The organism is Exiguobacterium sp. Leaf196, from assembly GCF_001423965.1.
GTDB lineage: Bacteria > Bacillota > Bacilli > Exiguobacteriales > Exiguobacteriaceae > Exiguobacterium_A.
The window spans coordinates 57,672-115,342 of the sequence record NZ_LMPV01000012.1 but is presented as its reverse complement, the minus strand read 5'-3'; the positions used below and the strand labels follow the sequence as shown (position 1 = coordinate 115,342).

Annotated in this window: 59 protein-coding genes and 2 riboswitches (2 of these 61 cut by a window edge); of the genes, 28 read left to right on the top strand and 31 right to left on the bottom strand. The window is 46.3% G+C overall.

What is annotated here, in order from left to right; genetic code table 11:
• Window positions 1–58 carry the 3' end of a M4 family metallopeptidase gene (locus ASG02_RS14785; protein ID WP_056064800.1) on the top strand. It extends 1,478 nt beyond the left edge of the window, so 58 of the gene's 1,536 nt are visible here — the last part of the coding sequence; its start codon lies beyond the left edge, outside the window; its stop codon occupies window positions 56–58.
• 107 nt (window positions 59–165) lie between these two features.
• Here ASG02_RS14785 and ASG02_RS14780 read toward each other — a convergent pair whose 3' ends face one another.
• The 4 genes from ASG02_RS14780 to ASG02_RS14765 form a co-directional block, all read right to left on the bottom strand.
• Window positions 166–1,026 carry a hypothetical protein gene (locus tag ASG02_RS14780; protein WP_056064797.1) on the bottom strand — a complete coding sequence of 287 codons (861 nt, stop codon included), beginning with the start codon at window positions 1,024–1,026 and terminating at the stop codon, window positions 166–168.
• Window positions 1,027–1,093: 67 nt separating this feature from the next.
• Window positions 1,094–2,077 (bottom strand): YhdH/YhfP family quinone oxidoreductase, encoded by a 984-nt coding sequence (locus tag ASG02_RS14775; RefSeq protein WP_056064795.1) that lies wholly within the window; start codon window positions 2,075–2,077, stop codon window positions 1,094–1,096.
• A gap of 255 nt (window positions 2,078–2,332) precedes the next feature.
• Window positions 2,333–2,839, bottom strand: coding sequence for a hypothetical protein (locus tag ASG02_RS14770; RefSeq protein WP_056064792.1), 507 nt, complete (start codon window positions 2,837–2,839; stop codon window positions 2,333–2,335).
• Between the two features lie 49 nt (window positions 2,840–2,888).
• The gene (locus tag ASG02_RS14765; protein ID WP_056064789.1) at window positions 2,889–3,656 is read right to left on the bottom strand and encodes a hypothetical protein; all 768 of its coding nucleotides are present in this window, start codon (window positions 3,654–3,656) and stop codon (window positions 2,889–2,891) included.
• 141 nt (window positions 3,657–3,797) lie between these two features.
• Between ASG02_RS14765 and ASG02_RS14760 the strand changes: the two genes are divergently transcribed.
• Window positions 3,798–5,435 (top strand): glycosyl hydrolase family 28-related protein, encoded by a 1,638-nt coding sequence (locus ASG02_RS14760; protein WP_056064785.1) that lies wholly within the window; start codon window positions 3,798–3,800, stop codon window positions 5,433–5,435.
• Between the two features lie 39 nt (window positions 5,436–5,474).
• Here the strand turns inward: ASG02_RS14760 and ASG02_RS14755 are convergent, their stop codons facing one another.
• The 3 genes from ASG02_RS14755 to ASG02_RS14745 form a co-directional block, all read right to left on the bottom strand.
• On the bottom strand, window positions 5,475–6,296 hold the full coding sequence (locus tag ASG02_RS14755) for a DUF1028 domain-containing protein (RefSeq protein WP_035411914.1): 822 nt from the start codon (window positions 6,294–6,296) through the stop codon (window positions 5,475–5,477).
• Window positions 6,297–6,395: 99 nt separating this feature from the next.
• A complete protein-coding gene (locus tag ASG02_RS14750) occupies window positions 6,396–7,799 on the bottom strand; it encodes a YfcC family protein (protein WP_056064783.1) in 1,404 nt (467 codons plus the stop codon).
• Between the two features lie 237 nt (window positions 7,800–8,036).
• Window positions 8,037–8,318: a putative quinol monooxygenase gene (locus ASG02_RS14745; RefSeq protein WP_035411908.1), complete on the bottom strand. Its 282-nt coding sequence runs from the start codon at window positions 8,316–8,318 to the stop codon at window positions 8,037–8,039.
• A gap of 156 nt (window positions 8,319–8,474) precedes the next feature.
• On the opposite strand from ASG02_RS14745, the gene ASG02_RS14740 reads away from it, so the two are divergent.
• The 4 genes from ASG02_RS14740 to ASG02_RS14725 all read left to right on the top strand — a co-directional run bounded on the left by ASG02_RS14740 (window position 8,475) and on the right by ASG02_RS14725 (window position 11,410).
• Window positions 8,475–8,960, top strand: a complete 486-nt coding sequence (locus ASG02_RS14740; protein ID WP_056064779.1) for a cupin domain-containing protein — start codon at window positions 8,475–8,477, stop codon at window positions 8,958–8,960.
• Between the two features lie 86 nt (window positions 8,961–9,046).
• The gene (locus ASG02_RS14735; protein ID WP_056064775.1) at window positions 9,047–9,937 is read left to right on the top strand and encodes an aldo/keto reductase; all 891 of its coding nucleotides are present in this window, start codon (window positions 9,047–9,049) and stop codon (window positions 9,935–9,937) included.
• A 13-nt stretch (window positions 9,938–9,950) separates the two neighbouring features.
• Window positions 9,951–10,883 (top strand): aldo/keto reductase, encoded by a 933-nt coding sequence (locus tag ASG02_RS14730; protein ID WP_056064772.1) that lies wholly within the window; start codon window positions 9,951–9,953, stop codon window positions 10,881–10,883.
• An 80-nt stretch (window positions 10,884–10,963) separates the two neighbouring features.
• Complete coding sequence (locus ASG02_RS14725) at window positions 10,964–11,410, top strand: OsmC family protein (RefSeq protein ID WP_156359014.1); 447 nt, start codon at window positions 10,964–10,966, stop codon at window positions 11,408–11,410.
• Between the two features lie 50 nt (window positions 11,411–11,460).
• Here ASG02_RS14725 and ASG02_RS14720 read toward each other — a convergent pair whose 3' ends face one another.
• The 3 genes from ASG02_RS14720 to dcm form a co-directional block, all read right to left on the bottom strand.
• Window positions 11,461–12,798 carry a Sau3AI family type II restriction endonuclease gene (locus ASG02_RS14720; RefSeq protein ID WP_056064767.1) on the bottom strand — a complete coding sequence of 446 codons (1,338 nt, stop codon included), beginning with the start codon at window positions 12,796–12,798 and terminating at the stop codon, window positions 11,461–11,463.
• Window positions 12,799–12,873: 75 nt separating this feature from the next.
• Entirely contained in the window at window positions 12,874–13,347 is a 474-nt protein-coding gene (locus ASG02_RS14715; RefSeq protein ID WP_069201506.1) for a very short patch repair endonuclease, read from the bottom strand.
• Window positions 13,348–13,456: 109 nt separating this feature from the next.
• Window positions 13,457–14,722 (bottom strand): DNA (cytosine-5-)-methyltransferase, encoded by a 1,266-nt coding sequence (gene dcm / locus ASG02_RS14710; protein WP_056064764.1) that lies wholly within the window; start codon window positions 14,720–14,722, stop codon window positions 13,457–13,459.
• Between the two features lie 187 nt (window positions 14,723–14,909).
• Here dcm and ASG02_RS14705 point away from each other — a divergent pair, with 187 nt between their 5' ends.
• Window positions 14,910–16,094 carry a class I SAM-dependent rRNA methyltransferase gene (locus ASG02_RS14705; RefSeq protein WP_056064761.1) on the top strand — a complete coding sequence of 395 codons (1,185 nt, stop codon included), beginning with the start codon at window positions 14,910–14,912 and terminating at the stop codon, window positions 16,092–16,094.
• A gap of 90 nt (window positions 16,095–16,184) precedes the next feature.
• Here ASG02_RS14705 and ASG02_RS14700 read toward each other — a convergent pair whose 3' ends face one another.
• A complete protein-coding gene (locus ASG02_RS14700; protein ID WP_035411886.1) occupies window positions 16,185–17,177 on the bottom strand; it encodes a zinc-binding dehydrogenase in 993 nt (330 codons plus the stop codon).
• A 109-nt stretch (window positions 17,178–17,286) separates the two neighbouring features.
• Here ASG02_RS14700 and pepT point away from each other — a divergent pair, with 109 nt between their 5' ends.
• Complete coding sequence (gene pepT / locus ASG02_RS14695; protein ID WP_035411883.1) at window positions 17,287–18,522, top strand: peptidase T; 1,236 nt, start codon at window positions 17,287–17,289, stop codon at window positions 18,520–18,522.
• 88 nt (window positions 18,523–18,610) lie between these two features.
• Here pepT and ASG02_RS14690 read toward each other — a convergent pair whose 3' ends face one another.
• Window positions 18,611–19,480: a prohibitin family protein gene (locus tag ASG02_RS14690; protein WP_056064758.1), complete on the bottom strand. Its 870-nt coding sequence runs from the start codon at window positions 19,478–19,480 to the stop codon at window positions 18,611–18,613.
• 299 nt (window positions 19,481–19,779) lie between these two features.
• Here ASG02_RS14690 and ASG02_RS14685 point away from each other — a divergent pair, with 299 nt between their 5' ends.
• Window positions 19,780–21,402, top strand: a complete 1,623-nt coding sequence (locus tag ASG02_RS14685; RefSeq protein WP_035411871.1) for an ABC-F family ATP-binding cassette domain-containing protein — start codon at window positions 19,780–19,782, stop codon at window positions 21,400–21,402.
• 65 nt (window positions 21,403–21,467) lie between these two features.
• Window positions 21,468–21,848 carry an NUDIX domain-containing protein gene (locus tag ASG02_RS14680; protein ID WP_056064755.1) on the top strand — a complete coding sequence of 127 codons (381 nt, stop codon included), beginning with the start codon at window positions 21,468–21,470 and terminating at the stop codon, window positions 21,846–21,848.
• A gap of 226 nt (window positions 21,849–22,074) precedes the next feature.
• On the opposite strand, the gene ASG02_RS14675 is transcribed toward ASG02_RS14680, so the two are convergent.
• The 5 genes from ASG02_RS14675 to ASG02_RS14655 all read right to left on the bottom strand — a co-directional run bounded on the left by ASG02_RS14675 (window position 22,075) and on the right by ASG02_RS14655 (window position 26,527).
• A complete protein-coding gene (locus ASG02_RS14675; RefSeq protein WP_056064751.1) occupies window positions 22,075–22,542 on the bottom strand; it encodes a hypothetical protein in 468 nt (155 codons plus the stop codon).
• 75 nt (window positions 22,543–22,617) lie between these two features.
• The gene (locus ASG02_RS14670) at window positions 22,618–23,565 is read right to left on the bottom strand and encodes a RimK family alpha-L-glutamate ligase (protein WP_056064748.1); all 948 of its coding nucleotides are present in this window, start codon (window positions 23,563–23,565) and stop codon (window positions 22,618–22,620) included.
• A complete protein-coding gene (locus tag ASG02_RS14665) occupies window positions 23,562–24,620 on the bottom strand; it encodes an LLM class flavin-dependent oxidoreductase (protein ID WP_056064745.1) in 1,059 nt (352 codons plus the stop codon). The genes ASG02_RS14670 and ASG02_RS14665 overlap by 4 nt, the downstream gene beginning before the upstream one ends.
• 76 nt (window positions 24,621–24,696) lie before the next feature.
• Window positions 24,697–24,799: riboswitch (SAM riboswitch) on the bottom strand.
• Window positions 24,800–24,908: 109 nt separating this feature from the next.
• Window positions 24,909–25,547, bottom strand: a complete 639-nt coding sequence (locus tag ASG02_RS14660) for a DUF975 family protein (protein WP_035411859.1) — start codon at window positions 25,545–25,547, stop codon at window positions 24,909–24,911.
• A 194-nt stretch (window positions 25,548–25,741) separates the two neighbouring features.
• On the bottom strand, window positions 25,742–26,527 hold the full coding sequence (locus ASG02_RS14655; protein WP_082478715.1) for a DUF817 domain-containing protein: 786 nt from the start codon (window positions 26,525–26,527) through the stop codon (window positions 25,742–25,744).
• A gap of 153 nt (window positions 26,528–26,680) precedes the next feature.
• Between ASG02_RS14655 and ASG02_RS14650 the strand changes: the two genes are divergently transcribed.
• The 6 genes from ASG02_RS14650 to ASG02_RS14630 all read left to right on the top strand — a co-directional run bounded on the left by ASG02_RS14650 (window position 26,681) and on the right by ASG02_RS14630 (window position 30,731).
• Window positions 26,681–27,346, top strand: a complete 666-nt coding sequence (locus ASG02_RS14650; RefSeq protein WP_035411857.1) for a YitT family protein — start codon at window positions 26,681–26,683, stop codon at window positions 27,344–27,346.
• 154 nt (window positions 27,347–27,500) lie between these two features.
• Window positions 27,501–27,956 (top strand): MarR family winged helix-turn-helix transcriptional regulator, encoded by a 456-nt coding sequence (locus ASG02_RS14645; protein WP_035411854.1) that lies wholly within the window; start codon window positions 27,501–27,503, stop codon window positions 27,954–27,956.
• A 1-nt stretch (window position 27,957) separates the two neighbouring features.
• The gene (locus ASG02_RS15635) at window positions 27,958–28,098 is read left to right on the top strand and encodes a nitroreductase family protein (protein WP_156359011.1); all 141 of its coding nucleotides are present in this window, start codon (window positions 27,958–27,960) and stop codon (window positions 28,096–28,098) included.
• Window positions 28,085–28,693 (top strand): nitroreductase family protein, encoded by a 609-nt coding sequence (locus tag ASG02_RS14640; RefSeq protein WP_056064742.1) that lies wholly within the window; start codon window positions 28,085–28,087, stop codon window positions 28,691–28,693. Before ASG02_RS15635 ends, ASG02_RS14640 begins: the two co-directional genes overlap by 14 nt.
• 42 nt (window positions 28,694–28,735) lie before the next feature.
• Window positions 28,736–29,338 (top strand): nitroreductase family protein, encoded by a 603-nt coding sequence (locus ASG02_RS14635; RefSeq protein WP_235514051.1) that lies wholly within the window; start codon window positions 28,736–28,738, stop codon window positions 29,336–29,338.
• A gap of 76 nt (window positions 29,339–29,414) precedes the next feature.
• The gene (locus tag ASG02_RS14630; RefSeq protein ID WP_056064736.1) at window positions 29,415–30,731 is read left to right on the top strand and encodes a hypothetical protein; all 1,317 of its coding nucleotides are present in this window, start codon (window positions 29,415–29,417) and stop codon (window positions 30,729–30,731) included.
• A 21-nt stretch (window positions 30,732–30,752) separates the two neighbouring features.
• Here the strand turns inward: ASG02_RS14630 and ASG02_RS14625 are convergent, their stop codons facing one another.
• From ASG02_RS14625 to ASG02_RS14605, 5 genes are all read right to left on the bottom strand, one after another.
• Window positions 30,753–32,189: a DEAD/DEAH box helicase gene (locus ASG02_RS14625; protein WP_035411845.1), complete on the bottom strand. Its 1,437-nt coding sequence runs from the start codon at window positions 32,187–32,189 to the stop codon at window positions 30,753–30,755.
• 63 nt (window positions 32,190–32,252) lie between these two features.
• Window positions 32,253–33,326: a 23S rRNA (adenine(2503)-C(2))-methyltransferase RlmN gene (gene rlmN, locus ASG02_RS14620; RefSeq protein WP_023469793.1), complete on the bottom strand. Its 1,074-nt coding sequence runs from the start codon at window positions 33,324–33,326 to the stop codon at window positions 32,253–32,255.
• A 124-nt stretch (window positions 33,327–33,450) separates the two neighbouring features.
• The gene (locus tag ASG02_RS14615) at window positions 33,451–34,254 is read right to left on the bottom strand and encodes an ABC transporter permease subunit (RefSeq protein ID WP_156359012.1); all 804 of its coding nucleotides are present in this window, start codon (window positions 34,252–34,254) and stop codon (window positions 33,451–33,453) included.
• Window positions 34,254–35,135 carry an ABC transporter ATP-binding protein gene (locus ASG02_RS14610; RefSeq protein WP_056064730.1) on the bottom strand — a complete coding sequence of 294 codons (882 nt, stop codon included), beginning with the start codon at window positions 35,133–35,135 and terminating at the stop codon, window positions 34,254–34,256. The genes ASG02_RS14615 and ASG02_RS14610 overlap by 1 nt, the downstream gene beginning before the upstream one ends.
• 12 nt (window positions 35,136–35,147) lie before the next feature.
• Window positions 35,148–35,807 (bottom strand): methyltransferase, encoded by a 660-nt coding sequence (locus tag ASG02_RS14605; protein ID WP_069201505.1) that lies wholly within the window; start codon window positions 35,805–35,807, stop codon window positions 35,148–35,150.
• An 86-nt stretch (window positions 35,808–35,893) separates the two neighbouring features.
• Between ASG02_RS14605 and ASG02_RS14600 the strand changes: the two genes are divergently transcribed.
• Together ASG02_RS14600 and ASG02_RS14595 are read left to right on the top strand one after the other, a co-directional pair.
• Window positions 35,894–36,217: a heme oxygenase gene (locus tag ASG02_RS14600; protein ID WP_035411837.1), complete on the top strand. Its 324-nt coding sequence runs from the start codon at window positions 35,894–35,896 to the stop codon at window positions 36,215–36,217.
• 122 nt (window positions 36,218–36,339) lie between these two features.
• Window positions 36,340–37,077 (top strand): hypothetical protein, encoded by a 738-nt coding sequence (locus ASG02_RS14595; RefSeq protein ID WP_035411835.1) that lies wholly within the window; start codon window positions 36,340–36,342, stop codon window positions 37,075–37,077.
• 55 nt (window positions 37,078–37,132) lie between these two features.
• Here the strand turns inward: ASG02_RS14595 and htpG are convergent, their stop codons facing one another.
• Together htpG and ASG02_RS14585 are read right to left on the bottom strand one after the other, a co-directional pair.
• Window positions 37,133–38,995, bottom strand: a complete 1,863-nt coding sequence (gene htpG, locus ASG02_RS14590) for a molecular chaperone HtpG (protein WP_056064728.1) — start codon at window positions 38,993–38,995, stop codon at window positions 37,133–37,135.
• Window positions 38,996–39,077: 82 nt separating this feature from the next.
• The gene (locus ASG02_RS14585; protein WP_056064726.1) at window positions 39,078–39,947 is read right to left on the bottom strand and encodes a hypothetical protein; all 870 of its coding nucleotides are present in this window, start codon (window positions 39,945–39,947) and stop codon (window positions 39,078–39,080) included.
• A gap of 135 nt (window positions 39,948–40,082) precedes the next feature.
• On the opposite strand from ASG02_RS14585, the gene ASG02_RS14580 reads away from it, so the two are divergent.
• Window positions 40,083–40,913 carry an SDR family oxidoreductase gene (locus ASG02_RS14580; protein WP_056064722.1) on the top strand — a complete coding sequence of 277 codons (831 nt, stop codon included), beginning with the start codon at window positions 40,083–40,085 and terminating at the stop codon, window positions 40,911–40,913.
• A gap of 140 nt (window positions 40,914–41,053) precedes the next feature.
• Window positions 41,054–42,226, top strand: a complete 1,173-nt coding sequence (locus tag ASG02_RS14575; protein WP_056064719.1) for a M20 family metallopeptidase — start codon at window positions 41,054–41,056, stop codon at window positions 42,224–42,226.
• Window positions 42,227–42,303: 77 nt separating this feature from the next.
• Here ASG02_RS14575 and ASG02_RS14570 read toward each other — a convergent pair whose 3' ends face one another.
• Window positions 42,304–42,651: a hypothetical protein gene (locus tag ASG02_RS14570; RefSeq protein ID WP_035411823.1), complete on the bottom strand. Its 348-nt coding sequence runs from the start codon at window positions 42,649–42,651 to the stop codon at window positions 42,304–42,306.
• Window positions 42,652–42,736: 85 nt separating this feature from the next.
• Between ASG02_RS14570 and ASG02_RS14565 the strand changes: the two genes are divergently transcribed.
• Window positions 42,737–43,162 carry a DUF1801 domain-containing protein gene (locus ASG02_RS14565; RefSeq protein WP_056064716.1) on the top strand — a complete coding sequence of 142 codons (426 nt, stop codon included), beginning with the start codon at window positions 42,737–42,739 and terminating at the stop codon, window positions 43,160–43,162.
• Between the two features lie 52 nt (window positions 43,163–43,214).
• Here ASG02_RS14565 and ASG02_RS14560 read toward each other — a convergent pair whose 3' ends face one another.
• Window positions 43,215–44,453: an MFS transporter gene (locus tag ASG02_RS14560; RefSeq protein WP_056064713.1), complete on the bottom strand. Its 1,239-nt coding sequence runs from the start codon at window positions 44,451–44,453 to the stop codon at window positions 43,215–43,217.
• A gap of 26 nt (window positions 44,454–44,479) precedes the next feature.
• Entirely contained in the window at window positions 44,480–44,935 is a 456-nt protein-coding gene (locus ASG02_RS14555; RefSeq protein WP_035411814.1) for a CBS domain-containing protein, read from the bottom strand.
• Between the two features lie 182 nt (window positions 44,936–45,117).
• On the opposite strand from ASG02_RS14555, the gene ASG02_RS14550 reads away from it, so the two are divergent.
• Window positions 45,118–45,540: a MarR family winged helix-turn-helix transcriptional regulator gene (locus ASG02_RS14550; protein WP_035411811.1), complete on the top strand. Its 423-nt coding sequence runs from the start codon at window positions 45,118–45,120 to the stop codon at window positions 45,538–45,540.
• Window positions 45,541–45,611: 71 nt separating this feature from the next.
• On the opposite strand, the gene mmuM is transcribed toward ASG02_RS14550, so the two are convergent.
• From mmuM to ASG02_RS14530, 4 genes are all read right to left on the bottom strand, one after another.
• Window positions 45,612–46,544: a homocysteine S-methyltransferase gene (gene mmuM / locus ASG02_RS14545; RefSeq protein WP_056064710.1), complete on the bottom strand. Its 933-nt coding sequence runs from the start codon at window positions 46,542–46,544 to the stop codon at window positions 45,612–45,614.
• Window positions 46,519–47,922, bottom strand: a complete 1,404-nt coding sequence (locus ASG02_RS14540) for an amino acid permease (RefSeq protein ID WP_056064707.1) — start codon at window positions 47,920–47,922, stop codon at window positions 46,519–46,521. The genes mmuM and ASG02_RS14540 overlap by 26 nt, the downstream gene beginning before the upstream one ends.
• 77 nt (window positions 47,923–47,999) lie before the next feature.
• Window positions 48,000–48,101, bottom strand: a riboswitch (SAM riboswitch).
• 108 nt (window positions 48,102–48,209) lie between these two features.
• Entirely contained in the window at window positions 48,210–49,730 is a 1,521-nt protein-coding gene (locus ASG02_RS14535; protein ID WP_056064703.1) for a polysaccharide pyruvyl transferase family protein, read from the bottom strand.
• 204 nt (window positions 49,731–49,934) lie between these two features.
• The gene (locus tag ASG02_RS14530; RefSeq protein ID WP_056064700.1) at window positions 49,935–50,849 is read right to left on the bottom strand and encodes a ketopantoate reductase family protein; all 915 of its coding nucleotides are present in this window, start codon (window positions 50,847–50,849) and stop codon (window positions 49,935–49,937) included.
• A 182-nt stretch (window positions 50,850–51,031) separates the two neighbouring features.
• Between ASG02_RS14530 and ASG02_RS14525 the strand changes: the two genes are divergently transcribed.
• The 6 genes from ASG02_RS14525 to ahpF all read left to right on the top strand — a co-directional run.
• Window positions 51,032–51,748 (top strand): GntR family transcriptional regulator, encoded by a 717-nt coding sequence (locus ASG02_RS14525; RefSeq protein WP_035411797.1) that lies wholly within the window; start codon window positions 51,032–51,034, stop codon window positions 51,746–51,748.
• Window positions 51,741–53,282 carry a gluconokinase gene (gene gntK, locus ASG02_RS14520; protein WP_056064697.1) on the top strand — a complete coding sequence of 514 codons (1,542 nt, stop codon included), beginning with the start codon at window positions 51,741–51,743 and terminating at the stop codon, window positions 53,280–53,282. Before ASG02_RS14525 ends, gntK begins: the two co-directional genes overlap by 8 nt.
• A 24-nt stretch (window positions 53,283–53,306) precedes the next feature.
• On the top strand, window positions 53,307–54,653 hold the full coding sequence (locus ASG02_RS14515) for a GntP family permease (RefSeq protein ID WP_056064694.1): 1,347 nt from the start codon (window positions 53,307–53,309) through the stop codon (window positions 54,651–54,653).
• 20 nt (window positions 54,654–54,673) lie between these two features.
• Entirely contained in the window at window positions 54,674–56,074 is a 1,401-nt protein-coding gene (gene gnd / locus ASG02_RS14510) for a decarboxylating NADP(+)-dependent phosphogluconate dehydrogenase (protein WP_056064691.1), read from the top strand.
• A gap of 221 nt (window positions 56,075–56,295) precedes the next feature.
• Window positions 56,296–56,859, top strand: a complete 564-nt coding sequence (gene ahpC / locus ASG02_RS14505) for an alkyl hydroperoxide reductase subunit C (protein WP_012371860.1) — start codon at window positions 56,296–56,298, stop codon at window positions 56,857–56,859.
• 14 nt (window positions 56,860–56,873) lie between these two features.
• On the top strand, window positions 56,874–57,671 hold the 5' portion of the coding sequence (ahpF, locus tag ASG02_RS14500; protein WP_053452001.1) for an alkyl hydroperoxide reductase subunit F. It continues 732 nt past the right edge of the window; 798 of the gene's 1,530 nt are visible here — the first part of the coding sequence; the start codon lies at window positions 56,874–56,876; its stop codon lies off the right edge, out of view.

Sequence of the window (57,671 nt, the reverse complement as noted above, 5' to 3'; positions counted from 1 at the left end):
AACAAGTGCAGAAGCAACAGCAGCAGCGAAATCATTTGATGCTGTAGGCGTCTACTAAGAAAATCTCCTCCCAAAGGATTTTCATATTTCCTTCCGAGTGTCGGACTCGGGAGGTTTTTTATGCGCAAAAAAGACGGATTCGCGTGGAGCAAATCCGTCTTTCCATTAGTCTTGTCCAGGATCACGGGCAAGACGTAAGCGCATCTTTCCGTTGTCCGGGAATACTTTCAATTGTAAAGATTCTCCCTCGTACCATGTCCCATAGCTCGTATCGACGACAGGTTCACCGAGCGTTGACAAGGCGTTCGTTGAGGCATTCGTCCAGTCGATCGCTTCAATGATTCCGTCCGAGACGACGAGCAGGTATCCGGCGTTTGAGAAGTAATACGTATTGACCGCGTCCTGTTGCGTATTACCAACAGCACCATATTTTGCTTCGAACTCAGCAATTGGTTTTCCGAGATACTGCTCCGGCTTATCAATCGGTTGGTTGGCAACTGCTTGCGAGAGTGCCGTAAGGACTGCTTTATCTGATGTTCCTTTTGGTGCTTCTAATCGGACATCGGTCTCAGGCAAATACCCTTCGATACTATCGTTTAGTTTCAAGTGGACCATTCCGTCTTTTGCATCCAATACCTCATAGACATCACCTAAATCTGCTTTATAGATGACACTACTTCGACTTGCATCGCGATAGACGTTCGCGAACGGACGTGTCACCCAAGCTGCTTGCGCATACTCTGCCGCCTTTTTCTTTGATTTCTTCTTCTCTTTTTTCGCTTCTTTTGGATCCTTTGTCGAGGCTGCCTCTTTCTTCGACTTTTCGTTTTTCGTTGCTTGATCCGTCGTTTTCGGCTTCTCAAGCGTCGATGTTGCTTGAGAGGCATCGTTATTCGTCAACATATACAACCAGCCACCTACGATGAATAGCGTTGCTAAAATACCGCCAAACGCAATCCCTCGGCGATTACGTTTCTGTTTCCGTCGTTCTTGTCGAGACTGTCGTTCTTGTTGGTGTTCACTCATGTATGGTTCCTCCTGAAAAGTCGACACAGTTTTTCCCCACTATACCACCAATGTTTACTCGAAATATTTAAATTTCGATGACAGTTCGACCACGATGACGAGAAGTCAGCAGAGCTTCTGCGATTTTAGGTAAGTCGTTCAGTGTTTTGACGTCGACTTCTGGTTCAAGATCGACACGCCACTCATCCGCCAGCCGTTGCCATAAGATCTCTCGATATGCAATTGGTGTTTGTACCGCATCGATTCCGATCAAACGAATGCCACGCAGGATGAAGGGATAGACTGTCAGCGTCATCTCTGCCCCACCGACGTTACCACACGTCGTCACGACACCACCATACTGTACGAAGCGAATGACGGATGCGAGCAATGGACCCCCTACCGTATCAATGACACCTGCATACGTTCCTTTTTTTAATGGACGGTCTGTTTCTTCTAAGAACGTAGTGCGGTCTAATACCTCCGCCACACCTTTTTTAAGTAATCGTTCTTGTTCTACTCGTTTCCCGGTTACGGCGTGTACTGTATAGCCTAATCGAATCAGTAAGGCGATCGCAATCGTACCGACACCTCCTGTCGCTCCAGTCACAAGGATGGGTCCTGTCTCCTTTGAGACAATTCGTGATAGTTCATCGACTGATTGCGCTGCTGTCAATCCTGCCGTTCCATGTCGCATCGCTTCTAATGGGCGAATGGATTCTGGAAGTGGCGTCACCCAATCGGCTGGTACGCGTATGTATTCTTGAAATCCGCCAGAGGTATTCATTCCAAAATCAAAGCCATTGACGACGACCGCTTGACCGCTTTGAAACCGTGCATCTGTCGTTTGTTCGATATATCCTGCTGCGTCAACGCCTGGTGTGTGCGGATAGGATTTCGTCACCCCTCGATTACCCGACATCGATAAGGCATCCTTATAATTGACACAGGAATGCGTGACACGAATTAAGACGTCTCCTTCCGGTAAATCATCGACTTGTTTCGCCTCAACCTTCCCTTCATAGTTCCCATCCACCTCTCGTACGACGAATGCTGAAAAAGTGTGTTTCATGATGTCTCTCCTTTCTCTTGTGCTTCTCTATACCCTGTTGTTTCCATCGACACACTAAAAATCCCTGTCGTTTCTCAAAGAAACGACAGGGAGCGGGGACGGAAAAAAACATCAGCGTTCCATAGGTGGTCAAAGGTAACAGGTCAGCCTGTCAATGGTTCATGGTCATCGGTTTGCCATCGCCATCTCTTCTCCACAGAGGAAAATTGAGGTCCGTCCCCTCTCCTTGACGTGGAGTCTCACCACGTCAAGGAGTTACATATAACGTCCACCATCAAAGTCAATTGTCGTTTGATAGTTCGCGGCATTGATCGCATTCGATACTTTGTGTGCTTGCCGTTCCACTTCCTCCGCTTTTAAGCGATAGGCATCTGGATCGAATAAGGCATGACGAATGATCGTCGTCCCTTCAAATCCGTATTGGAACTCGCGTTTTGATCGACTTGCGAGCATCTGATAATTTTGTGCCTTTGCCCGCAATTGGGTCGCCCACTCGATTGCTTCGACGAGCGGCATTTCTCCTTCGTCCGTCACGATGACAGTTTCTAGATTCGCCGCATAGACGAGACGATCCAAGACTCGCATATCATGACGTACGATGTCCATGGCGGCTTCGACGTCGGTTAAGCTCCGGCCTTGTTGTGCGGGGAGTGCTTCTCCCTTTTCTAAATCAATGAACGCTACGCGCTCCATTTCTTCAATCAGCTGATCAAGCTGTTTCCTCAGAATACTCTTTAATTTCACGGCATCTGCTAGGTACATCATCAACTCCCCTTTCCTATTCCATTTACGTCATTCCTTTCAAAAGGTTTCAATCAAACTGATGGACGAAGGCTCCAAATTCCCCCTGAATCGTTTGCTTGTCCATCTCCGATATCGTAGTAGCTCGGTCTGTATAGCGTTCTAAGAGATAGGCTTTTATTAGGACATGTGACGGTTGGAATCCGATACGCAGGCACCATTCCTGAAGTGTTTCTGTATCGTGTCGCCGTAAGCGGGTCGGGAGTATGTGATTGAACTGGATGAGTTGTTTACGAATCCAGGCATCTGGCAGCTCGATCGAGTTCTCTTTTATAACAAAGTCGTTGTCTAAGGACTGTAACGGGGTGTCAGTTCTGATCGAGTCCTCATCCTGTTTCTTGGTCTTTCGACGTTTCCGCCAAACGATATAGCTTATGATGAATAGAGGTAGAACAATCAGACTCATCAGTAACATCGATGAGGACGATTCCCCTTTTTCATTCATACCTCGCTTAGCATTTTCAACCCCTACAACGATGAGCTTATTCTTTTTCGGTTTGAGGTCTTTCTGCTTTTTGGGCTTTTCATTCGTGTCCCAAACACGTAAATCTTCGTCATTCTTCGTCTGCTTTTTAGGCAACCACGAAAGAAATGGAATGTTTAACAGCTTGCCGTTGTTCTTGCAGTTCGGTTTACACGATCCGTTCGTTTCGACTCCTGACATCTTTATCGCTTGTGGCTTCAATGCTTGAAAAGCCGCTTCCGTCAGTGGCTTAGCGATCCCTACGATCAGCAAAATCAATCCGATACCAATTACGAGTCGTTTGCGAAGTGACATCAAAAGCCCTCCTTTTTATAAATCCATTATAATCCAACTGTATAGTTTTAGTGTATTTTTATGGATGTTATGAAACAAGGAATGATTGTTCAATTAGAGGGGAAAAGGTAGACAGACCTATTCAGAGAGGAGAACTATTTCATGTTGAAACTCGATCACACGCATGATCCGTATCAAAATGCGGCGCTGATTCAAGAATACGTTGAAACATCAAGCAACGAACAGGCTGTTCGACAAGCAGAACAACTACTACACGATAGTACATTTATTGCACCACGACGTGATCCTAGCCTCAGTCGAACACTTCGTTCGATGATCTCACCGTTATTTTTGACAAACCGTGATAAACATATCCTACCGCTGACACCAGCTTTCGTAACGCCACACGATGAGATTCGACCGAGTTGGTTCGGGCGGCTCAATCATGAGTTCGAACGTTTGATCAGTGAAGTCGAAATCGTTGATATCACTTCCTATGGTGCGGTCGGTGATGGACAGACAGATGATACACAAGCGTTCATCGAAGCGCTCGGTGATGGACATCGACAAGTCCATGTCCCAGCCGGTACGTACATCGTTCGAGGAATTCGTTTGCCTAGTTATACGATTTTAACGGGAGCTGGCAAAGGGAAAACGATTATAAAGATGCACGATGACGCACCTAAAGGACGACGTCTTGTGACGAACCAAAATTATCTCCTTGGCAATCATCACCTGCTTGTTGAGAAAATGACGCTTGATTGGAACATCAAACGAATCGGTGACGCAAAGAAAAGTAGCACATGGGGCAATCACTCCAGTTGTCTCACATACGCACACGTCACCTATGGTTGGGTCTTTGATGTCGAAGCTGTCAATCCAGGACTCCATTGTTTTGATATCTCGACACCGTATTACAATTACAACGGGGACGGTGCTCGAGCGAACTTAAGTAGTTCATTCATCTGGTTCGATGGATTGACCGGTTACGGGTTCGGAGACGACGGGATCACGACGCATCATAGTGACCATCTCTTCATCTCGAACTGCTTTATGCATGACCCAAGTGGACGTGCCCATGCAGAAGGTTTTTCCAATTCGAACGGGATTGAAATCGATGATGGGTCACGCGATATCTGGTTATTCAATAACGCATCAAGTCGTTGCTTCGGTGGACTTGAAATCAAGGCGCATGCGACCTCTTCTGCTGCCTCAACCGTTAAAATCGTTGGTCATTTATCAATTGATGACCACCGTGCCTTTAATTTCCGCCATATCGGGCATCATCAAGCAAGTGATCCAACGTCTCAGACGGCTTACAATATCATCGCAACACGCTTGATTGCTCAGACTCCTCAATATACGGCGCTATATGCGAATTCAAAACCACGCGCACTCGTCGTTTCCGCTTATCGTAATGTCGTTATTCATGATTTCACGGTGCTAGGAGATCCGTATTATGACTACCAAGAACAGCCAATGATCGGAATTCAATATAAGGCACGCAACGTTACGATCAGTCAGTTAAAAATGAGTGGATTTCGCCACGCGAAAACGGATATCCAAATCTTTGGTGGAGAAAACGGAGCTGAGGATGTATGCCTTCGGGATATCCGGATCGAGGATTCTGCCAAACACGGGATTACGATCGGTCCTGACATCAATCGCGTTAAGTTAACGAATGTGGCACTAAAAGGAGAGGGGACAGTTGGCTTGAATGCTAAATCGGAACCGGAAATGGAACGGTTCATCGCGACCGGATTTAAAGTACCGATTCGTGCTCAGTCGACGCAAGCATGAACAAAACGACAGGATGGACCGTGGTCCATCCTGTCGTTTTCATTGGGATCGAATATACGCAAGGACACGTGTATCAATCGCACGATCCGCTTGTTCGCGCATCTCAAAGTTTTCCGTATGCAGATATGTCCGGAGCGCTTCTTCGAAATCACCGCGGTAGCCAAGTGTCAATAATTTATCCATCAACTCCGACTCTAACGCATCATCGATGGGCTTGATTTCTTCCGGCTTACTCGGTTGTAGGTAAAGTGTGTGCAATTGATAGATGCGTTCGAGTTCTTCAATTGGATTCGGGTGATCATCAACACGTAGATCAATATAGCGATCGTTGAATCCACCGTATCCGCCACCTTCCTTGACGACGAGCAGTGCTGCTGATTGCATCCCACGTGAGTCCCCGCCTGCTGCTTGCCCCGCAGCCAACGCACGCAACAACCGTTCTGCGAGTGGCCCTTGCGTCGATTCAAAGACACGTGCCATCTCTTTGACCGTATTGCCATCTACAAGAATATTCCCTTGCGCCGCAAAATGTTTCCCCGCAATTCCGCCTGCCCAGTCGTTACATCTCTCTCCCGTAAAAGTCGCGCTTTTGCCCTGCGCATCGATGATTCCGACTTGACGATCTGCTCGCCCTTCATCCGCTTCCGTTAATCGACGAAGCACTTCATCCGCTGAAGCGCCTTGTTCGATCATCTGCAACCCTTCAGGACCATACGTCGTATTTGCAAATGATTGTGTCGCTACAGCACCTACTCCCGCTTTCGCAAACGGAACAGCACTCCCAACAGCTAAAAATTTCGATTGGACAGCAACACCCCACGCTTGTTCTTTCTCGCAATAACCAACGATTGAATATGTCACTTCAGTTCCCCCTTTAATCACTTCTCTACCCGTTCGTGATAACGCTTCCCGATTCCTGCAACAGAAAAACCTTCCGGACGGATGTCCGAAAGGTCGACTTCATTGAATACCGAGCGTCACAGCAAGTAATAAGGCGGCACATGCTAAAGCAATCCAAATCGCGAAGAGTTTCCAGACGAAACGTAACCATTGCTCATACGGAATACCTGCGATCGCAAGAAACGCCATCAAATGCGCACTTGTCGGAAAAATCATGTTCGTCAATCCATCTCCGTATTGAAATGCTAAAACAGCTACTTGACGCTCGATACCGAGTAAGTCAGATAAAGGTGCCATGATTGGCATCGTTGTCGCGGCTTGCCCGCTCCCCGATGGAATGAAGAAATTCGTGATCAGTTGTACGATGTACATTCCGATGACAGCGAAGAACGTTGGTAAATGTCCTACGGCATTCGATAAGCCGTAAATGACCGTGTCAATGACACGACCTTCTTCAAGAATGACGACAATGGCACGGGCAAAGCCAACGATCAATGCACCGAACGTCACGGCTTTCGCCCCGTCAATCAGACTCTCAAAAGTACCGTTTACACCGAGTGTGATGATCCCAGCAATCAGTCCAATGATCAAGAACGAGGCTGTCAGTTCCGTCAAATACCAGCCCCACTCGAAAATTCCGATGACGTTGAGCGTGATTCCACCGATCAAAATCAGTAAAACAAAAGCATGACGTTTCGAAAAGCGTGAAATCGTCGTTGCTGCTTCTTCCGCACGACGTTGTTCGAGATCATAAACGAGGCTACGCGTTGGATCCTGTTTGACTTTCCGTGCGTAAGTCATGACATAAAGAATCGTTACGACTAAGAAAACGATATAAACGGCGGTTCGATAACCAAGACCGCTAAAGAGTGGAACTTCCGCGATCGATTGAGCAACACCTACCGTAAACGGATTCAGCATCCCGCCAGCAAAACCAACCGCCGCTCCTAAACTAACGATTGCAGCTCCTGTCATCGCGTCATAACCGAGTGCACGCGCGAGCATGATACCAATCGGTACAAAGATGATTGTTTCCTCTGCCATCCCGATTGTTGCTCCGGCAATCGAAAAGACGAACATCGTCATCGGAATCATGATGTGTCCCTTTTGACCAAACCGACGAATCAATTGATTGATTCCCGCTTCGATGGCACCCGTTTGACGAATGATACCGAAGACACCGCCGACTAAGAAAATGTAAAAGATGATCGCAGCGCCTGCTTCCATTCCTTTCGGGATCGCTTCGAATAAACCAAAGAAATTGACAGGTGCAGACTCCACCGCGCGATAGGTACCATCGATAACGACGGTCTGACCATCCTGTTTTTCACGGTCGAATTGTCCTGCTGGAAGCGTGTACGTCAAGATGACTGAAATAATGAGAATCGCCATGATGATGGCATATGTATGAGGCATCTTGAAGAATGATTGCTTCGACTGTGTGGCATCTGTTCGATCATTCATGATAAAGGCCTCCTTTTCGTGTCTTTATAAGAATAATGCCCTATTCAGGGAAAAACTAACAGTTTTAATGAAATGTTATGTGATTGTAAAAGAAAAGTGGAACATTTTTAATCAAATCTTCATCTGAAGATAAACTAGCGAAGGAGCGCGTTGTATAAAACAAAAAAGAAAGATATCCTAGGTCACAAAACCTAGAATACCTTCCTTATGTGTTACATTCGCTTCTAACTCGTTTCATTATGCTTGGAATGATTGAACGTCCAATGGTTTAGCAAGAGCTGTTTGAGCAAATGCAACGAATTGTCCGAAATGAGCACTTGTGTTATGAGCTTCGATCGCAGCTTGGTCTTCCCATTTTTCAATCATCATGAAGACATTTTCGTCTTCTGTACTTTGGAACAGATCGTAGCTGATGTTTCCAGCTTCAGCACGCGATCCTTCTACTAATGTTTTAGTTGCTGCTAAAAATTCTTCTCGTTTTGCGGGTTGTACTTCTAACTTTGCTTCGATGGCGATCATCGGAAAGCCTCCTTTGTAATTTCGTTAACTTAAGCATCGTAGCACCTCCCGATTCGTTACGCCATAAAGATGCTCGGACGATTGATGATATTTAATTACGGGTAATTATAGAGGGAATTATTACTTTGTAACACATCAGAGAAGGGAGCAACGAAGATGCGTGTTGAGGTATTTTACTTTGAGGATGACGGACATATTCCGAATAACCCTAATTTTCCGGTGTTGATTTATCGGCATGCATTTGAAGAACCGTCACGCATCGAACAGACTTTCCATTCACATGACTGGCGCAATAGCTGGGTAGATGGCATTTTTGATTTTCATCATTATCATAGCATCGCCCATGAAGTGATTGGTATTCTCGAAGGACATGCGACCGTCCAACTCGGTGGTCCACTCGGTAAGACCTTCACCTTGACGAGTGGAGATGTTCTCTTACTTCCTGCAGGCACAGGACACAAAGCACTTGATACAAGTCGACACTTCCGTGTGATCGGTGCCTATCCGAATGGTCAAGACTACGACACACTGATAGGTCAAACAAGTGAACGTCCGGAAAATCTTCAACGGATTCGTCAGGTGATACGTCCCGGTCAAGATCCTGTACTCGGTGATCACGGTCCTTTATTTGAGCATTGGTGACATCTCCTTCTTGTGAAGAAGACGTTTTTGTTCGGAGTTCGCGTGGTAAATCCTACTATTGTCTCTCTACTTAAAGGAGGAATTCGATGAACACAACAGAAAAGACGTTGATACTTGCTGCATTAAAGCAAAAAACAGTGACGTTTCCCGATCAGACACATGTGCGCGCACTCGGACAAGGCACGTGGCGGATGGGAGAAGAGTCGGAGAAGCACGAAGCAGAAATCGAAGCACTCCGTGTCGGTCTCGATAGCGGAATGGAACTCATCGATACGGCAGAGATGTACGGGGAAGGCGCCTCTGAAGAATTGATTCGCGACGCAATCGCTGATCGACGCGAAGAAGTCTTTCTTGTCTCGAAAGTCTATCCTCATCACGCTGGTGGGGAAGCGTTAAAAAAAGCTTGTTCCAAATCGCTTGAACGTCTCGGTACGGATTATCTTGATCTCTATCTTCTTCACTGGCGTGGCGACATTCCACTAAAGGAAACCGTTGAAGGACTGGAAGCCTTAAAACAAGAGGGTAAGATTCGCCGTTGGGGTGTATCGAACTTTGACGTATCAGACATGAAAGAACTGTTGGCACTACCAAACGGTGACCAGTGTGCTGTCAATCAGGTACTTTATCACCTCGGCTCACGCGGAATCGAGTATGAACTGCTCCCGTTACTACGCGAACATGGTATTCCAGTAATGGCGTATTGTCCACTAGCTGAAGGTGGTTCACTGCGTGATCAACTCCTGAATCATCCGACCGTCGAGGAACTCGCTGAGACACATGGTGTTGAACCGGCACAGATCTTACTTGCTTGGGCGATGCGTGAAGGTGACGTCATCGCAATTCCTAAAGCAGGACAAGCACATCATGTCGAAGCCAACGGTCGCGCCGCACTTTTGAATTTAACAAAAGAAGAGCTAGCTGCACTTGATCAAGCGTTCCCAGCACCAACAAAAAAAGAACCACTCGATATCATTTAAGGAGGTCATTTTCATGACAAAACATGTTCAACTCGGTCAATCTAACCTATTCGTTCACCCAATCGGTCTCGGTACGAATGCTGTCGGCGGACACAACTTGTATCCAAATCTCGATGAGCAAGCCGGACGCGATCTCGTTCGTGTCGCGTTACAGCAAGGAATCAATTTCCTCGACACAGCTTTCATCTACGGACCAGAACGTTCGGAGGAACTCGTCGGTGAAGTCTGGCACGACACGGTCGCTCGAGAAGATGTCGTCCTCGCGACGAAAGGTGCGCATCAGTTCGTTGACGGAAACGTCGTCATGAACAACTCACCTGACTTTCTCCGTCAATCGGTCGAAGAGAGTTTAAAACGTCTTAAAACAGACTATATCGATTTATATTACATCCATTTCCCAGATGAGTCGACACCGAAGGACGAAGCCGTCGCTGCACTTGCTGAACTGAAAAAAGAAGGAAAAATTCGCGCGATTGGTGTCTCGAATTTTTCACTCGAACAATTGAAGGAAGCGAACAAGGACGGACATGTCGACGTCTATCAAGGAGAATACAATCTGTTTAAACGGGATGCGGAAAAAGAGTTACTTCCGTACATCGTTGAGAACGGTATGTCCTTCGTTCCGTACTTCCCACTCGCCGCTGGGTTATTGGCAGGGAAATATACGAAAGAGACGACGTTTGATGATTTACGAAAAAACGACCCGTTGTTCCAAAAAGACGTCTTTGAACAAAACCTCGCAAAAGTCGATCAATTGCGTCCGATCGCAGAAGCACACGATGCGGAAGTCGCACACGTCGTACTCGCCTGGTATTTGGCACAAGATGGAATCGATGCCATCATTCCTGGTGCGAAACGCCAGGATCAGGTGACAGATACGTTGCGTACGTTAGACGTTCAGTTATCGCAAGAGGATATCGAAAAAATCGACCAAATTTTTAGCTGATCGTTCTCTTCTTATGCACATGAGCAGAATAGGCGAAAAATCATGCTGAACTTCGTATGATGGAGGCATGGAGGCGATTGATCATGAAGCACCATTTTCATTTAACTGCAGACTGGCCGGGAAATCGCAATGATGTCGGTCAGATCGAGACAGGTGAGTTAAAAACAAAAATTTCAATTCCGGACGCTATGGATGGTCCAGGGGTTGGCACGAATCCAGATGAGATGTTACTTGGGGCAGCTGCTACATGCTATATCATCACGCTTGCCGCAATGCTTGAACGTAGTAACATCCCAAAAGTCTCCTTAACGATGGAATCTGAAGGCATCGTTGATGTCACGAACGGCGTCTTCACATACGATGCGATCATTCATCGTCCGAAACTCTTATTACCAGCCGATCTGTCGGATCGTGATGTGGAGAAGGCGCAACGTCTCGCTGAAAAAGCAGAAGGTTCGTGTATGATTACGCGGGCACTCGCTGGTAATGTCAAAGTATCGCTTGAAGCTGTTGTGGAGCGCGTGTAAAAATAAAAATGAGGATTACTCTAGCGCTAGAGTAATCCTCATTTTTATTTTTAATTAGTTTTCACGATACTCATGATGTACTCACTATTCAACCAAAAACATTTTTTCGTCGCATGTCTACCTGATGGTGTAGGATAAGTATCTTTTTTATTTTTGGCCTTAGGTCTCACGTGGCAAACCGAAAACTCCGATTTTTTTGGTAACGAGTTCTCTTCATTTCTTCGAATTCGTCGAACCGTTTCCTCCCACACCACTTTGACTTCGTTATCGAGTACATCTATCGGCATATTCCACACCACTGAGTGACTGAAAGTATATTCCTCATCTTGATTTTCTTGAAAAACAACGAATAAATATTTAGTAGTTTCAAACATCTCTCTTAAATCAGATTCTTCCCATGACTGATTAACGATTTCAGTATACTTGAACGCCGGGAAGGACATGCTCTCTTTAATTTTTCCGTTTTTTCCAATTCTGATAGTTTTCAATTTGATTTTCGCTTTTTGGAACTCCTCGGATTTCTCAGCGTTTTCAAAAGAAGCGTTAAGCATTTTAGAAGCTAATATTGCTAGTTTTGATTTCGCACTCGAACTTACTTCGAACTGTCGCTCTAAATCGATGACTAATCGCCCTTTGAATTCATTCATCCGCATCGTTAGCCATTCTTCCAAACGCATTCCTGATAAATCATCAGTCATTTTCTCGAACGTAGATTTCCCTTTTAAAATGTATTCATTCAAGAGTACTGTCATATAAGAACTTTTCAAAGAGAATGCTCTTTGCATAGCCTTCGTATTCGAAAATGGTTGTTCACGTAAACTGTTTTTGTTAGCACCTTTCGTACATGCACCTAAGTAACTCGTATCTCCCTCTGAAAGAAGATGCGCTTCTCCTCTCTTAATCTTATCTACTATGAACTGCCAGTCAGCTTTGATGATTTCCAAATCTTTTTGGGGAAACTCGAATAATTGAGCATGCGTGATCGGATAGTCCAAACGCTCCATCTCTTCACGCCATAAGTAGTTCACAAGCAACAAAAGGCGATTCTTGTAGTAAAAACTACTTTCGTCAAAAGATTCCTTAACGACATCTTGATAATTGATCATATTGAGAACGAGTCGCTCTTTAGCAGAAAAACGATTACCCTTCTTTAATTCCTTGTATGGTGTGAGTTTCAACTCCACTCCAGCTTCAGCAAAATCAGGAGCAGCATCAGAATTCGGTTTATATCCGAAATAATGTTCCTCCAATAGATTACCTAAATTCCCTTTAGACGATTTATTCTCAATGGCTTTAGGCATTACTTCACGGAAGCTTTTACCAATCAAACCTTTAGCATGTCTTTCGATATCAATAGGATTACCAACGTCATAGTCAACTTTTCTCAAAAAAACACCTCATTAAACTATTTTATGGACATTATACCAAAAATAGTATTATGAGGCTTGAACTCAATCATCATATCAATCACATGGATTATCTAAATCAAAATCTTCTTCCAAGGGCTCATGAATCTGACTAGCGGCATCTTCCGGAAGATGCTTAGTTAAGTTCTTATAGGTATCTTCGATTTCTTTGATGACTCTATCGAAATCATTATTGACTTCGTGTTCCCAAAATCTTAATATAGTCCAGTTCTCACATAAATAATGTTCCGTCTGTTCCTTGTCCCTCTCCCTATTTCTTTTGATTTTATTTCTCCAAAAATCGACATTGGATTTGGGTTGTTTATAATGAATGGGGCAACCATGCCAAAAGCAAGAGTCTAGAAAAACCACTAACCGCACTCCCGGAAAAGCAATATCAGGAGTACCCAGCAGCTTTCGATAGTTCTTACGATAACGTAAACCACGATGCCATAATTCGCTTCTTACCTTCACTTCCATTTTCGTATCCTTACCTCGTACTTTACTTAAGTTCTTATTCTTGACCGCCATACTCCCCCTCCTCGGAATGATTCAATTGATATCCTATTCCCTTCATCGCAATCATAGAAAACAAAAAAAGATGCCATGATATTCTAATCAAGGCACCCCAAATCTTATATTAATTGTTCAAAAAGAACTTTTCTTGTAACGGAATATCTTCCATATGCTTATTTTCGATTTCTTCGATTCTTTTTCCCATACGTTCAATCAAGCCTACGACCAAAGCATTACCCATACAGAAATAACGCATTCGATCACTCATCGTATTCGTCCACTCATCAGGAAAACCATTCAATCTCTCACATTCTAGTGGCGTCAAGAATCTTCTTCTCCCATTGACCTCTACTACATGCGAACTACGATTCGTCGTTCCTTCACTAGTCAGCATCGTACGCCCAGGCTTATCCAAATCATCGATTTCAGACATGCCACCCTCTGAGTAGATATACTTATGCCCATCAACGGAAGTTCGCTCTATTTTTTTAGGTCCACGTAAGAAATTAAATTTTTCGATAGCAGCTTCAGATAGATAGAATTTATCCGGTACGCTGTCTTCAGGTTGAAGAATGTCTCTCAGCAATATCGGTTTCTCGAAGACTGGTTCTGTGTGAATTGAGTAGAAATTCCCGTTCTCCATATATCCTGAATTGTGGAAGTTCGCTGAGAACTTATCTGAAATTTCGACGATGTCATCTGGTAGTTTGCCGATTAACTTTCGATTTTTAATGACTTCATGCTTAACAGGGAATGCTGGACTAAAAAATCCTTTTTCGAATAGTATGTCATCCGATTCATAAGATTCTAGCTCTTTTGAGAACCCTAAATCATTTCTAGTCGCGAATATGAAAACACGGCGTCGACGTTGAGCTTGTCCATACTCCGCTGCGTTGATGACTCTCCATTCGACTTTATATCCCAAGTCTCTGAATGTAGCCAACATGACAGCAAAGTCTCTTCCTCGTTGACTAGCAGGAGATTTCAATAAGCGATCTACATTTTCTAATAAGACATATTTAGGTGATGTCGCTTCAATGACTCGTTTGATTTCCCAGAAAAGCACGCCTTTTTTACCTTGGATTCCTTTCTCGCCAGATAAACTTCTAGCTACAGAGTAATCTTGGCAAGGAAACCCTCCTACAATCAGTTGAGCATCCAAGTTTTTGAATGCTTCATCACTGACTTTCGTAATATCTTCGTTCGAATGGATACCTTCTTTAAAATTAGACGCATAGCAGTTAAATGCATCTTGCGCTTTTTTCGAAGGTTCCCACTGATTCCCCCATACGACTTTAAAAATCTCTGGATTCGCTTTCTCTAGACCTACTCTAAATCCACCAACACCAGCGAACAACTCAATAGTATTTAAATTCATGTATTTACTCATAAATACGAACGTCCTTTCGTAACATCAATAAACTCATTATAACAAACAAAATAATCATTGCATAGATCGAAATTTCATTTTTCGAAAGAATGAATACAGAACGAAATCGCCAGTTATCCACATGTGGATAACCCCATTTATGGTATAATTATGCCACTTATCCACAAGTAGAAATGAGGAAACTTACATGTCTCGTGAACTTTATCCGATCGTTGTCAAACCAGAATGGATTGAATCGATTCGAAGCGGGTATCCCGCGTTACGCAAGGAAATGTTCGAAGCCTTACAACATGTCAAAGAGGCAGGCGGACTGCTCCATCTGATGACAGAACATAAAGAATACCTCGCGACTGGTTATTTTGGCAAGCAAGAAAAAGGTGTCGGTTGGACTCTCTCAATGGACGAGCAAGAAGCGATTGATGTCGACTTCTTCAAACAACTTTTCGAACAAGCATTAGACAAACGAAACGAATTCTTTGAAGAGTATTCAGAAGCCTTCCGTATCTTTAACGGTGCAGGAGATGGTATCGGTGGTTTGACAATTGATTGTTACGATCATCATTACCTTATTACATTCGAAAATGAAGGCATCTATACATTCCGTCCATTGATTCTTGAAGCTCTTGAATCACTACTGAATTACAGAAGCATTTATGAAAAACGAGATTTCCTCGTCGATCTTCAACCCGTCAAAGGCGACGACTTTTTGAAAGGGGAACGAGGCGATTTTCCTGAAGTCGCACAAGAATACGGTGTGTTGTATGAGTATGACTTGGATGCTGGTATGCGGACTGGTTTTGACATTGCCCAACGTGAACTTCGCCGAATCCTTCTCGATTCCGTCGAACGAAAAACCGTACTTAATCTCTTTTCTGATACAGGAACATTAACGGTAGCTGCCCTTTATGGTGAGGCTACTCAAACGACAAGCGTTGATTTCTCGACACGTAGTCGAAATAAGACAAAAGATAATCTTGTGTTGAACAGTTTTACTCCTGAGAAACAGAAGATTTTAGTTCAGGATGCGTTCGACTACATCGAACAAGCGGATAAGAAGACTCGTTTTGACGTCGTCTTGTTCCATCCGCCCGTACAAGTCAATACACGAACACGTCAGTTTCGGACCGAACAGGATCTCGCTCTTTGGATCCAAAAAGTCATTCATTTGACGAATCGCGGAGGACTGCTTGCGATTACGACAGATAGTCCCGCTCTTGATGCGTCACAATTGAAAAAAGCTGTGGAGCAGGCGTTCAACAAGTTGCGTCAAAAATTTGAAGTCGTATGGGAGCAGCCGGAGCAGAAAGATTTCCCGACTCCTCCTTCCATGCCACAACTCAATCCAAAAAGTATTCTTGTTCGCCGTAAATGACGTGTTATCTAAAAAATCCGCTACTGAATTTTTCAGTAACGGATTTTTTATATTTTTAACAGGAAATGTAAAATGAATGGAGAATCATTTTTAATGGGTTGGATATACACTCACTTTACCAAAGTGTGATGTTTGATCAAATCGTTGATAGAGATCGTTTAACGCATCGCGTTCATAGGGAATCTGCTCTTCAATCCGTATTTCAATCACTCCTTCTTCCACTAAACGAATGAGTTCTGCTAAGTGATGTTGCTGTTGCTTCATCTCCTCTACTTTTCCTTTTAGCAACGGGAGCGCGACGAACACAGCTTCGAGTGACAAGGCTTTACTATGCATCATCGTTAAATCTTGTGTCGTCCGTGTCGCGATTGAAATGATGCGTCCCCGCTCTTTTGCGAGTATGAACGATTCTTGTAAATGGTCACCACCCACTGTATCAATGATGACGTCGAATCCATCCAGATCGAGTCGTTTGAGCAATGTTTCAGCTGATTCTTCCTTGTACCGGTGAATGCGAATCCCTTTTGCTTCTAGCCAAGCTGCCTTCTCGTCAGAAGAGGCGCTCGCTGTAACGTCACATCCATAATGACGAGCCAGTTGAACGGTAAGATGTCCTACTCCACCCGTTCCGCCTGCTACATATACGCGGATTCCTGGGGTAATCGCGATTCGCTCTTTTAAAATTTCCATTGCTGTCAATCCAATCACCGGTAAACAACCAGCAACCTCAGCCGATACCCCTTCCGGTCGTAAGACTGCCATTTGTTCAGGCACAAGCATTTCTTCCGCTAACGCACCGGCGCGTTTTCCAAGTCCACCGCCGAATGCGACGATGCGATCGCCGACAGAAAAAGACGTCACACCCTCCCCGATTTCAATCACTTTCCCCGTTACATCACCCTGGAGAATTCCAGTCGTTGAAGCCGCCGCCACATGTCCGAAAAACATCTTCGTATCAAGTGGATTGATGCTTGACCCCTCGATTTGAACCCGTAATTCGTACTTCCCCGCTTTTTCGGGTGTGACGTCTTTTTCTGTAAGTGATGCATTTTTTCCGTACTGATCGACTACGAATGCTCTCATGAAGAATTCCCCCTTTTTCAATATTAGTCTATCATGATTCAGAATTCTCTCACATTAGTCGTTCATGCTATGATGAAGATATCTTATGACGAGAAGGGACGTTTTTGATTTGAAACAAGAATTGATTGATCGTCTAACTACATACGTGAAAGTCGATACACAGTCGAACTATGAGAGTATGACTGTTCCAACGACAGAAGGGCAATGGACACTAGCTCGTTTGCTCGTAGAAGAATTAAAGACAATTGGCATGGAAGAAGTCACCGTTGATGATAATGGTTATGTCATGGCGACATTACCTGCCAATACAGACGCAGACATTCCAACAATCGGTTTTCTCGCTCATCTCGATACAGCGACAGACTTCACAGGTACGAATGTCCGTCCACAACTCGTGGAAGCATATGACGGAAATCCCATCACATTAAGTGAAGTGCCATCCGTCATTCTATCGCCAACTGATTTTCCTGCACTGCACAACTACGTCGGTCACACCTTGATGACGACAGATGGGACGACATTACTCGGAGCCGATAATAAAGCCGGAATCGCAGAAATCATGACAGCCATGCATCATTTGATTTCACATCCGGAAATTAAGCATGGTCGCATTCGTGTTGCCTTCACACCTGACGAAGAGATTGGTCGTGGACCACATCACTTTAATGTCGAAGCGTTCGATGCCACGTATGCTTATACGGTCGACGGCGGTCCGCTTGGTGAGCTTGAATACGAGAGCTTTAATGCGGCGGCGGCTAAAATCGTCTTCCACGGAACAAATGTCCATCCGGGAACAGCAAAAGATAAGATGGTCAATTCGCAGAAACATGCGATGGCGTTCCACGATCGTCTTCCCGGAGAAGAGTCTCCTGAATTCACGGATGGTTTTGAAGGATTCTTCCATCTGATTTCATTTGACGGTTCGGTCGAAAAAACGACGCTCGACTACATCATTCGTGATTTTGATCGTGAAGCCTTCGAGGGACGGAAACACTTCTTGTCTGCCCTTGTCGATGAGTGGAACAAAAAGTATGGTGCTGGTAGTGTGGAAATCGACTTACACGATCAGTACTACAACATGCGTGAAAAAATTGAGCCCCACATGCACATCGTTGATATTGCTCATGCAGCGATGGAGTCGCTTGATATTACGCCAATCGTTAAACCGATTCGTGGTGGAACAGATGGATCACAACTCTCATACATGGGTCTTCCGACACCGAACATCTTTACCGGTGGCGAGAACTATCATGGCAAGTTCGAGTTCATCTCTGTGGATAATATGGTGAAAGCAACACAAGTCATCATTGCCATCGCTCAAGGTTTCGAACAAGCTTCGCACTAATCAAAAAGCAGATTCTCAGCGCTGAGAATCTGCTTTTTTCACGTCTGCCGTTGTGGTCTTTAAGCGGTTTATCTTAGACATATTTCAATTAGTTTTTTTCTTGTGTCGTACCGTCAGGAATCGGTAGTTGAACCATACTCCCTGATCCACTGACAAGTGGTGATTTCCCGTCCCACTTCTTGACAGCTTCGTATTGAATCATTTCTTCCGTCAACGTCTTCTGTAATTCTTTTTGTGCTTTTGCCAACCCTTGAGCTTCGATCAAACGCGCATCGGCTGCTCCTTTTGCTTCTACGCGAAGACGTTCTGCCTCTGCTTTAGCGATTTCAAGATCCGTTTTCTTTTTATCGAGTTCCTGCGACGCTTTGACACGCGCATCGATTGCTTCCTGTGTCTTTTCATCTGGTTTTGGTGCACCGAGTGCGACATCCTCGATGATGAAACCGATGTCCTTGACGTCTTCTGCAAACTGCGTCTGAATGCTCGTAGAGACGTTTCCTGATTTTTCACCGAACAGTTCAAGGACGGTAACTTTCGAGATTTGCTCACGCGACGCATCATAGAGTCGTTGTTTCAAGTAACCTTTGGCAATCTCATCGATTTCGATCGGTCCGAACTTGTTGAAGACTTTTGTCACCTTATCCGGCGAAACGGAGAAGCTGTATGTAAAGTCGACGACGATGTTCTTTCCGTCTTTAGTCGCAAGCGTCATGTTATCAAGCGATTTCGTCTGTGTACGGATCGGATACTCCGTCACCCGTGTGATTGGTGAAACGACATGCCAGCCTTGCGATAACGTCTCATCTTTGACACCGCTTGACGGGGTGTAAACGACACCAACTTGCCCGGGTTCGATTTGTTCGACGACGAACGGCGTTGTAGCCAGCAGGGCTAATACAAGTACACCGGCGATGATCATCGATGGACGAATTTTTTTCTTCGGTTTGATTTCTCTCATTCTGAATCTCCTTTATCAATCTTTTCTTGGATATAGCGATAGAGTTCCATGCCAAGCAAAACGATGAGGGCGAAAAACAATAACGTGAAAAAGATGGCCATCTAACCCCTCCTCTAGCGAATTCCTTACTTTCTTCTACGCATCCATCTGGAAAATGTTTCATTATTTTAAATGTCCGGTTGCTTATTTTTAATTTCTGTCCTAATATGGAAAGAACTTTGCCTGCTCTACGACAGATCACGATTTGTGGTACACTCGAATGAGCACATCACTTACTAGAAACGAGGGTTCATCTCTATATGATTACAGTACAAAACGTCGGTCTTCGCTTTGCGGACCGAAAATTATTCGAAGACGTTAACATCAAGTTCACGCCAGGTAACTGTTACGGTCTGATCGGTGCGAACGGTGCCGGTAAATCAACGTTCTTGAAAATTCTCGCTGGTGACATTGAAGCACAACAAGGCGATGTCATCATCACACCAGGCGAACGCTTAGGCGTCCTTCGCCAGAACCATTACGAATACGAAGAATTCCAAGTCATCGAAACAGTCATGATGGGACACAAACGTCTCTATGAAGTCATGAAAGAAAAAGATGCGATCTATATGAAAGAAGATTTTTCAGATGAGGACGGCATGCGTGCTGCTGAACTCGAAGGTGAATTCGCTGAAATGAACGGTTGGGAAGCGGAGTCGGAAGCAGCGATGCTTCTACAAGGACTTGGCATCAAGGAAGACCTTCACTCGAAAACGATGGCTGAGCTGACAGGATCTGAAAAAGTTAAAGTCTTGCTTGCACAAGCGTTGTTCGGTAAACCTGACATTCTTTTACTCGATGAGCCGACAAACGGACTCGACCTGAAAGCTGTCAAATGGCTTGAAGAATTCCTGATCGGATTCGAAAATACGGTCATCGTCATTTCCCACGACCGTCACTTCTTGAACAACGTCTGTACGCACATGGCGGATCTTGATTACGGTAAGATCCAACTGTATATCGGAAACTATGATTTCTGGTATGAATCAAGTCAGCTTGCTTCGCGTATGGCAAGTGACCAAAACAAGAAAAAAGAAGAGAAGATTAAAGAACTTCAAGCCTTCATCGCACGTTTCAGCTCAAACGCTTCGAAAGCGAAACAAGCGACGTCACGGAAGAAATTGCTTGATAAAATCACACTCGACGACATTCGTCCATCATCACGTCGTTATCCGTTCGTTGGCTTTACGCCAGAACGCGAAATCGGAAATGATCTCTTGATGGTCGATGGTCTCTCGAAGACGATCGATGGCGTCAAGGTCCTTGATAATGTCCGCTTCTCGTTGAACAAGACGGATAAAGTCGCGTTCATTAGCCAGAGCGATATCGCGATCACGACACTATTCAAAATCCTTATGGGTGAGATGGAACCAGACAGCGGTACATTCAAATGGGGCGTCACGACTTCCCAATCATACTTGCCAAAAGATAACTCGGAATTCTTCGAAGGCTCGGATAAGACGATCCTCGATTGGCTCCGTCAATATTCACCGGCAGATGAGAGCGATACGTTCCTCCGTGGATTCCTCGGTCGGATGCTCTTCTCAGGAGAAGAAGTCATGAAAAAAGCATCTGTCTTATCCGGGGGCGAAAAAGTCCGTTGTATGCTTTCAAAAGCGATGCTCAGTGGTGCTAACGTCCTTGTACTCGACGATCCAACGAACCACTTGGATCTCGAATCGATCACGGCACTCAACGATGGTTTGATCGCTTATAAAGGCGCAATGCTCTTCAGCTCGCATGACCACCAGTTCGTCGAAACGATCGCGAACCGGATCATCGAGTTGACGCCAAACGGTATCGTCGATAAAGAAACGACATACGATGAGTATTTGAACAACGATACGATCCAACAGCAATTAACAGCGTTATACGCACAATGATTTTAAAAGAGACCGGAACTGTCGTTTCGGTCTCTTTTTTGAACACGTTGAAGGAGGAATGCGATATGCGACATCGCGTATGCGCTGCGTTGATTGAAGAGCAACAGATTCTAATGGTCGAATTACATACCCCTTCCCGGACATTTTGGACGTTACCCGGCGGAGGTGTCGAGAATGGTGAAACAAAAGAGCAAGCCATCATGCGAGAAGTGTTAGAAGAAACGCATCTTCACGTCACGGTCGAACGGAAACTTTACGAGATTTCAATGGATCAAGGAACAGAGACATGTTTTCTCGTTCGCCGTGTCTTAGATAGTCCTGAACCTCGACTCGGGATCGATCCTGAACTATCGCTTGATCAACAAGAATTACGAGCTGTTCGGTTTCGACCACTGAATGAGATGCAAAATGATTCACAGATTTCTCGTTTGCGTCGACTATCGTAACGATATAATCTTTGGATTAAATGAAAATTTAATAACCGTATTTATACTTAAAAATAGTAGTCGGTAACTAAGCTTTTTGATAATCCAAAATCGCTCGATCCAGCGATAGAAAACGAGAACGTTATCAAGGTGTCGACTGCCTATCCGTTTTACCGAGTGATCATAAATCGTATACGAATCGATAAGATATGAAAAAACGGATTCCCCAGTGCGGGAATCCGTTTTTTCATGCATTGTTCTTCTTTTGTTTCGCTGCCTCTTCTTCGACACGTTGCAACAAGCCCTGAACAATTTTCTCGTTTTCTCGTTCGCCACCGAGTGACAAGAGACTTTTCCCAACGAAGTTTGCCCCTTCATTTTTTCCTGTATAAATCAACAGACAACGAGCGTGTCCAAGTGGTTTGAGCGTAAACGTCATCTCAATCTTAAATATTTTAGCTAACGTGAATCCAATCGTATTTTGTTTAAAGTCCGGCTCATTCGTATAGGCTAAATCGGTCACGATGTAGGTTTCGAGTCGGTTGCCCTGCATGTACGTTTGACGATACGTCGAACCGACGACACCCGGTTTTCGTTCAATCACCTCATGCTGGACGACGTTCGGAATCAGACGTTGCAGCCGCGTGTGATCAAACAAGTGCCATGCTTCCTCAATCGGGATATCGAGCTGTCGTTCTTCTCTCCACGTAATCATAGATCCGCCCCCTTTCTATAGAAATACCCCGTCATCCGGTCTTGTAACGTCCGGTGACAGGGCGGGAGCAGATTCTTATTTTACTGTGCTTGTTTCAAGTGCTGCACCGAGGAACTTCGCCAGTTCGAGCATGCCGTAGCGTCCTGCAGCTGCCTCAGCATCGGAATTATAGTTCGTATTCGTATTGACGTCATACGTATAGATCGTACCTGACGCATCCTTGATGAACTCGATACCTGCGACCGCAATCTGGTTCGCTTGGAGGAACGCTTCGTACTTTGCAATGATTGGATCATCGAAGCCTTCAACGATTTGGAACTTCATCGGCGTTTTCGGCGCTTCTTCACCAACTGGGCAGAACAAGTCGTCGATCACACATGCATCCGCTGGGCAAAGCTCAAAACCTTCTGATGTATCGACTCGAACCGCGTAGACAAACTTTCCACCTACGAACTCACAGCGCGTGATGTACGGTTCTGGTGCTTGGATATACTCTTGAATCAATGTGATGCCATCGATTGGTTCGTCGAATGTCGGACCATCGAGATAAGCTTCAAGTGCTTCAATCGAATGGAATAACTGGACGCCGAGACCTTTCCCGGCACGGTTATGTTTCGTGATGAATGACGAAACACCGATTTCTTTTGCTGCTTGTACGATTTGATCACGTCCGACAGCAGCCGTTGTCTTTGGTACACGAATCCCAGCCTTACGTAACGCTGTGTATTGATTGACTTTGCTGACTTCAAGACGGAGCGCACGCGTTCCGTTAAAGACAGTCCGGTCATGCTCTTCTAACCAAGCGAGGACCCCTTCCGTCAACTCTGGCGCATAACGATGCCCCCGCGTATGCGAAGACGCACTCATACGGCTGTAAAAGACACCTTCTGGCGGCAGTTCATCTAACGGTACGATTCCTTCATTCAAGTGCCACTGCTCGTACGGCAACTTGAGTTCTTCGAGACGTTTGATGAGATGATCCGTCCATTCTTGGTTTTCGTGGAGAATATGAATTTTTGTCATGATTGTTGACCTACCTTTCGTTTCGCTTCGACCAGTGGCATTACGTCACGGGCAAAGCGTTCCATTTCTTCAAGTTGTGGTGAGAATTGTAACAAGAGCAACGTGACACCAACGGCTTCGAACGCTAGAATCCGTTCGGCAATCTGTTCTGGTGTTCCGATCAAGTTCGGTCGCAGACCACGGTTCGAGACGGAATAATCATTTCGTTCGACCTGTTGTTCGAGTTGCGATTTACTGATGAAATCTTGATAACCGGCATAACCGGCGCTGTCTTCCTTGACGTCCGTGATGCGTTGCCACTCAAGAAGCGCTTCTTCTTCCGTATCCCGACAAATGATGTAGGCAGCAAGACCGAAGCTCTCAAGCGGTGCGTGTCCCGTCGCTTCCCGGCGTATTTTCATATCATTGATTTTATGAACTACTTCTTCAACAGTGCCTCCATGCATGACGTAGGCATCACAATGTTCGACGATCGTCCGTTTTCCGGCTTCACTCTCTCCACCAGCGTAGAGCTTAATCCCCGGACGCTGGACGGGTTTCGGATGGAGTTCTGCCTGTTCGATCGTGTAGTGATTACCGGAGAAGCTGTACGGTGACGCATCTGCCCATAGTCCTTTCATGACCGTGACGAACTCTTCCGTCCGGGCATAGCGCTCATCATGTGCAGTAAAAATACCGTTATATTGTTTTGCTTCTTCTGCCCACCAGGCCGAGACGACATTGAGCGTAAATCGCCCTCCACTCAACTGATCGATGTTTGCTGCCATCTTCGCCGTCGTCGCCGGATTATGGAACCCGGGACGAACCGCTGTCATGATCTCAAGGCGTTCTGTTGTTGCAGCAATCGCCGCTGCCGTTGTCCATGCCTCAAGACTCGGTTCCTTGATGCCTTTGATATCGTTCAAGTTCAATTCCGCAATCAACGTCGTCGAGAAGCCGATCCGTTCAGCTGTTTGTGCGACTTGTTTCGCATAATCGAATGTCGCTGGCATCTGTTCATCCTCGACGTTACGTAGCCATCCCCCAAAAATCGGTAACCAAAAACCATACTCCACTCCATCGTCCCCCTTATCATAAAAAAAAACGCTCTTTTCGAAGTTCGAAAAGAGCGACGGTATCTTGTCCTGTCCGCTCTTATCTTCAGAAGGTATCCCTTCCTGGAAGTAGCACCTTCCGCCATAGCGGGGTTGCTGAAGTGTCTTCGGGCCAGTCCCTCGACTTCTCTAGATAAGATGTGTTGCATTTATCGTACAGAATTCATTGAACTAAAGCAACCATTAAACCGTCTTTTCCTATCGGATTTATTTCAAAGAAAAATCCCGACGTAGTGTCGGGATTCGGAATTAGTATGGTGCGACGAAATCTGATGTCTGCTCTGGCGCTTGCTCCCCACGAATACGATCGTAGAATTTGGCAAGCGTGACACTGAAGTATGGTCCGACCCATAAGACAGCAAGACCAAGCGTAACGATGACAAGCAACGCCCAACCAATGAATGATAGGAAGAGTAAAAATGCTTCCATTTTATGACCATCCATGAGTTGACGTGAACGCGTGATTGCCTCGAGAATACCGATTGACGGCTCATCCCGAAGGATGTAGTACGTCAACAAGTAAGAGAATGACTTGATGATACCAGGAATGATTAAGAGTAACGTCCAGAGCGCGATAAAGATGAACTGAACAATGGCCAGCCCCACCACTTTCAGGAACATACCATATGGCTCAAACAAATCCGTCACTTTCGTTTCTTCGCCACGAGCAATCGACATGGCAATCCATGTCCAACCGACTCCTACTGGAATCAATAAAATCGACACCAATGATACAACGAGATCTATACTACTAGACGGCTCATCGATATCCGATCCAAATAAATTAGGAACACCCTGAATAATACTAAACAGCAGAAAAGCTAGGACTGCAAATCCCCAACGACCGCTGAGCGACTCCTTCGCTGCTTTCTTTAATTGAGATGACATGAGTAAGGTCCTCCTTGAAAAAATAAGTTCTCACCTTACTCTACGGCTTAAAACTTCTAATGTTTCACTCTTTTTTCAATAATTTCCTGTCTCGTTGTTGGTTGAGCCAAGCAGGCTCAAATTGTCGTCCACATGTTAGAACGAACGTTGAACATCGAAGCGCCCCATCGCAAACGAAATATCATATTTTTCGTCTATGTACGCTGATATATCTCCACAGCCGGATCCCGTTGCTTGTATTTCGCGACGATGACGATCAGGACCGTGATGATCACAAGCAGGAACCAAGAAGATAATTTTCCGAGATCAACGACTTCCCATCCTCTTTCCTGATGCGGATAGACCCACCCTTTAAAGAACGTCACGATATTCTCAGCGATCCAAATAAAGAACGCGATCAGTAAAAAAGATAGGACGAGCGGCATCCGGTAGATCGTCTGCTCGATCGTAAAATGAACCCATGACTTATAGAAGACAAGGACGACGAGGACCATCAATAGCCAGCGTGCATCGAAGATCCAGTGGTGGGTGAAGAAGTTGAGATAGACGAGACTGCCTACGCTGATCGCAAGCCAAGGTGGTGGGAATGCTGTGAAGCGTAAATGAAATCTCCGGAACGCTTGACAGACATAACTTGCGACACTTGCATACATGAACCCTGCATACAAGGGAACACCAGCCACTTTCGTTAGAGCCTGTTCCGGATAACTCCAAGACCCAACGTTTACTTTGAACAGTTCAAGTGCTAGACCAATCACGTGAAAGAGTAAGATCAGTTTGAACTCTTCCAGCGTTTCATAACGCGTGACAAGTAAGACGATTTGGACGAGAAGACACCATAGCAACAGGAGATCGTATCGAGCAACCTGTTCAGCAGGAAGATAACGTGAAAGAGCAAGCGCTGCGAAAATCATGACGGGAAAGACGCAACAGACGGCTTCTATGTATGTAAAACGAATCAGGTGTCGGATCGCTTTCATCCTGTCATCTCCTTTTTTCTTCAGTATACGTTTCTCTTTCGACCTTCCCCTCCTTCTTAAGATGGAAAAAACGGAAAATTTCGTCTTTCTTCTTCTACTTTCCTCATGATACAGTTAACGAATCAATTATTTTTAAGAAATGAGGTGTTAGACATGACGCGTCATCGTGCTTCCTGGTTATTACGCGCTACGTTAAAGTGGGGACTCTTCCTACTCGGTTTATTTTTACTCGCTCTCGGCTCGTCGATGATGATCACTGCGGAACTCGGTGTCTCGACGTGGGATGTATTGCATCTCGGTCTCCAAAAGAAAACACCACTGTCCGTCGGAACGATTATTTTGCTCGTTGGTCTATTACTCGTGTTCGTTAAGTACACATTAGACCGCGTCACACCGCAAATTGGAACACTCGTTAATGCGATTTTCGTCGGTGTCTTCATGAATCTTGTCCTTAATTCTCATCTCTTACCCTCTTTTGAGTCGATCTGGTTGAATACGATCTGGTTGATTTTCGGCATCTTCATCATCGGCATGGGGGCAGGTCTTTATGTTGCTGTCGGATACGGAGCCGGTCCACGCGATGGGTTGACGCTGACACTTGCAGAACGATTTGGAACGTCGATTCGTCTGATGCGGACGATCATGGAGGTCACGGCATGCGGCATTGGCTGGTTGCTCGGTGGTCCTGTTTTCTTCGGTACAATCCTATCGATTTTCTTAATCGGACCATTCCTGCAATTTTGGTTGTTCTATTTCCGTCGGATCATTGCAGCGATCGATGCAAAAGGAATTCCAGCGTCTAAACGCCAAATTAGCTAAGTCGCCTGACTCGATATCATTCCGCGTGAATGATATCTCTTTTTATGTTAAAAGCAAATAAGTTGCGTCATCAAATTAAACACGTTATATTCGTTTACATATCAATCTTTGATACGTCAAAGGTTTCTTCGAACGAAGGGAAGGATGTGATGGATTGAGTATCTCCTGCACTGAAAAAGGACGGTTGATCTATGCACTCGTTTCTGTCAATAAGACGATTGCTCAAAAATTCGATCTCTGTACGGATGGTTTTAGTCAGACTCGAATGGATCTACTCGCTCAACTACAAGTCGATCAAACGATTAGCCAAAAAGAGTTACAAAAACGCGTCAATGTGGATCATGCGGCAGTGACCCGTCATCTCAAGCACCTGGAATCGACCGGGATGATTGCTCGCGAGCGTTCAGCTGCTGACAATCGGGTGATTCTTGTTTCTTTAACGGAACAAGGGGCGACGCGCATCGCTCAATTACGCGAACAAAAAGATGAGTTTCTCGAGGATCTACTCGAAGGATTCTCTGCTGAAGAACAACGGACGTTAGCTGAGATGATTCAGCGCATCGAAGCAAACGCTGACGCATTACCTAAACTAAAAGAGGAGTCGATTTAATATGGCAACGCAAACTCAAACAGACTTCATGGAAATCGTTAAAGGACGTCGCTCGATTCGTAACTACGACACGAACGTAAAAATTTCAAAAGAAGAAATGACACAAATCCTTGAAGAAGCAGGACTTCATGGAAATCGTTAAAGGACGTCGCTCGATTCGTAACTACGACACGAACGTAAAAATTTCAAAAGAAGAAATGACACAAATCCTTGAAGAAGCAACACTTGCACCTTCTTCCGTCAACATGCAACCATGGCGCTTCCTCGTCATCGATAGCGAAGAAGGTAAAGCAACACTTGCACCACTTGCGAAATTCAACCAGGTCCAAGTCGAGACATCTTCTGCTGTCATCGCTGTCTTCGGTGACATGAACGCAGTCGATCAACTCGAAAACATCTACGACACAGCTGTTGCGAAAGGGCTCATGCCACAAGAAGTACGCGATCGCCAAGTACCTGCGATCCAAGGCATGTACAGCAGTATCTCAGCAAACGATTTGAAAGATAGCATCTTGATCGACTCAGGTCTCGTTTCGATGCAATTGATGCTCGTCGCTCGTGCGCACGGATATGATACGAACCCAATCGGTGGTTACGAGAAAGATCAAATCGCAGAAGCATTCGGTCTTGAAAAAGAGCGTTATGTACCAGTCATGTTGCTATCGATTGGTAAAGCGGTTGACGCAGGATACCCATCGGTTCGCCTACCGATCAACGACATCGCAGACTGGAAATAAGTTTTTCACACTATAAAAAAGAAAAAACATACACAAGGGAGATTGAATAAAGGACGTCGCTCGATTCGTAACTACGACACGAACGTAAAAATTTCAAAAGAAGAAATGACACAAATCCTTGAAGAAGCAACACTTGCACCTTCTTCTGTCAATATGCAACCATGGCGTTTCCTCGTTATCGATAGCGAAGAAGGAAAAGCAACACTTGCACCACTTGCGAAATTCAACCAAGTCCAAGTCGAGACATCTTCTGCTGTCATCGCTGTCTTCGGTGACATGAACGCGGTCGATAGCATCGAGACAATCTACGATATGGCTGTTGAAAAAGGTCTCATGCCACAAGAAGTACGCGATCGCCAAGTACCAGCCATCAAAGGTTTCTACCGTCCAGAAGACGTTGAAACATTACGTGACAGCATCTTGATCGACTCAGGTCTCGTTTCGATGCAATTGATGCTCGTCGCTCGTGCGCACGGTTACGACACAAACCCAATCGGCGGTTACGCAAAAGATCAAATTGCGGAAGCATTCGGTCTTGAAAAAGAGCGTTACCTCCCAGTCATGTTGCTTTCAATCGGTAAAGCAGTAGATACAGGATACCCATCGGTTCGTCTACCAATCGCTGACATCGCAGAATGGAAATAAGCGATCTCACTCAGTCCGGATTCCTTTTATAGGAATCCGGCTTTTTTGTATACTCAGAGAAAAGGAGGCGTCTGTAATGTATGATGTGACGATTATCGGAGCCGGTGTAGCGGGAATCTTCCTTGCTCATCAGCTCGTTGAAGATGGGCAATGCGTCTTACTGCTCGATGCCGGAAAACCAATCCGCAAGCGAACAGTAGAAGATGCGTATCTTGGATTTGCAGGGCTTGGAAAATCAGAAGGAAAATTCAATTATGCGATGGGATTTGGCGGAGAACTCGTCTCAAAAATCGGTGAAGAGACGACACGACGACTGTTCCAAGAAGTCGATAATCTTTTATGTACATACGGTGCCGATATGATCGAGACCTACTCGACGCATTCACCTGCTGTCGCAATTCGCGCCCGTCGTGCTGGTCTCCATACGGTCGAGACAACAGTGCGCCATTTAGGCACAGCACGGACAGTTGGCGTCTTCACGGCGTTTGAGGATGCTTTATTGCCACGACTCGATGCTCGTTTCGAAACGACGATCGAACAGATCACGAAGTCGGAGGCGTTTACGATTAAAACAGCGGACGAAACCTTCGTAAGTCGACGGATCGTGTTCGCGACAGGTCGTTCCGGTGCAGACTTTACGTTGCAACAGTTAGCGACGCTTGGTGTCATCCCACAGCGGATCCGACTTGATCTCGGAGTGCGGGTCGAGACGGATGAGGCACTATTTCGAACATTACTACAGGAGACGTTCGAGACAAAGCTCGGTTACGACTCACCTTATGGTAAAGCCATCACCTATTGCATGAATCCACGCGGACGGATCATCCGCAAATATCAAGAAGGACTCGTCATGCCGGACGGTCAAAACGTCCATGAGACGGCAGATGGATCAACGAATTTGAACTTTACACTGTTTCTCCCGCGTTATTTTTCGACGTTAGCACAAGCCAATGCATACGCCACACGCGTTATCGGAGGAATCAATCAAGGACAGGATCGCATCGTTGTCCAGCGCCTCAGTGACTTTCGAAAATCGCGAGCGACAACAACGGATCAATTGCTTCATAACGGAATCATCCCTTCGCTAGCTGCTTCCCCTGGAAATTTACACGCGGAAGTACCTGTGGAAGACCTCCTCGTCTTAGAAGGTTTTTTAAAACGCCTCGAGCGACTCCTTGAGACGGAACTTCCAGCAGATACGTTACTTTATGGACTAGATGGTAAGTTTTACGCACCGATGCTTGAGACGTCAGAAACATTTGAGACGACATGCTCCGGTGTCTATGCGATCGGTGATTGCTCTGGTGCAACGCACTCTCTTGCCCAAGCAGCCGCTAGCGGACTTCATCTCGGACATGCTTTGACGCAAACAAGCCGGTCCCTCTTCGCCTAAGCGGAGATGGACCGGCTTGTTTTACTTCTTGAATGCTTCATACACCTTCAATTGTTTCCCTTTGACTTTCGTCGTCTTCATCGCTCGTAAGACAAGCGGACCTTTGCCGTTCAGGATATCGACATACGTCAACGTATCCTGAATCGAGATGATCCCGATATCGTCTGCTGTGACGCCTTCAATCTTCGCGATCGTTCCAACGAAGTCGACGGCACGAAGTTTCTTTTTCTTTCCGCCGTTAAAGAACAACTTCATGATGTCGGCATCGAGCTGTTCCGTTTTCGAAGAACGCGTATCTGCCGTCGCCATTTTCTCTTCGAACGCATCCGCTGTCCGCATCAAGTCCTTTTCCGTCGGTGCTTGGCGGCGTGTCAGCTTCCCGTGATATTGCTCGATTTCCTTCAGGCGACGTTCGTCTGCTGGTGTGACGAGACTAATTGCTTGTCCAGTTGCTCCTGCACGACCCGTCCGACCGGTCCGGTGAACGTAGCTTTCTCGTTCGACAGGGAGATCGTACTGGATGACATGCGTGATGTTCTCGATATCGATACCGCGTGCTGCGACGTCTGTTGCAACGAGAATCCGGAATTTACCGGCACGGAACGCCTTCATCGCATCGAGTCGATCGTCTTGTTCCATTCCTCCGTGAATCGCTTCAACCGGATAGTCATGTGCACGGAGACCATTCGCAACGAAATCGACATGTTCTTTCGTCCGACAGAAAATCATACAGCGATCCGGGTTTTCAGCGACGAGGACATCTTTTAGAATCGCGAATTTCGTCTTATCCGTCACCGGAATATAACTATGCGTAATCGTTGAGACGACGGTTTCACCCGCTTCGATTCGTTTCGGTGCATCCATGTAACGATTGCTCAACTGTGCGATATCTTCCGGGAAGGTCGCAGAGAATAAGAGTGTCATCCGATCTTTTGGTAACTCGGACAAGATGGCGTCGACTTGATCGAGGAAGCCCATATTCAGCATTTCATCGGCTTCATCCAAGACGACGTAACGGATTTTCTCAAGCGATAGCGTGCCCCGCTCGATATGATCGCGTACACGTCCCGGTGTACCGACGACGACGTGTGTCTTTTGTTTGAGTTCCGTGACTTGTCCACGGAACGGTTGCTTGCCGAAGACGGCCGTCGCTTTGATCCGCTTATAGCGTCCGATGTTCATGATGTCTTCTTTGACCTGCAAGGCAAGCTCACGTGTTGGCGTCAAGACTAAGACTTGTGGTTTGTTTTCTTCCCACTCGACGAGTTCACAAAGGGGGATTGCGAAGGAAGCCGTCTTCCCACTTCCTGTCCGTGATTTGACGATGACGTCTTTTCCGGATAATACGACGGGAATGACCGATTGCTGGACTTCGGTTGGTGCCGTGTATCCGAGTTGCTCGATCGAGTCGAGAATCGGTGTGCTTAAGTTAAAATCATTGAATCGTATACGTGTCATAGGATGTCCTCATTTCTTATCGTAAAAAAAGCTTCCCACCGAAACGATGAGAAGCCCAACGAATTATTTGGATGCTACTTTATCTTTTTTGATTTGCTTACTACGTAATTGACCACACGCAGCATCGATATCTGTTCCGTGCTCAAGACGAACACCACAGTTCAAGCCGTTCTTCTTCAACGTATCGTAGAACGTCGTGATATCTTCAGACGTACTGCGTTGATATTGACCGTGCTCATCGACTGGGTTGTACGGAATCAAGTTGACATACGTCAGGTGACGTTTGTCTTCAAACAATTTCGCGAGTTCGACCGCGTGTTCTTTTTGGTCGTTGACGCCACGAAGCAAGATATACTCGATCGTGATTTTACGGTTCGTTGTTTGAACGTAATAATCGATTGCTGGCATCAATTTCTCAAGCGGAATCGCCCGGTTGATTTTCATGATTTGCGTACGCAATTCATTGTTTGGTGCGTGAAGCGAGATAGCTAAGTTGACTTGGAGTTTTAAGTCAGCGAACTTGTAGATCTTGTCTGCCAAACCACTTGTTGAAACCGTGATGTGACGCGCACCGATTGCAAGACCATTGTGGTCCTTGATGACGTTCAAGAAGTCGACCATGTTGTCGAAGTTATCGAACGGTTCACCGATACCCATGACGACGACGTGGCTGACACGTTCTTCGTTTCCGACTGCATCGAGGTGATGTTGAACGTTCATGATCTGCTCAACGATTTCGCCTGCTGACAAGTCGCGGCTCTTCTTGATGAGACCACTTGCACAGAAGCTACAGCCGATGTTACAGCCAACCTGTGTCGTAACACAGACAGAAAGACCGTATTTATGACGCATCAAAACCGTTTCGATCAAGTTGCCATCATATAATTTGAAGAGGAACTTGATTGTTCCGTCTGCTGATTCTTGCTTGACCGCTTCTGTCATCGAGTCAATCGTAAAACTCTGATCTAACAACTCAAGGCAATCCTTGTTGACATTCGTCATTTCCGCGAAAGTCGTGACACGTTTACGGTAGAGCCAATCCCATACTTGTTTGGCACGGAATGGTTTGTGCCCTTGATTCGATAACCATTCTGTCATCTGCTCAAGCGTTAATCCATAAATGGATGGTTTATTCATTTCAAAAGACCTCATTTCTTTTTCCAGAACTACAACATTCCTTTATCTTAGTAAAAATCAGCGCGTGACGCAACGTTCAAATCCTAAATGTTCAGTTTCTGTAAATTTTTTTCGTCACTTTCGATCAAATCGACAGACTTCGACGCCCGAATTGAACGAATGCTCCAGTCAAGAAAATGAGAAATAGGACGAATAGGATGACCGAATGGAGCAGAAAATGATTCGTTCCTTCTAGTAATTGCGTCGTATTGAATAAGGAGAAGACGGATAGATAACGGAGCCACTCTGTCTTGTCACTCAGTTCAGACAAAATCGTCAAGACGATCGATAGGACGAGTACACTACCAGCAAGCGAAAAAGCGCGTCGTTCTTCATCGAATAACGTCGCAATGAATAACGTAAATGTACCAATTGCAAAGAGTAACATTAGCGCATTGAGTTGAATTCGCCATAATACCATAGTATCGATCGTAATTCCGCTCATCCACCAATCCGCTACCATCAATACGAGACCGTTCAGCGTGACGAGAAGAAGACTAGCGAGTCCGATGACGCTTGCAACTGCTAACGTATAGTCATTTCGTGTGATCGGTGCCGCTAGGTAGACGATCAATTCTCCATTGTCGATTGGTCGCGCGACGAGTCGTGCTGCTAGCGAGAGTAAAAATAGACTCGCGATGACTTGGAAGATCAATCCGTAATAATTCCCACCGAGCAGATCAAGCACATTATTGAATCCTGTCACCTTATCGTATTGGAATGCTTTTAAGACTTCTGGGGGTAATGCTTGAAGCTTTGCTTCTAATAAACCTGTCTTCATCATCGATGGATAAAGCAACGCAAGCATCAACAAATAAAGACTCGTTCCAATCGCATAAGCAAGAACAGGCTTTCTGACTTGCTTGAATAAAGAGCGGATTAGAAACATCACGATGGTTCCTCCTCGCCGTAATAATGCAAAAAGACCTGTTCTAGATCATCCGCCGATTGTCGGATCAATCGCACATCATACTGCGTTAAAAAAGCAATCACCTGATTTAAGGTCAACGTCTCATCCGTTTGAAAACTGACTTCTGTCCGCTTCGGTTCAACGCCGACTTGCATCGCGAATTGCGCCGCTTCCGTCTCGCTTTGAAAAACGATCGTGTACACCTTTCGACTCGATCGAATCAACGCATGAATATCGGATTCGACGATGATGCGGCCCGCTTTGATTAAAGCGGCTCGATCACACGACTTTTCCATCTCTGGAAAGTGATGCGAACTCATCAAGATCGCTTTTCCCGCTTGTTTCTCCTGTTCAATCCACTCTAAAAAACGCTCTTGCATCAAGGGATCAAGTCCACTTGTCGGCTCATCGAGTAGGTAGACCGGCGCATCCTTCATGAAACAACCGACAAGTGCCAGTTTTTGTTTCATTCCTTTTGACATCTTTCGGATTTTTGTCTTCGTCTCAAAGGGAAACCGTTTCAACAACAATTGCCGCCGTGCCGGATCGCTGCCGTGTAGTCGCTGCATCAAATCCAGCATGTCTGCTCCTGTCATGTCTCCAGGCAGACTAATTTCACCCGGTAAATAACCGACCAACTGCTTTACTTCTTTACTTTGATTCCAGCAATCAAAACCGCCGACGGTTGCTTTTCCATCGTCCGCAGCCAGTAGTCCCATCAAATGCCGGAGCGTCGTTGATTTTCCGGATCCATTTGGTCCGATAAAACCGAATATCATACCCGGCTCAACCGTAAAACTGACATCGAATATCCCGCGTCCCGGCGCAAATTCCTTCGTCACATGCTCCAAACGGATCATCATCCGACCTCCTCATCCCTTATTTCGCTCATCACTGTATTCATACCCGTTTTGAAGCAGTTTGTTCGGATCAAAACGATAGATGACGAATCGCTCGTCGTGATTTTTGTCATAAAGATCCCGCAATCGAATCTCATCAACTTGATCAAATACGGTATGGCGCTCTAGATACTCCCGGTATTCATCGGTTGGGTAATACAAAATGAGATCAACTGAACGCGAGGAGCGCTCGACTGAACTTAAGATGTGATCGACTATTTTCATGAAAATTTGCGAAGAGAATGGATTGAAAAAATAAAACTTGTTTGCCTCATCCGGAATGACGTACTGCTCGGCATACGCCTGTTCAAATCGTAAACCTCCGGAACGCCGCTTCCGTCGACTTTGGTAGTTCCCCATATTCCGGATCGCGTCTTCGTAAAATTGTCCGTTCATCTCGATTCCGATGACGGAGCAGTCAAAACGGTCGTGTAAGTAAAAGTTCAAGCGCCCTTTCCCACATCCGAAGTCAATGACAGTATCCTGTTTTTGAAACAAATACGTTTCGCACAGTTCGTCTAATGCTGCATAGGGCGTTGGTTCATATCGATTGTAGTGACTAAACACACTATAAAGATGTTGCATCTCAATGGTCTCAATTCGTAGTCGGTGATCGTATTCCTGTTCATTCATCGTTTGTTCCTTCTTTCCGGCATTCTTGCCTTCATCGTACTATACTGAAGAAGTACATTATTCGTTTTTTGAAAGGGGATTTCATAATGATCGTCGTTACGAACCGTATTAAAGTCAAAAAAGGCATGGCTGCTGCCCTCGCTCCTCGTTTTACACGTCCAAGTGGACTTGATACGATGGATGGATTCATCCGCGTCGAGGTCTTGTTGACACAAAACATCGAAGAACATGATGAGATGAACGTCAACATGTACTGGGAAGATATGAAGAGTTTCCAAGCATGGCGGGAAAGTGACGATTTCAAAGCGTCCCATAGTCGACCGGCGAATAGTGAAGCGGGAGAATCGCCAATGCTCGGTAGCGAGATTCTGACGTACGAAGTCGCTTCGGTCAAAGAACGCGCGCAATAAACTAAAAAGGACTCGTCTTGAGTCCTTTTTGTGTGCCCCTATCAAAATAGTGAAAGGGTTTATTTGTCTCAAATGGTATTATTTGTTATTATAGTGCCAATACAGAGAGAAGAGGACCTTTCATGAATTCGTTAACTATATTTGAACAAGTCATTCGTAGCTTACCTGACGATCGTACGTTACGACGTGATGAATTATGGACGGATGATTTTTTATTGCAACAGGAGAATAATCTAACCGTCTATTATTCTCCGATCGGTGAATATATCAATACTGAGGCTAAAGTCGTCATCGTCGGGATCACACCTGGCTTTGAACAGATGCGAATCGCCTTTGAGGAAGCGACGGATGCGCTCCATCATGGTGCTTCGCTAGAAGAGACGGCACGGCTCGTCAAATATACAGCCAGTTTTGCTGGAACGATGCGACGTAATCTCGTCCAGATGTTAGATGCACTTGAGCTTCCAGCATTGCTTGGAATCGAGACGACGGCTAGCTTATTTCATCAACATCAGGAATTATTACATCCGACGTCACTGTTAAAGCAACCCGTCTTCTATCGGGAAAAAAATTATTCGGGGCATCAACCGAAGATCAGTCGCAGTCCTTTGTTGAGACATTATGCGGAGGAACACTTCGTCGCTGAAATCAATCAGCTACGAAAACCGACACTGTTGATTCCACTTGGTCGTGTCGTCGAAGCACAAGTCCGTAGTTTGATTCATGATGGACGAATCGAACAGCATCAGCTTCTTTCAGGCTTCCCTCATCCATCTGGTGCGAATGGTCATCGGAAAAAACAGTTTGAAGAGAATCAACCGTACTTAATGAAACAGCTCATTCAGCATTTTGCGGAGTAGCTCATTCTTTTTTTGAAAAATGACGCCATCCTCATACGGATAGCGTCATTTCAATTTAAACCATTAATAAACACACATCATTCGCGAATGCTACTGGATCCTCGAGTGGGAGTCCTTCGACAAGCAATGCTTGTTGATACATCAGTTTTGTATAGCGCTCAAATTTCGAACGGTCGTTTTGATAAGCTGATTCAAGAGATTTAAACACCAGGTGTGACGGGTTCAACTCGAGAATCTTGACCGCTTCTACCCCTTCATTATTCGGCATCGCTTTCAAGATTTTCTCCATCTCAATTGAGACGGCGCCGTCTGTCGCAAAGCAGACAGGATGCGATTTTAGACGCGTCGATGCTTTGACTTCCTTGACCTGTCCACTTAAGATCTCCTGCATCGCTTGGAACATTTCTACTTGTGCCTCTGTCGTCTCTGCTTCTTCTGCTTCGATTCCTAAGTCACTGCTCGTAACCGATTTGAATGTTTTCTCGTCATACGTCATCAGCATCTGAATCGCGAACTCATCGATTTCTTCCGTGAAGTACAAGATGTCATATCCTTTATCACGGACGAGCTCGGATTGCGGTAATTTATCCAAACGATTTGTGCTCTCACCAGCGGCGTAGTAGATATGCGCTTGGTCTTCCGGCATCGCTGCGACATATTCTGCGAGCGTGATCAACTTCTTCTCCTTCGCTGAGTAGAAGAGGATCAGGTCCTGTACCTGTTCTTTATGCATGCCGTAATCATTGTACATACCAAACTTCAGCTGACGTCCGAACGCTTGATAGAACGTTTCGTACTTCGCGCGATCTTCGCGTAAAAGTGCTTCGAGTTGTGTTTTAATTTTACTTTGGATATTTTTCGCGATCAGTTTCAATTGACGATCGTGTTGCAACAACTCACGCGAGATGTTAAGCGATAAGTCCTCCGAGTCGACCATTCCTTTGACGAAACTGAAGTGATCCGGCAACAAATCACTGCATTTTTCCATGATCAAGACACCATTCGCGTAAAGCTCGAGTCCTTTTTCAAATTCTTTCGAATAATAATCGTACGGTGCCTGTTCCGGAATGAATAAGATCGATTGATAACGAACGGCGCCATCGACGCTGATATGAATGTGTTTTGCCGGTTTGTCAAAACCATACCGCTTCTCTTGGTAGAAATTCGCATAGTCTTCGTCTGTCAATTCTCGTTTGTTCTTCCGCCAGATCGGCACCATACTGTTGATCGTCTTGACGACCTCGACCTCTTCCGTCTCATCACTGCCTTCGATCGGCTGACGTTCGAGTTCCTTCATCTCAATCGGATAACGGATGAAATCTGAATATTTCTTGATGATGCTGCGCAGACGATAAGTCTCGAGGTATTCGTCATACGATTCTTCTTCCTCGTTCGCCTTGATGTGGAGCGTAATCTCCGTTCCGACGGTTTCTTTGTCGACTTCCTCGATCGTATAACCTTCGACACCACGCGATTCCCATTTATAAGCGACTGCACTGCCGAACGGTTTCGTAACGACAGTGACGACGTCTGCGACCATGAAGGCAGAATAGAATCCGACACCGAATTGACCGATGATATCATGACCATCTTGTGCTTCATTCTCTGCCTTGAAGGCAAGCGACCCACTCTTCGCGATCGTACCGAGATTCTCTTCTAGTTCTTCCTTCGTCATTCCGATTCCCGTATCACGAATGATGAGTTGACGCGCTTCTTTATTTGGTTCGATCGTAATTTTGTAGTGTTCCTTCTCGAACGAAATCGTCTCGTCCGTCAATGCTTTGTAGTACATCTTATCCATGGCGTCACTTGCATTTGAGATCAATTCGCGCAGGAAAATCTCCTTATGCGTATAGATGGAATGAATCATCATCTCCAGCAATCGTTTTGATTCCGCCTTAAATTGTTTCGTTTCCATGCTCATTCTGCCTCCCTTTTTTAGCACTCAATCATACAGAGTGCTAATTCATCTCCTATTATTAGGGAGTTCGAAATATCTGTCAATCACCTTTTTCACTGTATGTCGCGACTTTTTCACGGACGATTTTTCCGATTTGACGTAAGTGTTCCGCTGACCCATAGGTGCCATGGCTGACGCCTTTTTCATCCTTTCGATTACCGAGACCGATGAACTGCTCACTCGGTTTGAAGTGGAGTCCGACGACGGGGACCTGAAATCGTGACGAGAAGCTGATTTGAAAAATCGCGTCTGGATAATCCGTTGGTCGATAGGTTGTCCAATCGATATCTGGTTCGAGCTTCACAAATCGTTCCGTGTGTTCCTTACCGAGCAGGATGATTCCTTTTATCGAAAACAGTTCAAGCAGGCGTAACAAAAATGTCTGACCGAACGGACTATCTTCCAACACGCTGCGTTCTTTGATCGCTCCCATGTAGTGGTGCGTCGGAAACGGAAAAAAATCCAGATGAACGACTGGATCAAGCGCCTCCTCGTAAAACGACGCACCGAGTCCGTTCAAGAATCCTTCAAGCTTACCGCCACCAGGTCGACCGAACCAGGTCCGGTACACATTTGGTTGTTTAAAGTAACGATTGAAGCGCCGGATTGAATCTGTCAGCGTCTCCTCCTGGAGATAATCCTCCCATGACATCGACTTCGGACGAATAAAGAGCGGACCGGTCTCGTCGAATCGTAATGCGCCCGTCCGGTCTAAAAACTGCGTTCGGGATGGGTTCGTCGCGATCGTCACCCAACTGCTACGCGTCGCATCACCAAACCAAAGGACAGGTGTCGTTTGATCAATCAGTTGATCTGCGAACGCACTTTTCTCGAGCGTCATTTGATACTCGACAGCTTCCTGTAATAATTTTTTGGCAAGTTGCCATTGATCGGATGTCAGCGTTCTCATCTCCCTTTTTACAGCGATTATGCTGTTGTAGATGTACCCCTTATCTTCTATTACTAGACGCATCGATGGGTTTAATCTCCATTTCTCCGGGAATGTTTCATAAGGTGAACGATACGACTTAGGAGGGATTTAGCAATGGGTAGACTGGATCAAAAAATAGCTGTCATTACCGGCTCGGCAACAGGGATTGGACAAGCGACTGCGCTTGTATTCGCAGAACAAGGAGCAACGGTCGTTTGTGCCGATGTCTCACTTGAAAAAGCACAACAAACAGTAGAACAGATTACACAACAAGGCGGGAAAGCGGAAGCCGTCCATGTCGACGTCTCAGACGTCGAGAGTGTTGAGCAACTTGCGAAGCATGTCAAAGAGACATACGGTACGGTCGACGTCCTCTTCAACAATGCCGGAATCGATGAACAAGGCGGGAAAGTCCACGAGTATCCAATCGATCTCTTCGACCGGATCATCGCTGTCGATTTACGCGGTACATTCCTCGTCAGTAAATTCTTGATTCCACTCATGCTGGATAACGGTGGTTCGATCATCAACACGTCATCGATGTCGGGTCGCGCAGCTGACTTGAACCGGTCTGGTTATAACGCGGCGAAAGGCGGGATCGCGAACTTCACTCGCGCGATGGCAATCGATTACGCGCGTCATGGTATTCGTGTCAATTCGTTATCGCCAGGAACGATTGAAACACCACTCATCGATACACTCGTCGGTGAAAAAGAAAAAGAACAAGGCAAACAGTTCCGCGATGCGAACGCCTGGATCACACCACTCGGTCGACTCGGTAAACCACGCGAGATGGCAACGGTCGCCCTCTTCCTTGCTTCTGACGACAGCTCATATGTCACAGGTGAGGACATCACGGCGGATGGCGGCATCATGGCTTATACATGGCCGGGAGAGATGTTAATCGATTCGAAGTGGAAAGACGAAGCAGAAAAAAGTGAATGAGCAATGCGCGGTGTAACCCTTTAGTTGCACCGCTTTTCTTTTACCTCAAGACGTTCAGTACCGTAAATTATTTTCTGAATCAGTTTACCTCCCTGAAGTATTTTTATCAGGGTACACTACAGGTAAAGGGGGAAAAATTCATGCAAACAGCGATTACTTACTTACAACGGTGTCTTCAAATTCCAAGTGTCAATCCGATGGACGGAGAAGAAGCCGTCGCACGTTACGTATACGATGTATTGGTCGATCATCAGATCTCGACAGAATGGATTGAAGTTTCACCAAAACGAATTTGTCTCGTCGCGACCGTCCCTGCGAGCGAGGATGTTTCACGTCCTGCCGTCCTCGGTCTATCTGGTCATCTCGATACGGTTCCAGTTCAAGAAGACGGCTGGACGAAAGATCCATATGGTGGCGAAATCGAAGACGGCCGCATCTATGGTCGTGGGGCTTCTGATATGAAATCAGGTGTCATGGCAATGGTGCAAGCACTGATTCAATATAGAGAACGTCAAGAACGACCAAACACTATCAAACTTCTGATTACATCCGATGAGGAGAATGGAATGACGGGTGCTCGTCATTTGACCGAACAAGGACACGCGGATGATTTAGACGCTTTACTGATCACAGAACCAACAAGCGGAATGATCGGTTATGCACAAAAAGGGGTCGTTGGGATCGAAGTGACATGTCGTGGGAAAAGTGCACACAGCTCTGCCCCTCAACTCGGACGTAATGCGATCGATGACGTCTATCGCGTCATCCAGGAAGTGAAGTCGGAACGCTTCTCGATTACGGCGAATCATCATCCAGCGCTTGGTCCAGTCGTCGCGTCAATCACATCCATAAAAGGAGGCGAAGGACCGAACGTCGTTCCGAGTCAGGCTTCGTTTTATATGGATATTCGGACGATTCCCGGGTTCGGTCGAGCGGACGTTCTTGCTGCCTTTACAGCTATCGAGCGTCGTCTTGTAGCAGAAGATTCCGAGTTTGATATGAACGTGACCGTCATCAAGGATATTCCTTCTTGTGAAACCGATGAACAGGCGCCTTTCTTGCAACAGGTCGCAGATACGATGGAGCAGGTTAGCGGCGTGACACCACGAAAAATCGCTATTCCAGGTGGAACGGATGGTGCGATGTTCAGCCAAGCGAAAAAGTCATTTCCAATCGCAATCGCTTCATTCCATGATTTCCGTCTCGCACACCAAGTGGATGAATCGATTCCGTTATCCGAATATGAACAAACGATTGCGTTTTGCTTCAACTTGATCAACACACCATTACATCAATCGCTCCCATCACATTAAAAAAAGAAGGAACGACATTCGATATTGTAACCGAATGTCGTCCCTTCTTTTTGTGTTAGCGCCTTTCATCAGCTGATTCAGTAGACGCCAAGTTGTGCTAACGCCTCACTTAAATAACTTTGATCACTGCGAAACTGGTGACTCGTTTGTCCGTCAGACCAACTGATGAAGACACGACCAAGTCGGTCATAGCGTAAGCGGAGACGAATTACTCCCTGCTCGAATACGACTTCACCGTGTAACGACTCATGGACGTGAGCAAAGTTACGGATGAACGCATCATATTGATTGAATGTAACTGAAAACTGGTGTTCACTATTCCGCCCTACCATCTGAATCGTTAGTTCTTCTTGCGTTGGATATACGTGTAAGATTTCCCATAGTACACTGCTTTCTTCTCCTCGAAACACGATACGATGCTTCATTCGATTTCCACCTCTGAGCCACAGGATATTTACTAGCACTTCTCGAAAGTAACCCATATCTTCTTCATCCGAAAGGAGTCTGCTTATGCCTGATACGCCAAAGACAGGTCCTACCGAACAGTCCGTTGATGCCTTTCTGGCACAAGTCGAACCGCCGGAACGTCAAGCAGATGGTATCACACTACGTCAGTTCTTCGAAGATGTCACGGGATATGAAGCCGTCCTTTGGGGTTCATCCTTGATTGGTTTTGGTTCCTACCATTATCGCTATGCCTCCGGCCGCGAGGGCGATAGCTTTTATGTCGGCTTTTCTCCGCGGAAGACGAACCTCGTCCTTTATCTCGCACTTGGTGAAGACGCAGTCTCAGAACGACTGCTTGCCAGTCTCGGTACGTATCGACGCGGTAAGTCCTGCATCTACGTAAAACGACTGACTGACATCGACTTAGGCGTACTTCGGGAAATGATCGAGCACTCGATCCGCACGTTAAGAACCATGTACCCCTCTTGATTTCAATCAAAAACAGCCGAAGCGAATGCGCTTCGGCTGTCTTGTTATCGAATTAATGTCCGCCTTCCGTCCGGTCGATATGGCGAATGTGTTTGAGATTGACCCCGATGATGATGACGGATAAGAGGACGAAGCCACTTCCGACATAAAACGGTAGATTTGCGTTGAAGATTTCAGCCAATTTACCGGCCATGAATGGCGCGATGGCTGCCCCGAGAAAACGTAGGAAACTGTATGCCGCAGATGCTGTCGAACGTTCGACAGGTGCTGCATCCATGACAGCTGTCGTGATGAGCGTGTTGTTATTCCCAAGCACAGCTCCCGCCAAGATGACACAGACGATGACGACGGCTGGAGTTTCCGTGAAAATCCCCATCAACAGAAGCAAGATCGCGAATGTGATCAACATCATGATCATCGCTTTGATCGTTCCGAACCATTGTTTCAGTTTCGGAGCCGTTAAGACTGATGTGATCGCAAGCAACATCCCCCAACCGAGGAAGACGAATCCGAGTCCTTTCGCTGGTAGTTTCATGACGAATGGTGCATAGGCCATGATCGTAAAGAAACCAACGTTATAAAGCGCCGCAACGATCCCGAGTGTCAAGAGCGAACGATGCTTCATCGCTTGGAACGGTGCTTTTAATGATAACTTTTGTTTTGGTGCAGCAGATGCTGCTTGTTTTGGCATCAAGAAGAGCAAGACAAGAAATGCGATGACCATGATTGTTGCAACACCCATGAATGGGGCGCGCCATGTGATCGAACCGAGTGTTCCGCCTAATAGCGGTCCAATCGAAATCCCGAGACCAACGGCTGCTTCATACAAAATAATGGCTTTTGCTGTTCCACCTGATGACAGCGAAACAATCGCAGCAAGTGCTGTTGCGACGAACAACGCGTTTCCAAGTCCCCATCCACCGCGTAACGCGACGAGCGTCCAAATGCTGTCTGCTTGTGAAGCAAAACCAGCAACAATTGCGATGACGGCAATCCCGAGCATCAATGTTCCTTTTTGACCAATCCGTGATGAGATCGCGCCTGTAATTAACATCGCGAATGCCATGACGGCATTATAACTTGTAAATAAGAGCGTTACTTCACTTTTGGACGCTTCTAAATTCTCGGCAATCGTCGGTAAGACGGGATTGACGAGTCCCATTCCCATGAATGCTGTAATACTGGCGAAAAAGACTGCCCAAACAGCAACCGGTTGATGGAATAATCCATGTTTGCTTTCCGCTAATACCGTTTCCGGCTCAAGCGTCGTTGTTTTTTCAGCAAGTGCCATAGTGTCCCTTCTTTCTATTGAATGTATTATATGAACTGTTTAAACGAATGGCGGATGACGTCGCCTCGACTAATGATCCCAACAAGACGTCCTGCCTTAAGGATTGGAAGCTTTTTGATCCGTTTTGAACCGAGCGTTGCTGCAATCTCTTCCATTTCTGTATCAGCGTCTGCTGTTACAACCTTCCGGCGTGCAAGTTCCATGACAGGTCGATTCAAGATATGACGAATTCGATCTTCATAATCTTCTTCGTCTCCTTTGATGACATCTACATATAAGAATGTATCGACGATGATGTCCTTGTGTTTTCCGATCGCGCGCATGATATCTCCGTCACTGATATAACCGACGACCTCTTGCTCGGCATTGATGACGGGTACGCCGCTAATACCAGATTGAATGAATCGTTCGATGACCGTACGAATCAGATCTGTATCGTTTACCGTAATGACCTCTTGTTTCATCGATTCATAAGCTTTCATCTGAATTCTCCTTTGTCGTTCGTTTCTCATCTACGAAAGTTGTATGATACAATTAAAAGAACAAAAATGATTGTATAATACAACTACAACTCTGTCAAGCCTCCTGCTTTTCGCATTGACAGCTTATCCACATTGGGTAATCATGAGGGACAGAGAGACTTTTTTGAAAGGGGAGATACCCGATGTCTCAACAATCACTCGAAACCATTGAACTCGAGTTAGCGATCCTGATCCGGCGCTTAACGACGGCGACGGCAGACAATCGTAATTTGGACCGTGCTTCTTATCTCTTACTGCGACAATTAGCGGATTCCGGCAACGTCGGTGTTAAAACACTTGCCCGTGAACTTCAGCTCGATGTCTCGACCGTCAGTCGCCAAGCAGCGGCACTCGATCAGAAGCAACTCGTTGAAAAAGTAAAAGATCCGACAGATGGGCGAGCCTTTTTCTATCATATTACAGATAAAGGACAGCAAGAACTCACCATCTACCGAACCGCACGTCTCGCGAGCATCGAACGTCTACTGACAGACTGGCCAGCGGATGATGCAGAAGATTTCGGACGCCTATTGCAACAATTCAATCGTGCCTTGCGCGAACGGTAACGAAATCACACCATTTAAAAAAACGGATGCGAAATCGATTGATTTCGTGTCCGTTTTTTCGTCATCATTCATCACGTATGAGAAACCTGGCAAACCGAACGAATTTGCGCGATATGTTCCGGTGAAGTTCTACAACAACCGCCAATCAATCGTGCTCCAGCTTCATACCATGTCTTTGCGATGGTTTGGAACGACGTGCACTGATTCGTACCCGACCACGTCTTCGCGACCGGATCATAGACCTCACCGGAGTTCGGATAGACAATGATTGGAACACTCGTCAACGTCTTAACGTGACGGATGAAGTCGGTCGCGTAGGATGCCGGAAAACAATTTGCGCCGATTGCTGCAAGTTGCGGATGCTGTCCGATCGTCTCGATGCATATCGCAAGCGGTGTTCCCTCACTGATGTGCGTCGCATCTTGAAGCGAGAACGTCAGCCAAGCAGATACTTCCGGGAACGCTTCGAGAATCCGGAACAACACGACAGCTTCCTCAAGCGACGGAATCGTCTCGAATGCCAGCAGATCAGCCCCCGCTTCAATCAATGCTTCGATGCGCGGTCTGTGAAAGGCTTCTAGCACATCTGCTGACACACCATAATGACCGCGATACTCAGAACCATCTGCTAAGTAGGCACCATAAGGACCAACTGATCCCGCGATCAATGCGGCACTCTTTCCACTACGCGTCCGTGCGTCTTGCGCTAAGGTAACCGTTTGTCGAATTAACGCTTGTGCTTCCTCGGTCGTGATATGACGTTGCTTGAATCCTTCGATACTTGCTTGATAGCTTGAGGTGATCGCAACATCGGCGCCCACTTCAAAGTAATCGTGATGGACACGCTCAATCTGTTCCGGTGCTTCGATTAAGAGGCGTGCCGACCAGAGTGGATCGTTCAGGTCGAATCCCTTTTGTTCGAGTTCAGTCGCAAGCGCACCATCTAAAATCAGGAAAGGAACTTCCTGTAATCGTTGATCAACTGGATTTTTGATTCGGGACATCTTCAACACTCCGTTTCTGAGAAGAATTCGTGAACGCATGAACGACATAACAGATCACGATGAATGGGATACCGCAATACAAGGCGACTCGTTGCGTCGGATCAAATCCGATACCAATCAGGGAAATCAAACAGACGACGAAAGCGGCGATCGGTACCAATGGAAAGAGTGGTGTACGATAGACCAATTCGTCGACCGTATGCCCTTCGTGGAGGAATTGTTTCCGGAAGCGATACTGCGCAACGCTGATACTCATCCAGACGACGACGACAGCAAGACCGGAAATCGAGACGAGCGCGATATAGACACTTCCTGCTGCATAGATGCTAGAAAGCAAAGCAAGTCCTCCACCGAGCATGCTGAACAAAACAGCTCGAAGTGGAACCCCACTTGGCGTCACCTGGGCGAAGAAGCGCGGAATCATGTGTTCGTTCGCAAGCGACCAAAGCATCCGGGAGGCAGCGTAAAGCCCAGAGTTCGCTGCCGACAAGATCGCTGTCAGAATGACGAAGTTCATCACGTCTGCTGCATACGGAATTCCGATTCGTTCGAACACCGCAACGAACGGACTTTCGAGCACGCCCTTCCCTTCCGTTGGCAATAAGACGGCTAATACGATGATCGTACCGACGAAAAAGAGGACGAGTCGCAAAATCGTTGTTCGGATCGCAAGCGGAATCGTCCGCTTCGGATCGACCGCTTCACCCGCTGCGACGCCGATCAATTCCGTTCCTGAGTAAGCAAAGTTCACGGCAAGCATCGTCATGAAGATCGCAAATGCTCCATTTGGAAACAATCCTCCTTCCGTTAAGGAAGAAAAGAATGGGGCTGGGCTACCATCTTGTAATGGGATGAAGCCAACGATGGCTCCCGCACCAAGTAAAATGAAAGCAATGATCGTTACGACCTTAATGGCGGAGAACCAAAACTCGACTTCAGCAAATACGCGGACCTTCAAGACGTTGATACCAAGGATCATCGCAGCGAATAATGCACTGAACACCCAGACTGGAATCGACGGGAACCAACGTTGCATTAAAATGCCTGCTGCCGTGAATTCTGAACCAAGGGCGACCGTCCACGTCAGCCAGTAGAGCCAGGCCACCGTATAACCGGTACCGGGTCCGATATACTTTGTTGCGTACTTATGGAATGATCCGGTTTCCGGCATGTGTACAGCGAGTTCGCCAAGACTTAGCATGACTAAGTAGACGACGACGGCTCCGATCAAATACGACAAAATCGTTCCGACACGTCCCGCTTGTTCCAACGTATAACCTGTACTTAAAAATAATCCTGTTCCAATGACGCCTCCTAACGACAGCATGATCAGATGACGTGATTCCATCTTGCGTCGAAACGCTCCGCTCGTTTTCATGAATCCATTTCCTCCTCGTTCCACCTATTTCAAACAAAAAACGCATCCTCACGGATGCGTCGGTCGACAATTCGGAAATCTTATCGATCGGGTGCAACACCCGCAGGAATTAGCACAGTATCTTTCGACCTGTTGCTGAGGTTTCATAGGGCCAGTCCCTCCACCTCTCTGGATAAGTATGTAATTGTTCCTAACCCTATCAAGTCTTTTCCGAATTGTCAACGCAATTCAGAATACTCCTACCAAAAAACATTCCGCATTGTAATGACCCGGAATGTTAGAACACTTTATTTTTTTGCGAATAGATCTGCTGTCTTTAAGGCTGCACGAACCGCTTTTCGGTTCAATGTCCCTTGCTGGTGCTTCATTTTCTTCGTTTGGGCAGCCAGTTGCGCTTTGAGCGCCGCAATTTCCTGATCTTTTTGAGTCGTCGTTGTTTGTTTCTGCAATGCTTTGATTTTCTTATCTTTTTCAGCTAATTGAGCTTTTGCCTGTTTTTGCGCATCTGCGATTTTTTTATCTTTTTCGGCTAATTTCTCTTTTACCTTTATTTGTGTATCTGCGATTTTTTTCTCTTGTTCTGGGAAGAAGCGTTCGAAACGAGCTACTGCTTCTTCGAGACTCACGCCAGAGATTGGTTGGACCGGTGGGAGTAGTTCCGCTTGCGCCATTTGACGGTCAAACGGTACATTCTCAGGATAGTTCGTCTCTTGATAAATGTGTTCAAGATCATTCACGTTCAAGAAGTCAACGAAGTTGTCGAAGTTACGTGCTTGAACACGTACTGGACTTTGGAAATCAGCATTGGCTACGACGTCGGATAATTGTGTATCCGCTTTGATGTCGTTCGCCCAAATATGCGTCAACTGATGATAATCCGTTAGTTCGCGCATTCGTGCATCCTTTGGAATGAGGATACTCGGCGTACCCGCAAGCGTTGCTGTGATATTTCCATGCAAGCGCGCACCAAAACTGAGGTCTGCCTGCCCGATGAAATCGAACCATGTTTGTGCGTTCAAGAAGAAACGAACACGATTGTTCATGTAAGCAGGATCCGACATCTTCACCGGATAGTTCGTCACGGACAAATCTGCGATCGGATGCGTTCCTGTATACGTCAATTTCAGTTCCTTCATCCATTGGGGAATGAAGTAATGATTCGGATACTCTTCCATTCCGCGCGTAATGAAATCAAGAACATTTTGTGGTGCTAAACGTGACGAGTTGACCGTAATCATCGACTCGGGCGTAATGTTCGTTTCACGAATATGTAAGTCGCGACCAAACGCGTACATCGAAGGACATCCGATGACACGATGATCAATGCCTTCGCGAAAACCAAGACGCGTCAAGTATTTCGACGTGATTTCCCCACGAAGACCAAGCATGCTTGAGCGCTCAAGTACAGCGCTGACGAATGCTTTGACATCTTCATCGAACGGGAATCCGCCGTCTAGATCTGGTTCAAACGGTGCACGTAAGCCTACACCGATGACGACGACTGGAATTTTTAATTTCTTGATAAGGCGGGTGTACTTCCGCAACGTCGGTACGAATTCTTTTCGGAATGCATCCGCTAACGGAATGACGTAGAGATCGAAGTTAGCATTGATCTCATCTGCCCGTTCTTCATCATAATAGTAATAGTCCGGTGTAATCGTCGTACCTTCTGTCATCAACGTCCGAAAGATACTGTATTGATAAATGAGATTTCCAACGTTTCCTCCAATGGAATTATGTTTCATCAAATAAGGAGCATCGAACTGTTCGAATGGTGTCATACCTGCACGAATAATAATACGTTTCATAATGGATAAACTTCCCCTCTCGTCTGCTTCATTCGTCCTTGCAAGAAAAAATGCGGAAAAATATATTATCACTTTTTTTCAATCACATTAACAATAGATGAACTTTATTTCGGAAGTCAACGATTCCTAGGGGAAACAGGTCTTTCGTCATCAAAACGAAACATTTGTACTACTCCATTATTTTTCTAAAATAGAAAAATGTAACTATTTAATCGTTCCAAGATACATGCGTAAGTTTGCTTCGACTAATTTTAAAGCTCTGAACCGTTCTGTCGAAGTAGGTTTTAACAAGGCGCTGAAAAAATGTTCCACTTCGACTGGCTGACCTTTTTTCATATCGCGCAACATCGACGATTTCATCGTATCTTCCATCGCATACATCTGCTTCAATAGCACCGTTTCTGTATCGTCATTGAAGACCGCGCCCTGTTCTTCCATCGCCTGTTTCGCTTCGTTCATGACGTCTACAATCATCTGACGCCCGACAGCTTCTTCCCGAATCGAACCGATCGCTGAACGAAACAGCGTCGTCACACCCGCAAATGTCGAAATGAAAAGATACTTTTGCCACATGTCATCCATGATATGCATCGAGTACGCCATCGGTGCCTTCGCTTTCGCAAAACGTGTTGCGATCTCCTGCAAAAGAGCTGTTGGTTTGCCGGTTCGTGAGCCAAACAACAGTCGATGTGACGGACTCGTCTGTAAAATGCGTCCTTCTGCATCAAGCGTCGATTCAATGAAGCAAAGACCGCCCAGTACACGCTCTTCTCCGAAGACTTCTGTTAACCGACGAATATGTTGCATGCCATTCAATAAAGGAATGATATACGTCTCGTTCGAAACGAATGGCGTAAGATCCTCTAAGACATCATCTAAGTGATAGGCTTTCGTCGAAAGCAAAACGACATCAAATACGTGATCCGGTCGCATGTCTCGTGTCACTAACTGAGGCGTAATCGTGATATCGCCATGAGGACTAGTGATCTGTAGACCTGTTTTTTGTAATTGTTCATATCGCTTCGGACGGACAAGAAAGGTCACCTGTTCACCTTGCTCAGCAAGACGGCCCCCGAAATAACCTCCGACTGCTCCTGCACCTACAACTAAAATGTTCATATGTACTATCTCCTCCTTACCCGTTCTGGTTATTGATTACTCCTTCACCCTAACATATTTGGAACCGATTTCCTGATTGCCAGTTGAATCTCTAAGATTTAAGTGAAGCGTTTGCATTTTAGAGAAAAACGTATATACTAACTTGTATACAAGTATACTCACTCTAGAAATCAGGTGATTTTATGTCAGAACTGTTATACCCCTTGAAGTGGTTGTCAAAAGCTTCTGCCGGAGATCGTGTCGCGCACGAACTACGAATGCGGATCATTTCAGGAAAAATTGAAAGCGGTACCATATTATCCGAAAACAAAATAGCCTCTGATTTTTCAGTCAGTCGCTCACCTGTCCGTGACGCGTTAAAGGTGCTTGCAGCCGAACAGTTGATTCGTCTCGAACGAATGGGAGCGGTCGTCGTCGGTTTATCCGAGCGCGACATTCAAGAAATCTATGATGTCCGGTTACTCATCGAAACGTTCGTCTTCGAGCGACTTGTTAAGGTCGAACGGGCAGAACTCGTCCGTGAACTCAGCAAAATTCTCGAAATGATGAAGGTTGCCATCAAATATAAGGATGCTGATGAATTCTCTTTCCAAGACGTACTGTTTCATGAAACGATCATCCGCTCGATCGATCATGGGTATGTCAGCATGATTTGGCAAAATCTCAAACCAGTCATGGAAAGTTTCATCCTCCTATCAATGCGGGTACGATTCGAGGAAGACATCGAAGACTTTGAACGCATCCTCGCGAACCATGCCTTGTATATCGAAGCGATCGAGACAGGAGATCGTGAACGGATGGTTGCTTCCTTACATCAGAACTTTGATGATGTTCAGGAAGTCGAAGATCTCTGGAAAACGCAACAAATGATGTCGAAAGGAGTCGATTCACATGACTGAATACATGTTAGGCGTCGATATCGGAACGACGAGTACGAAAGCAGTCTTATTTACGACAAAAGGAGAGGTCATCGGACAAACGAACGTCGGTTACCCACTCCACACACCGAACCGTTCGACGGCGGAACAGGATCCGGAAGAAATTTTTGATGCCGTACTCGAATCCATCCGCTTGATCACAAAACGTCATCCGAGCATGCCACCGAAGTTCGTCGCGTTCAGTAGTGCCATGCACAGTTTGATTGCGATGGACGCACAACATCAACCGTTGACTGCCTGCATCACATGGGCGGACAGTCGGAGTGAAGCATGGTCGAACAAGATTAAGGAACAATATGGTCTCTCGATCTATCACCGGACCGGGACACCGATTCATCCGATGTCACCGCTTAGCAAAATCAGTTGGCTCGTCGAAGATCGTCCGGAGCTCCACGCTCAAACGAAAAAGTATGTCGGGATCAAGGAGTTCGTGTTCCAAAGACTGTTCGGAACATATGTCATCGACCACTCTCTCGCTTCAGCAACTGGTCTCTTTAATATTCATGAATTAGGTTGGGATACGGGCGCACTGCATGTCGCGGGTATCGATGCAAGCTATTTATCGGAACCCGTACCGACAACGACGTCATGTACCGGACTTAATACTGATTACGCACGACAAATGGGACTATCCGTCGATACGCTGTTCTTAGTCGGTGCCAGTGATGGTGTCCTCTCCAATTTAGGTGTCAACGCGATTCGCAAAGGGGAAATCGCGATCACGATCGGAACGAGCGGTGCCATCCGAACGATCATTGATCGTCCACAGACGGATGAAAAAGGACGAACGTTCTGTTACGCACTGACCGAGGACCACTGGGTCATCGGCGGCCCCGTCAATAACGGTGGAATGGTCTTACGGTGGATTCGAGACGAACTCGCTTCAGCAGAAGTCGAGACAGCAAAACGCCTCGGTATCGATCCGTATGCTGTTCTGACGAAGATTGCCGAACGCGTCCGCCCGGGGTCCGACGGTCTGTTGTTCCATCCTTACTTGTCCGGTGAACGAGCACCGCTATGGAATCCGGACGTCAGCGGTTCATTCTTCGGTTTGACGCTCTCACACAAAAAAGAGCACATGATTCGGGCAGCACTAGAAGGTGTCATCTACAATCTGTATACCGTCTTCCTCGCACTCGTCGAATGCATGGATGGTCCTGTGACGCGGATTCAGGCAACCGGTGGATTTGCCCGGTCTGAAGTCTGGCGCCAAATGATGGCGGACATCTTTGAGTCGGAAGTCGTCATTCCAGAAAGTTTCGAAAGTTCATGTCTTGGCGCTTGTATTCTCGGACTGTATGCGACAGGGGAAATCGATTCGTTCGAAGTCGTATCCGAGATGATTGGGGAAACACATCGCCATGTACCAAATGAAGAAGCGATGCATGAATATCGTCAGCTTTTACCGATTTTCATTAGTCTAGCGCGGACATTATCCGAAGACCATAAACGAATTGCTATGTATCAACGGAGCTTGATTCAAGAGGAAAACTAACTTAATCTTTTGGGGGAAGTCATCATGCCTTTAGTCATCGTAGGAATTGGGATCGTCGCATTGCTCGTTCTCATCATGGGGTTAAAATTAAATACGTTCGTTTCACTCATCATCGTTTCCTTTGGTGTTGCACTATTACTCGGTATGCCGCTCGATCAGATCGTCAAGACGATCGAAGCCGGTATCGGAGGAACACTCGGTCACCTAGCACTGATCTTTGGGCTTGGTGCGATGCTTGGAAAGCTAATCGCTGACGCCGGGGGGGCGCAGCGAATCGCGATGACGCTTGTCGCACGATTCGGGGAAAAGAACATCCAATGGGCGGTCGTCGTTGCTTCGTTCATCATCGGAATCGCACTCTTCTTCGAAGTCGGACTCGTTCTGTTGATTCCAATCGTCTTTGCGATTTCACGCCAGCTCCGCGTCTCGATCTTATATCTTGGGATCCCAATGGTCGCAGCACTGTCTGTCACGCACGGCTTCTTACCACCTCATCCAGGTCCGACCGTCATCGCTGGGGAGTATAAAGCCAATATCGGGGAAGTCTTATTGTATGGTTTCATCGTTGCTGTTCCGACGGTCATCATTGCTGGTCCTGTTTTTACGAAAATCGCGAAACGACTCGTACCTGAATCGTTTACACGCACAGGAAACATCGCGTCACTCGGGGAACAAAAAGAATTTAATTTAGACGAGACACCAGGTTTCGGTATTAGTGTCTTCACTGCGATGCTACCAGTCCTCTTGATGTCGGTCGCAACGATCTTCACGCTTTTACAAGAAACACTTGGCTTAGGTGAGAATAGCGTCATCGCGGCGATCGAGTTCATCGGGAACGCCTCGACGGCGATGTTGATTTCGTTACTCGTCGCGGTCTACACGATGGGGATTGCCCGTAAGATTCCGATGCAAACGGTCATGGAATCTTGTACGACGGCCATCGCCCAAATCGGGATGATGCTATTGATCATCGGCGGTGGCGGTGCCTTCAAGCAAGTCTTGATCGACGGCGGCGTTGGGAAATACGTCGCACAATTATTTGAGGGATCAGCGTTATCTCCGATTCTACTCGCTTGGTTGATCGCTGCGATTCTGCGAATCTCACTTGGTTCCGCGACAGTCGCTGCCCTTTCGACAGCAGGTCTCGTCATTCCGTTATTGGAGCAATCCGACGTCAACTTAGCGCTCGTCGTTCTTGCGACTGGTGCGGGTAGTCTGATCGCTTCACACGTCAATGATGCGGGCTTCTGGATGTTTAAAGAGTATTTCGGATTATCATTAAAAGAAACGTTTGCGACATGGACTGTGCTTGAGACGATCATTTCCGTTTGTGGACTTGGGTTCGTTCTTCTCCTCAGCCTCGTCGTCTAAAAAAAGGAGTCGTTCTACTTATGCAACATTCTATCGGAGTCATCGGTCTTGGTGTCATGGGCCGCAACTTAGCACTGAACATGGCGAGTCATCAAGAAGAAGTCGCCATCTATAACTACACACGTGATTTAACGGACGATCTCGTCGCACACGATGAGGGATTACCACTTCATCCGTACTACGATATCGAAGCATTCGTACAGTCACTCGCCCGTCCGCGTAAAATCTTCATGATGGTCACGGCCGGCAGCGCGATTGATTCAGTCATCGAATCGTTACTTCCACATCTCGAAACAGGCGACATCATCATGGATGGTGGGAATTCCCACTTCCTTGATACGGAACGTCGCTTCGACGAACTCCACCGACACGGCATCGAATACATCGGCGTCGGCGTATCGGGTGGTGAAGTCGGTGCACGGACCGGTCCTGCGATCATGCCGGGTGGATCGAAAGAAGCCTACGAACATGTCGCACCGATCTTGACGAAGATTGCCGCTCACGTTGAAGGCGATCCATGTTGTGTCTATATCGGTCCGAAGGGCGCTGGTCACTTCGTCAAGATGGTCCATAACGGGATCGAGTACGCTGACATGCAACTGATCGCTGAAGCTTACAGCTTCCTTCGTTTCCGCCTCGGACTCGACGTCACGGAAGTCGCGGACATCTTCGCTGAGTGGAACGCGGGTGAACTAAAAAGTTACCTGATTGAGATCACAGCGGATATCCTCCGGAAAACGGATGACGAGACAGGGAAACCGTTGATCGATGTCATTCTCGATCAAGCTGGTCAAAAAGGAACCGGAAAATGGACGAGCTTACAAGCAATTGATAATGGGATCGCCTCTTCGATCATCACGGAAGCCTTGTTCGCACGTTACCTTTCAGCTGTTAAAGAAGAACGCGTCGCAGCGTCTGCTGTCCTGAAGGGACCAGAAGGCTTGTCAACGCTTGAGCGAGACGCTTGGGTTGAACGGATTCGTCAAGCGCTTTATATGGGGAAAGTCGCCGCATATGCGCAAGGCTTCACCCAATACCGGACGTCGTCTGAACTATACGACTGGAACTTACGCCTTGAAGAAATCGCCTTGATCTTCCGTGGTGGATGTATCATCCGGGCCGACTTCTTGAACGTCATCAGTGAAGCGTTCAAAAATGATGCGAACCTCTCGAACTTGATGCTCGCCCCGTTCTTCGCTGAGAAAGTACAGGCGTATCAAGAATCGTTACGTCACGTCGTTTCCGAGGGTGCATTGTCTGGTTTTGCACTCCCATCTCTATCGACGTCACTGACGTATTACGATAGCTACCGGACAGCGAATTCGAATGCCAACATGTTGCAAGCACAACGCGATTATTTTGGTGCTCATACGTATGCTCGGACAGACCGCGAAGGGGTCTTCCACACGGACTGGCAATAAAGAATACAGCTCCCGACTCCTGTTTCATTTAGGAGTCGGGATTTCTTTTTTTGTTCACACAATCTTTCCTGAAATAAGAAATTGCTGATTATACCTTGACAAAAGTGTTGGTCTATATGAAATTAGTATTAGATTAGAATTATTCTAGTGTGATAAATACAGATTCCTTGTATGCACTAGAACAGATTCTAAAAATAGAACCCTTGAGGAGGATTTTTATCATGTCTTTAATCGGAAGTGAAGTAAAACCATTCAGTGCATCAGCATTCCACAACGGAGAATTCGTTGACCTAACGGATGCCAACCTTCGCGGTAAATGGAGTGTCGTATGTTTCTACCCTGCAGACTTTACATTCGTTTGCCCGACAGAACTCGAAGATCTTCAAAACCAATACGCAACACTCAAAGCGCTTGACGTTGAAGTTTACTCTGTTTCAACAGATACGCATTTCACACATAAAGCATGGCACGAAACATCAGAAACAATCGGTAAAATCGAGTACGTCATGATCGGTGACCCATCACACGTCATCTCACGTAACTTCGAAGTCCTGAACGAACAAGATGGTCTTGCTGACCGCGGTACGTTCATCATCGATCCAGACGGCGTCATCCAAACAGTTGAGATCAACGCAGGCGGCATCGGTCGTGATGCAAGCACACTCGTCAACAAAATCAAAGCAGCACAATATGTACGTAACAATCCAGGCGAAGTCTGCCCAGCGAAATGGGAAGAAGGCTCTGCAACACTCACACCAAGCCTTGACCTCGTCGGAAAAATTTAAGGAGCGGATTCGCGATGGCTTTAGCACCAGACATTAAAGCACAACTCGCGCAATACCTCGAGCTTCTCGAAGGCGATCTCGTCCTAGCCGTTAGTGCTGGGACAGACGCCGTCTCGCTTGAGATGAGCGCACTCGTCGAAGAGATCGCAAGCATGACACCACGCATCTCCGTCGAGCAGGCAAGCCTTCCCCGGACACCAAGTTTCACAGTCAACCGTGTCGGTGAGACAAGCGGCATCACGTTCGCGGGAATTCCACTCGGTCATGAGTTCACGTCCCTCGTCCTCGCTCTGCTACAAGTCAGCGGTCGAGCACCGAAGGTCGACGCGGACGTCATCAAGCAGATTCAAGGCATTCAAGAAACGTACCACTTCGAGTCGTACATCAGCTTGAGCTGCCACAACTGCCCGGATGTCGTACAAGCGTTGAACGTTATGAGTGTCCTCAACCCGAACATCAGTCACACGATGATTGATGGCGCGGCATTTAAAGCAGAAGTCGAACAAAAAGAGATCATGGCTGTTCCGACGGTCTTCGTCAACGGCGAAGCGTTCGGTAATGGACGGATGTCACTTGAAGAAATCCTTGCGAAGCTTGGCACAGGTGCCGATGCTGCTGATTTCGCTGATAAAGATCCATACGATGTCCTCGTCGTCGGTGGTGGTCCAGCTGGATCGAGTGCTGCCATCTATGCAGCTCGTAAAGGCATCCGGACAGGAATCGTCGCAGAGCGCTTCGGTGGACAAGTCATGGATACGATGAGCATCGAAAACTTCATCAGCATGAAGTACACGGAAGGACCAAAACTCGTC

Bases quoted from the DNA above. Each gene is read 5' to 3' on its own strand.
- ASG02_RS14780 (WP_056064797.1), bottom strand. From the start codon at position 1,026: ATGAGTGAACACCAACAAGAACGACAGTCTCGACAAGAACGACGGAAA.
- ASG02_RS14775 (WP_056064795.1), bottom strand. From the start codon at position 2,077: ATGAAACACACTTTTTCAGCATTCGTCGTACGAGAGGTGGATGGGAAC.
- ASG02_RS14770 (WP_056064792.1), bottom strand. From the start codon at position 2,839: ATGTACCTAGCAGATGCCGTGAAATTAAAGAGTATTCTGAGGAAACAG.
- ASG02_RS14765 (WP_056064789.1), bottom strand. From the start codon at position 3,656: ATGTCACTTCGCAAACGACTCGTAATTGGTATCGGATTGATTTTGCTG.
- ASG02_RS14760 (WP_056064785.1), top strand. From the start codon at position 3,798: ATGTTGAAACTCGATCACACGCATGATCCGTATCAAAATGCGGCGCTG.
- ASG02_RS14750 (WP_056064783.1), bottom strand. From the start codon at position 7,799: ATGAATGATCGAACAGATGCCACACAGTCGAAGCAATCATTCTTCAAG.
- ASG02_RS14745 (WP_035411908.1), bottom strand. From the start codon at position 8,318: ATGATCGCCATCGAAGCAAAGTTAGAAGTACAACCCGCAAAACGAGAA.
- ASG02_RS14740 (WP_056064779.1), top strand. From the start codon at position 8,475: ATGCGTGTTGAGGTATTTTACTTTGAGGATGACGGACATATTCCGAAT.
- ASG02_RS14735 (WP_056064775.1), top strand. From the start codon at position 9,047: ATGAACACAACAGAAAAGACGTTGATACTTGCTGCATTAAAGCAAAAA.
- ASG02_RS14730 (WP_056064772.1), top strand. From the start codon at position 9,951: ATGACAAAACATGTTCAACTCGGTCAATCTAACCTATTCGTTCACCCA.
- ASG02_RS14715 (WP_069201506.1), bottom strand. From the start codon at position 13,347: ATGGCGGTCAAGAATAAGAACTTAAGTAAAGTACGAGGTAAGGATACG.
- dcm (WP_056064764.1), bottom strand. From the start codon at position 14,722: ATGAGTAAATACATGAATTTAAATACTATTGAGTTGTTCGCTGGTGTT.
- ASG02_RS14705 (WP_056064761.1), top strand. From the start codon at position 14,910: ATGTCTCGTGAACTTTATCCGATCGTTGTCAAACCAGAATGGATTGAA.
- ASG02_RS14700 (WP_035411886.1), bottom strand. From the start codon at position 17,177: ATGAGAGCATTCGTAGTCGATCAGTACGGAAAAAATGCATCACTTACA.
- ASG02_RS14690 (WP_056064758.1), bottom strand. From the start codon at position 19,480: ATGAGAGAAATCAAACCGAAGAAAAAAATTCGTCCATCGATGATCATC.
- ASG02_RS14685 (WP_035411871.1), top strand. From the start codon at position 19,780: ATGATTACAGTACAAAACGTCGGTCTTCGCTTTGCGGACCGAAAATTA.
- ASG02_RS14680 (WP_056064755.1), top strand. From the start codon at position 21,468: ATGCGACATCGCGTATGCGCTGCGTTGATTGAAGAGCAACAGATTCTA.
- ASG02_RS14675 (WP_056064751.1), bottom strand. From the start codon at position 22,542: ATGATTACGTGGAGAGAAGAACGACAGCTCGATATCCCGATTGAGGAA.
- ASG02_RS14670 (WP_056064748.1), bottom strand. From the start codon at position 23,565: ATGACAAAAATTCATATTCTCCACGAAAACCAAGAATGGACGGATCAT.
- ASG02_RS14660 (WP_035411859.1), bottom strand. From the start codon at position 25,547: ATGTCATCTCAATTAAAGAAAGCAGCGAAGGAGTCGCTCAGCGGTCGT.
- ASG02_RS14655 (WP_082478715.1), bottom strand. From the start codon at position 26,527: ATGAAAGCGATCCGACACCTGATTCGTTTTACATACATAGAAGCCGTC.
- ASG02_RS14650 (WP_035411857.1), top strand. From the start codon at position 26,681: ATGACGCGTCATCGTGCTTCCTGGTTATTACGCGCTACGTTAAAGTGG.
- ASG02_RS15635 (WP_156359011.1), top strand. From the start codon at position 27,958: ATGGCAACGCAAACTCAAACAGACTTCATGGAAATCGTTAAAGGACGT.
- ASG02_RS14640 (WP_056064742.1), top strand. From the start codon at position 28,085: ATGGAAATCGTTAAAGGACGTCGCTCGATTCGTAACTACGACACGAAC.
- ASG02_RS14630 (WP_056064736.1), top strand. From the start codon at position 29,415: ATGTATGATGTGACGATTATCGGAGCCGGTGTAGCGGGAATCTTCCTT.
- ASG02_RS14625 (WP_035411845.1), bottom strand. From the start codon at position 32,189: ATGACACGTATACGATTCAATGATTTTAACTTAAGCACACCGATTCTC.
- rlmN (WP_023469793.1), bottom strand. From the start codon at position 33,326: ATGAATAAACCATCCATTTATGGATTAACGCTTGAGCAGATGACAGAA.
- ASG02_RS14615 (WP_156359012.1), bottom strand. From the start codon at position 34,254: ATGTTTCTAATCCGCTCTTTATTCAAGCAAGTCAGAAAGCCTGTTCTT.
- ASG02_RS14610 (WP_056064730.1), bottom strand. From the start codon at position 35,135: ATGATCCGTTTGGAGCATGTGACGAAGGAATTTGCGCCGGGACGCGGG.
- ASG02_RS14605 (WP_069201505.1), bottom strand. From the start codon at position 35,807: ATGAATGAACAGGAATACGATCACCGACTACGAATTGAGACCATTGAG.
- ASG02_RS14600 (WP_035411837.1), top strand. From the start codon at position 35,894: ATGATCGTCGTTACGAACCGTATTAAAGTCAAAAAAGGCATGGCTGCT.
- ASG02_RS14595 (WP_035411835.1), top strand. From the start codon at position 36,340: ATGAATTCGTTAACTATATTTGAACAAGTCATTCGTAGCTTACCTGAC.
- htpG (WP_056064728.1), bottom strand. From the start codon at position 38,995: ATGGAAACGAAACAATTTAAGGCGGAATCAAAACGATTGCTGGAGATG.
- ASG02_RS14585 (WP_056064726.1), bottom strand. From the start codon at position 39,947: ATGAGAACGCTGACATCCGATCAATGGCAACTTGCCAAAAAATTATTA.
- ASG02_RS14580 (WP_056064722.1), top strand. From the start codon at position 40,083: ATGGGTAGACTGGATCAAAAAATAGCTGTCATTACCGGCTCGGCAACA.
- ASG02_RS14575 (WP_056064719.1), top strand. From the start codon at position 41,054: ATGCAAACAGCGATTACTTACTTACAACGGTGTCTTCAAATTCCAAGT.
- ASG02_RS14570 (WP_035411823.1), bottom strand. From the start codon at position 42,651: ATGAAGCATCGTATCGTGTTTCGAGGAGAAGAAAGCAGTGTACTATGG.
- ASG02_RS14565 (WP_056064716.1), top strand. From the start codon at position 42,737: ATGCCTGATACGCCAAAGACAGGTCCTACCGAACAGTCCGTTGATGCC.
- ASG02_RS14560 (WP_056064713.1), bottom strand. From the start codon at position 44,453: ATGGCACTTGCTGAAAAAACAACGACGCTTGAGCCGGAAACGGTATTA.
- ASG02_RS14555 (WP_035411814.1), bottom strand. From the start codon at position 44,935: ATGAAAGCTTATGAATCGATGAAACAAGAGGTCATTACGGTAAACGAT.
- ASG02_RS14550 (WP_035411811.1), top strand. From the start codon at position 45,118: ATGTCTCAACAATCACTCGAAACCATTGAACTCGAGTTAGCGATCCTG.
- mmuM (WP_056064710.1), bottom strand. From the start codon at position 46,544: ATGTCCCGAATCAAAAATCCAGTTGATCAACGATTACAGGAAGTTCCT.
- ASG02_RS14540 (WP_056064707.1), bottom strand. From the start codon at position 47,922: ATGAAAACGAGCGGAGCGTTTCGACGCAAGATGGAATCACGTCATCTG.
- ASG02_RS14535 (WP_056064703.1), bottom strand. From the start codon at position 49,730: ATGAAACGTATTATTATTCGTGCAGGTATGACACCATTCGAACAGTTC.
- ASG02_RS14530 (WP_056064700.1), bottom strand. From the start codon at position 50,849: ATGAACATTTTAGTTGTAGGTGCAGGAGCAGTCGGAGGTTATTTCGGG.
- ASG02_RS14525 (WP_035411797.1), top strand. From the start codon at position 51,032: ATGTCAGAACTGTTATACCCCTTGAAGTGGTTGTCAAAAGCTTCTGCC.
- gntK (WP_056064697.1), top strand. From the start codon at position 51,741: ATGACTGAATACATGTTAGGCGTCGATATCGGAACGACGAGTACGAAA.
- ASG02_RS14515 (WP_056064694.1), top strand. From the start codon at position 53,307: ATGCCTTTAGTCATCGTAGGAATTGGGATCGTCGCATTGCTCGTTCTC.
- gnd (WP_056064691.1), top strand. From the start codon at position 54,674: ATGCAACATTCTATCGGAGTCATCGGTCTTGGTGTCATGGGCCGCAAC.
- ahpC (WP_012371860.1), top strand. From the start codon at position 56,296: ATGTCTTTAATCGGAAGTGAAGTAAAACCATTCAGTGCATCAGCATTC.